General features: G+C 71.3%; 49 protein-coding genes, 1 tRNA gene and 1 pseudogene (1 of these 51 running past the window's edge). 19 read left to right on the top strand and 32 right to left on the bottom strand.

What is annotated here, in order from left to right; all coding sequences use genetic code 11:
* Positions 1-807: the end of a transglycosylase domain-containing protein gene (locus BGM09_RS26080; protein WP_188284142.1), read on the top strand. The gene continues 1,569 nt to the left of window position 1, outside the view; the window shows 807 of its 2,376 coding nt (coding positions 1,570-2,376); its start codon lies beyond the left edge, outside the window; it ends in the stop codon at positions 805-807.
* Positions 808-975: 168 nt separating this feature from the next.
* On the opposite strand, the gene BGM09_RS26075 is transcribed toward BGM09_RS26080, so the two are convergent.
* Positions 976-1,434, bottom strand: a complete 459-nt coding sequence (locus BGM09_RS26075) for a GatB/YqeY domain-containing protein (protein ID WP_188284141.1) — start codon at positions 1,432-1,434, stop codon at positions 976-978.
* Between the two features lie 154 nt (positions 1,435-1,588).
* Here BGM09_RS26075 and BGM09_RS26070 point away from each other — a divergent pair, with 154 nt between their 5' ends.
* Both BGM09_RS26070 and BGM09_RS26065 read left to right on the top strand, forming a co-directional pair.
* Entirely contained in the window at positions 1,589-2,518 is a 930-nt protein-coding gene (locus BGM09_RS26070; RefSeq protein ID WP_188284140.1) for a metallophosphoesterase, read from the top strand.
* Positions 2,519-2,717: 199 nt separating this feature from the next.
* Positions 2,718-2,791 (top strand) — tRNA-Pro (locus BGM09_RS26065).
* Between the two features lie 268 nt (positions 2,792-3,059).
* Here BGM09_RS26065 and BGM09_RS26060 read toward each other — a convergent pair.
* Entirely contained in the window at positions 3,060-3,545 is a 486-nt protein-coding gene (locus BGM09_RS26060) for a hypothetical protein (RefSeq protein WP_188284195.1), read from the bottom strand.
* Between the two features lie 235 nt (positions 3,546-3,780).
* On the opposite strand from BGM09_RS26060, the gene BGM09_RS38020 reads away from it, so the two are divergent.
* Positions 3,781-3,996: a hypothetical protein gene (locus tag BGM09_RS38020; RefSeq protein WP_223187607.1), complete on the top strand. Its 216-nt coding sequence runs from the start codon at positions 3,781-3,783 to the stop codon at positions 3,994-3,996.
* A 134-nt stretch (positions 3,997-4,130) separates the two neighbouring features.
* Here BGM09_RS38020 and BGM09_RS38015 read toward each other — a convergent pair.
* Positions 4,131-4,536, bottom strand: a pseudogene (locus tag BGM09_RS38015) (LacI family DNA-binding transcriptional regulator); the annotation flags it as partial.
* A 440-nt stretch (positions 4,537-4,976) separates the two neighbouring features.
* Between BGM09_RS38015 and BGM09_RS26050 the strand changes: the two are divergent.
* A complete protein-coding gene (locus BGM09_RS26050; RefSeq protein ID WP_188284139.1) occupies positions 4,977-5,351 on the top strand; it encodes a hypothetical protein in 375 nt (124 codons plus the stop codon).
* A gap of 54 nt (positions 5,352-5,405) precedes the next feature.
* Here the strand turns inward: BGM09_RS26050 and BGM09_RS26045 are convergent, their stop codons facing one another.
* On the bottom strand, positions 5,406-5,645 hold the full coding sequence (locus tag BGM09_RS26045) for a hypothetical protein (RefSeq protein ID WP_223187606.1): 240 nt from the start codon (positions 5,643-5,645) through the stop codon (positions 5,406-5,408).
* Positions 5,646-5,786: 141 nt separating this feature from the next.
* On the opposite strand from BGM09_RS26045, the gene BGM09_RS26040 reads away from it, so the two are divergent.
* Positions 5,787-6,362: a S1 RNA-binding domain-containing protein gene (locus BGM09_RS26040; RefSeq protein WP_188284138.1), complete on the top strand. Its 576-nt coding sequence runs from the start codon at positions 5,787-5,789 to the stop codon at positions 6,360-6,362.
* A gap of 30 nt (positions 6,363-6,392) precedes the next feature.
* Here BGM09_RS26040 and BGM09_RS26035 read toward each other — a convergent pair whose 3' ends face one another.
* On the bottom strand, positions 6,393-6,707 hold the full coding sequence (locus tag BGM09_RS26035) for a hypothetical protein (protein WP_188284137.1): 315 nt from the start codon (positions 6,705-6,707) through the stop codon (positions 6,393-6,395).
* 256 nt (positions 6,708-6,963) lie between these two features.
* Between BGM09_RS26035 and BGM09_RS26030 the strand changes: the two genes are divergently transcribed.
* The 3 genes from BGM09_RS26030 to BGM09_RS26020 all read left to right on the top strand — a co-directional run bounded on the left by BGM09_RS26030 (position 6,964) and on the right by BGM09_RS26020 (position 10,815).
* Positions 6,964-7,875, top strand: coding sequence for a hypothetical protein (locus BGM09_RS26030; protein WP_188284136.1), 912 nt, complete (start codon positions 6,964-6,966; stop codon positions 7,873-7,875).
* A gap of 414 nt (positions 7,876-8,289) precedes the next feature.
* Entirely contained in the window at positions 8,290-8,823 is a 534-nt protein-coding gene (locus tag BGM09_RS26025; RefSeq protein ID WP_188284135.1) for a hypothetical protein, read from the top strand.
* 105 nt (positions 8,824-8,928) lie between these two features.
* Positions 8,929-10,815 carry a DUF2075 domain-containing protein gene (locus tag BGM09_RS26020; RefSeq protein WP_188284134.1) on the top strand — a complete coding sequence of 629 codons (1,887 nt, stop codon included), beginning with the start codon at positions 8,929-8,931 and terminating at the stop codon, positions 10,813-10,815.
* A 294-nt stretch (positions 10,816-11,109) separates the two neighbouring features.
* Here the strand turns inward: BGM09_RS26020 and BGM09_RS38975 are convergent, their stop codons facing one another.
* The 3 genes from BGM09_RS38975 to BGM09_RS26005 form a co-directional block, all read right to left on the bottom strand.
* On the bottom strand, positions 11,110-13,341 hold the full coding sequence (locus tag BGM09_RS38975; RefSeq protein WP_188284133.1) for an FG-GAP-like repeat-containing protein: 2,232 nt from the start codon (positions 13,339-13,341) through the stop codon (positions 11,110-11,112).
* 269 nt (positions 13,342-13,610) lie between these two features.
* Positions 13,611-14,075: a phage tail protein gene (locus BGM09_RS26010; protein WP_188284132.1), complete on the bottom strand. Its 465-nt coding sequence runs from the start codon at positions 14,073-14,075 to the stop codon at positions 13,611-13,613.
* Positions 14,076-14,135: 60 nt separating this feature from the next.
* Entirely contained in the window at positions 14,136-14,585 is a 450-nt protein-coding gene (locus tag BGM09_RS26005; protein WP_262928414.1) for a DUF2199 domain-containing protein, read from the bottom strand.
* Between the two features lie 202 nt (positions 14,586-14,787).
* On the opposite strand from BGM09_RS26005, the gene BGM09_RS26000 reads away from it, so the two are divergent.
* Positions 14,788-15,297 carry a hypothetical protein gene (locus BGM09_RS26000; RefSeq protein ID WP_188284130.1) on the top strand — a complete coding sequence of 170 codons (510 nt, stop codon included), beginning with the start codon at positions 14,788-14,790 and terminating at the stop codon, positions 15,295-15,297.
* A 60-nt stretch (positions 15,298-15,357) separates the two neighbouring features.
* Here the strand turns inward: BGM09_RS26000 and BGM09_RS25995 are convergent, their stop codons facing one another.
* The 7 genes from BGM09_RS25995 to BGM09_RS25965 all read right to left on the bottom strand — a co-directional run bounded on the left by BGM09_RS25995 (position 15,358) and on the right by BGM09_RS25965 (position 23,650).
* Positions 15,358-16,029 carry a response regulator gene (locus BGM09_RS25995; RefSeq protein ID WP_188284129.1) on the bottom strand — a complete coding sequence of 224 codons (672 nt, stop codon included), beginning with the start codon at positions 16,027-16,029 and terminating at the stop codon, positions 15,358-15,360.
* Positions 16,026-17,483 carry a sensor histidine kinase gene (locus tag BGM09_RS25990; protein ID WP_188284128.1) on the bottom strand — a complete coding sequence of 486 codons (1,458 nt, stop codon included), beginning with the start codon at positions 17,481-17,483 and terminating at the stop codon, positions 16,026-16,028. The genes BGM09_RS25995 and BGM09_RS25990 overlap by 4 nt, the downstream gene beginning before the upstream one ends.
* 56 nt (positions 17,484-17,539) lie before the next feature.
* Positions 17,540-18,358, bottom strand: coding sequence for an ABC transporter permease (locus tag BGM09_RS25985; RefSeq protein WP_188284127.1), 819 nt, complete (start codon positions 18,356-18,358; stop codon positions 17,540-17,542).
* Positions 18,358-19,287, bottom strand: a complete 930-nt coding sequence (locus BGM09_RS25980; protein ID WP_188284126.1) for an ABC transporter ATP-binding protein — start codon at positions 19,285-19,287, stop codon at positions 18,358-18,360. Before BGM09_RS25980 ends, BGM09_RS25985 begins: the two co-directional genes overlap by 1 nt.
* Positions 19,288-19,496: 209 nt before the next feature.
* A complete protein-coding gene (locus tag BGM09_RS25975; RefSeq protein ID WP_188284125.1) occupies positions 19,497-21,320 on the bottom strand; it encodes an alkyl/aryl-sulfatase in 1,824 nt (607 codons plus the stop codon).
* A 137-nt stretch (positions 21,321-21,457) separates the two neighbouring features.
* Complete coding sequence (locus tag BGM09_RS25970; protein ID WP_188284124.1) at positions 21,458-22,864, bottom strand: ricin-type beta-trefoil lectin domain protein; 1,407 nt, start codon at positions 22,862-22,864, stop codon at positions 21,458-21,460.
* 237 nt (positions 22,865-23,101) lie between these two features.
* Entirely contained in the window at positions 23,102-23,650 is a 549-nt protein-coding gene (locus BGM09_RS25965) for an EF-hand domain-containing protein (protein WP_188284123.1), read from the bottom strand.
* Between the two features lie 426 nt (positions 23,651-24,076).
* On the opposite strand from BGM09_RS25965, the gene BGM09_RS25960 reads away from it, so the two are divergent.
* Positions 24,077-27,022, top strand: coding sequence for an alpha-glucuronidase family glycosyl hydrolase (locus tag BGM09_RS25960; protein ID WP_188284122.1), 2,946 nt, complete (start codon positions 24,077-24,079; stop codon positions 27,020-27,022).
* A 22-nt stretch (positions 27,023-27,044) separates the two neighbouring features.
* Here BGM09_RS25960 and BGM09_RS25955 read toward each other — a convergent pair whose 3' ends face one another.
* Positions 27,045-27,662, bottom strand: coding sequence for a DUF6879 family protein (locus tag BGM09_RS25955; protein ID WP_188284121.1), 618 nt, complete (start codon positions 27,660-27,662; stop codon positions 27,045-27,047).
* Positions 27,655-27,924, bottom strand: a complete 270-nt coding sequence (locus BGM09_RS25950; RefSeq protein ID WP_188284120.1) for a hypothetical protein — start codon at positions 27,922-27,924, stop codon at positions 27,655-27,657. The genes BGM09_RS25955 and BGM09_RS25950 overlap by 8 nt, the downstream gene beginning before the upstream one ends.
* Before the next feature lie 385 nt (positions 27,925-28,309).
* Here BGM09_RS25950 and BGM09_RS25945 point away from each other — a divergent pair, with 385 nt between their 5' ends.
* Complete coding sequence (locus BGM09_RS25945; RefSeq protein WP_188284193.1) at positions 28,310-30,442, top strand: tetratricopeptide repeat protein; 2,133 nt, start codon at positions 28,310-28,312, stop codon at positions 30,440-30,442.
* A 5-nt stretch (positions 30,443-30,447) separates the two neighbouring features.
* On the opposite strand, the gene BGM09_RS25940 is transcribed toward BGM09_RS25945, so the two are convergent.
* Positions 30,448-32,601 carry a nuclease-related domain-containing DEAD/DEAH box helicase gene (locus BGM09_RS25940; RefSeq protein ID WP_188284119.1) on the bottom strand — a complete coding sequence of 718 codons (2,154 nt, stop codon included), beginning with the start codon at positions 32,599-32,601 and terminating at the stop codon, positions 30,448-30,450.
* A 137-nt stretch (positions 32,602-32,738) separates the two neighbouring features.
* Positions 32,739-34,760, bottom strand: a complete 2,022-nt coding sequence (locus tag BGM09_RS25935; protein WP_188284118.1) for an ABC transporter ATP-binding protein — start codon at positions 34,758-34,760, stop codon at positions 32,739-32,741.
* 295 nt (positions 34,761-35,055) lie between these two features.
* On the opposite strand from BGM09_RS25935, the gene BGM09_RS25930 reads away from it, so the two are divergent.
* From BGM09_RS25930 to BGM09_RS25920, 3 genes are all read left to right on the top strand, one after another.
* Positions 35,056-36,450, top strand: a complete 1,395-nt coding sequence (locus BGM09_RS25930; protein ID WP_188284117.1) for an SMI1/KNR4 family protein — start codon at positions 35,056-35,058, stop codon at positions 36,448-36,450.
* 95 nt (positions 36,451-36,545) lie between these two features.
* Positions 36,546-37,472 (top strand): patatin-like phospholipase family protein, encoded by a 927-nt coding sequence (locus tag BGM09_RS25925; RefSeq protein ID WP_188284116.1) that lies wholly within the window; start codon positions 36,546-36,548, stop codon positions 37,470-37,472.
* Positions 37,469-38,629, top strand: a complete 1,161-nt coding sequence (locus BGM09_RS25920; RefSeq protein WP_317452898.1) for a hypothetical protein — start codon at positions 37,469-37,471, stop codon at positions 38,627-38,629. Before BGM09_RS25925 ends, BGM09_RS25920 begins: the two co-directional genes overlap by 4 nt.
* An 86-nt stretch (positions 38,630-38,715) precedes the next feature.
* Here the strand turns inward: BGM09_RS25920 and htpG are convergent, their stop codons facing one another.
* From htpG to BGM09_RS25900, 4 genes are all read right to left on the bottom strand, one after another.
* Positions 38,716-40,683 carry a molecular chaperone HtpG gene (gene htpG / locus BGM09_RS25915; protein ID WP_188284115.1) on the bottom strand — a complete coding sequence of 656 codons (1,968 nt, stop codon included), beginning with the start codon at positions 40,681-40,683 and terminating at the stop codon, positions 38,716-38,718.
* A gap of 435 nt (positions 40,684-41,118) precedes the next feature.
* On the bottom strand, positions 41,119-41,685 hold the full coding sequence (locus tag BGM09_RS25910; RefSeq protein ID WP_188284114.1) for a hypothetical protein: 567 nt from the start codon (positions 41,683-41,685) through the stop codon (positions 41,119-41,121).
* A gap of 141 nt (positions 41,686-41,826) precedes the next feature.
* A complete protein-coding gene (locus BGM09_RS25905) occupies positions 41,827-42,447 on the bottom strand; it encodes a GNAT family N-acetyltransferase (RefSeq protein ID WP_188284113.1) in 621 nt (206 codons plus the stop codon).
* 189 nt (positions 42,448-42,636) lie between these two features.
* Complete coding sequence (locus BGM09_RS25900; RefSeq protein ID WP_188284191.1) at positions 42,637-43,953, bottom strand: damage-control phosphatase ARMT1 family protein; 1,317 nt, start codon at positions 43,951-43,953, stop codon at positions 42,637-42,639.
* Positions 43,954-44,216: 263 nt separating this feature from the next.
* On the opposite strand from BGM09_RS25900, the gene BGM09_RS25895 reads away from it, so the two are divergent.
* From BGM09_RS25895 to BGM09_RS25880, 4 genes are all read left to right on the top strand, one after another.
* The gene (locus tag BGM09_RS25895; RefSeq protein WP_188284112.1) at positions 44,217-45,068 is read left to right on the top strand and encodes a sensor domain-containing protein; all 852 of its coding nucleotides are present in this window, start codon (positions 44,217-44,219) and stop codon (positions 45,066-45,068) included.
* A 55-nt stretch (positions 45,069-45,123) separates the two neighbouring features.
* Positions 45,124-45,636, top strand: a complete 513-nt coding sequence (locus BGM09_RS25890) for a hypothetical protein (protein WP_188284111.1) — start codon at positions 45,124-45,126, stop codon at positions 45,634-45,636.
* A 131-nt stretch (positions 45,637-45,767) separates the two neighbouring features.
* On the top strand, positions 45,768-46,289 hold the full coding sequence (locus BGM09_RS25885) for a universal stress protein (RefSeq protein ID WP_188284110.1): 522 nt from the start codon (positions 45,768-45,770) through the stop codon (positions 46,287-46,289).
* Between the two features lie 98 nt (positions 46,290-46,387).
* On the top strand, positions 46,388-48,190 hold the full coding sequence (locus BGM09_RS25880) for a prolyl oligopeptidase family serine peptidase (protein ID WP_188284109.1): 1,803 nt from the start codon (positions 46,388-46,390) through the stop codon (positions 48,188-48,190).
* A gap of 243 nt (positions 48,191-48,433) precedes the next feature.
* Here BGM09_RS25880 and BGM09_RS25875 read toward each other — a convergent pair whose 3' ends face one another.
* From BGM09_RS25875 to BGM09_RS38585, 9 genes are all read right to left on the bottom strand, one after another.
* Complete coding sequence (locus BGM09_RS25875; protein WP_188284108.1) at positions 48,434-49,333, bottom strand: SURF1 family protein; 900 nt, start codon at positions 49,331-49,333, stop codon at positions 48,434-48,436.
* 79 nt (positions 49,334-49,412) lie between these two features.
* Positions 49,413-50,732 (bottom strand): hypothetical protein, encoded by a 1,320-nt coding sequence (locus BGM09_RS25870; protein ID WP_188284107.1) that lies wholly within the window; start codon positions 50,730-50,732, stop codon positions 49,413-49,415.
* Complete coding sequence (locus tag BGM09_RS25865) at positions 50,729-51,406, bottom strand: SigE family RNA polymerase sigma factor (protein WP_411158369.1); 678 nt, start codon at positions 51,404-51,406, stop codon at positions 50,729-50,731. Before BGM09_RS25865 ends, BGM09_RS25870 begins: the two co-directional genes overlap by 4 nt.
* 315 nt (positions 51,407-51,721) lie before the next feature.
* On the bottom strand, positions 51,722-52,783 hold the full coding sequence (locus tag BGM09_RS25860) for an aspartate-semialdehyde dehydrogenase (protein WP_188284106.1): 1,062 nt from the start codon (positions 52,781-52,783) through the stop codon (positions 51,722-51,724).
* On the bottom strand, positions 52,780-54,111 hold the full coding sequence (locus BGM09_RS25855) for an aspartate kinase (protein WP_188284105.1): 1,332 nt from the start codon (positions 54,109-54,111) through the stop codon (positions 52,780-52,782). The genes BGM09_RS25860 and BGM09_RS25855 overlap by 4 nt, the downstream gene beginning before the upstream one ends.
* A 213-nt stretch (positions 54,112-54,324) precedes the next feature.
* On the bottom strand, positions 54,325-54,990 hold the full coding sequence (locus BGM09_RS25850) for a DUF5063 domain-containing protein (protein WP_188284189.1): 666 nt from the start codon (positions 54,988-54,990) through the stop codon (positions 54,325-54,327).
* A 103-nt stretch (positions 54,991-55,093) separates the two neighbouring features.
* Positions 55,094-55,693: a recombination mediator RecR gene (recR, locus tag BGM09_RS25845; RefSeq protein WP_188284104.1), complete on the bottom strand. Its 600-nt coding sequence runs from the start codon at positions 55,691-55,693 to the stop codon at positions 55,094-55,096.
* 67 nt (positions 55,694-55,760) lie between these two features.
* Positions 55,761-56,093 (bottom strand): YbaB/EbfC family nucleoid-associated protein, encoded by a 333-nt coding sequence (locus BGM09_RS25840; RefSeq protein ID WP_188284103.1) that lies wholly within the window; start codon positions 56,091-56,093, stop codon positions 55,761-55,763.
* A 214-nt stretch (positions 56,094-56,307) separates the two neighbouring features.
* On the bottom strand, positions 56,308-56,439 hold the full coding sequence (locus BGM09_RS38585; protein WP_262928413.1) for a hypothetical protein: 132 nt from the start codon (positions 56,437-56,439) through the stop codon (positions 56,308-56,310).
* Positions 56,440-56,681 lie beyond the last annotated feature (242 nt).

Below are 56,681 nucleotides of genomic sequence, written 5' to 3'. Positions count from 1 at the left end.
CTCAACGTGGCCGCCGCGTACGCCGCCTTCGCCAACCGCGGCGTCTACTGCACGCCGATCGCCATCGCGTCCGTGACGGCGGCGGGCGGCAAGAAGCTGACGGTGCCCAAGTCGCTCTGCTCGCAGGCCATGTCGCAGAACACCGCCGACACCATCAACACGATGCTCAAGGGCGTCGTCGACGACGGTACGGGCGAGGCGGCCAACCTGGACGACGGCCGGGACACCGCCGGTAAGACCGGTACGACCGACGACCGGTGGGCGGCCTGGTTCGCCGGCTACACGCCGAACATGGCGGCGGCCGTGTGGATGGGTGACCCCAAGCACTCCCAGAAGATGAAGCGGGTCACGATCGGCGGCAAGTACTACCCGCTGGTGTACGGCGCCGACGGCCCCGCCCCCATCTGGAAGGACGCCGTCACCGCGTCCCTGGACGGCAAGCCGGTGCTCACCTTCGTGACCGTGCCGCTCAACATCCCGGACAAGGGCAAGAACCCTCCGGCGTCGCCCGATCCGAACAACCCCGGCAACGCCAACAACACCGACAACAAGCACAAGGGACCGGGCGGCGGCCACGGCCCCGGCGGCGTCACCACCATGGGCACGACCACCGGCGCCATCACGGCGGGCGCCACCGGCGGCACCACCGGCGGCGGCACCACCGGCGGTACGACGACGGGTACGACCGTGGGCGCGACCGGCGCCAACGGCGCCACCAACGGCAGCCCCAACCCCTTCCCGACCTTCCCCGGCCTGACCACCGGCGGCGGGAACGGCCGGGCGGGGGGTACGACGGGGGCGACGTAGGGACGGCGTAGGGACGGCGTAGGGACGGCGCAGGTGTGACGTAGCCGTGACGTAGCCGTGAGGCGTTGGCCGGCGCACGAGTCTGGCCCGCGCATATGTGACGTCGTAAGGGGCGCCCTCCTAAGAGGGCGCCCCTTACGCGTGAGGTCTGCTGATGAGTGCGGCGGATCAGCCCGCGAGCTGGCGCTTCACCTCGGCGGCCACCCGGCCGCCCTCCGCGAGCCCGGCCACCTTCGGGTTGACGATCTTCATGACGGCGCCCATGGCGCGCGGCCCCTCCGCCCCCGACTCGGCGATGGCGTCCCGCACGATCACGGTCAGCTCGTCGTCCCCGAGCTGCTTGGGCAGGTACTCCGCCAGCACCTCGCGCTCCGCCCGTTCCCGCTCCGCCGACTCCGCCCGGCCGCCCTGCGCGAATGCCTCGGCCGCCTCCCGGCGCTTCTTCGCCTCGCTCGCGATCACCTTCAGCACCTCGTCGTCGGAGAGGGTGCGCGCGGTGGTGCCCGCGACCTCCTCCTTCGTGATGGCCGTGAGGGTGAGCCGGAGCGTGGCGGAGCGCAGTTCGTCGCGTCCCTTGATCGCCTTGGTGAGGTCGTCGTGCAGTCGCTGCTTGAGCGTGGTGGTCATACGCCGAGTTTCGCATCCCTGCGCGGCGGTCGCGCCGCATATACGAGGGAGGTGGGTGCGGCTGCCCGTCGGTGGTGCGTACGGCAGGCTGCGCCCGGCACCGGTCGAGGGGGCCTTGGCGCGCGTACGGCCCGGACTCTGACACGATGGACGTATGCGCGCGCGATACGGAATTCCCCTCGGTGTGACGGCGGCCGGCGCGGCCGGCCTGGCGTACGCGGCCGGTTTCGAGGCGCGGTCCTTCCGCCTGCGCCGCGTCGACATCCCGGTGCTGCCCGAGGGCATGCGCCCGATCCGTATCCTCCAGGTCTCCGACATCCACATGGTGTCGGGCCAGAACAAGAAGCGCCGCTGGCTCCAGTCGCTGGCGGGCCTGCGCCCCGACCTGGTCGTCAACACCGGTGACAATCTGTCGGACCCCACCGCCGTACCCGAAGTCCTGGACGCGCTGGGCCCGTTGATGCGGTTCCCCGGCACGTACGTCTTCGGGTCGAACGACTACTACGGTCCCAAGTTCCGCAATCCCGCCCGGTACTTGGTGGAGAAGGCGCGCGGCCAGCACGGTCTGAACGGCAAGGACCGCGCCGCGCACGGCGTCCTGCGCAACCCCTGGGGCGAGCTGCGCGACGCGTTCGACGCGGCGGGCTGGGTCGGCCTCAGCAACTCCCGCGGGCAGCTCAAGCTCGACCACGGCCCCGTGCTCGGCCTCACCGGCCTGGACGACCCGCACATCAAGCGCGACCGCTACGCCGCGGTCGCGGGCGGCCCCGACCCGGACACCGACTTCAACCTGGCGGTCGTCCACGCGCCCTACCTGCGCGTCCTGGACGCCTTCACGTCCGACCGCTACCCGCTGATCCTCGCCGGGCACACCCACGGCGGCCAGATCTGCGTCCCCTTCTACGGCGCGCTGGTCACCAACTGCGACCTCGACACCGACCGCGTCAAGGGCCTGTCCACCCATACGGCCACCGGCTCCACGTCCTACCTGCACGTCTCCGCGGGCTGCGGCGCCAACCGCTTCACCCCGGTCCGTATCGCCTGCCCGCCCGAGGCCACACTCCTGACGCTCACCAGCCGCTGACCCGCCCCGCCGCCTCATCGCGGCAGCGTCGGTGACGGGAATCACCACCGAGCGCGCCTTCACGTACGTCACGGTCCTCACCAACCCGGCGCCCCCGTTCCCCCCGCCGATCCACCCTCCTCGACCACCACCGCCCCTCCCCCGAAGAAACCGGATTTCGCCCTCGGCCCCCCGTCCGCTAAAGTAAACCCCGTTGCACCGGGGTGTGGCGCAGCTTGGTAGCGCGCTTCGTTCGGGACGAAGAGGCCGTGGGTTCAAATCCCGCCACCCCGACTGGTGAACACGCAGGTGAGGGGCGGTCTTCCGATCAGGAAGACCGCCCCTCACGGCGTTCCGAGGGGGTTTTGGGAGAAGATCTTGGTCCTTCTCTCCCGGGAACGTCGTCCGCAGCAGCGCAGGGCTGCGTACCGCTGGTCGCAGGGTACGGGCTGACCACGGTGCCGACGTAGGCGTCGGGGCTTCTTCGAGTAGGCCCGGCTGGTCGTCGGGTTCGCCATGTGCCGCGACGGAACGCTCTACGAGTCCCCGCCAGCCGAAGCGGTCAGCTGAGCTGCGGGTCCGCCATCAGCACCACGCGGTCAGCCGCCGGATCGAACCCGATCACCGGGTGCCCGTAGTCGCCCTCGGCCGTCATGACCACCTGCTTGCCGAGCCGACGACCGACCGCGGCCAGAAACCGGCACAGGACGTCCACCCCCTCTTGGCCCTGCAGCTCACGGAGGTCGACGTCGAAGTCAATCTCGCCGGCAGACCACGGACGGAAGATCGCCAGCACGTCCGGGGCCGGCCAGACCCGCAGTTCGACCGTCGCCGCATCAGCGGGCCGCGCCAGCACCTGCGCCGCGGCAGACAGCGGACCTGCGACGCCGCCCTCCAGGTACTCCCACGTCCATCCGCTCGACCGGACCAGGTCGAACACCGCCTGCCAGTCCTCGGCCGAGGTGCCCTCCACACACACGTCTGGCAGAGCACCCATCAGGTCAGGGTCGAAGAAGTTCCTGACGTTGTCCCACAGCAGATCCCGCATGTCGCCATGCTGCCCGGACAGCGCGCCCGGACGCAGCCCGGTTTCCTTGACGAACGCCGTAGAGGCCCCGGCCGCAGCCACCCGCGTCCCACCTGTTTGGGGCCTCCCGTCGGGGAAGACGACGGGAGGGCAACGACGAACAGGACAACACAAAGCGCGGCGCTCGGGCGCCTCACGCCAACCCCGCCCGCACCGGTTCGGCACAAAGGGCGGACATCACCACGGAGGCAGAGACATGAACGGTGGCATCCCGCCGCTACAAGACCGCCGCCTTGCCGCGGGCTTCGTCGTCTTCATGTACGCATCCGTCGCCGCCCTGGTGACCATTCTGCTCACGGCGGCACTCACGCGTAGCGACATCCTGCTGGGCATTGCCCTGGGCGCCGGTGCGATCCTCGGAGCGGCCTTCGGCGCCTGGCGCATCCACAGCACGCCGGAAGACGAGCGCTGAGAACGAGGCCCGGACCAGGTCTTGGGAAAGGCCACGGCTCGGCGCCGGTACCGGGGGGCTAACTCCCGCCGGATCTCCCCCTGCACCTGGCGCCCGCCCGCGTTCCGACTCCTCCGACTCCTCCGAGGAGGCTTCAGGAGCGCGTCGAGTGCCTCCACCCACTGCTCGGTGAGCGCGTCCATGAGTCGGGCGCGCATGCGCGGGGTGACGTGGGAGTTGCGCGCCTGGACGGAGCCGTCCTCGTGTCCGAGCCGTCCCCGGGCGGGGATGCCAGGCCAGGGATTGGCGAGGAGCGGTACGGGGTGGGCGTCGTAGGGGGGCTCGGGTCGGGTAGGAGCCGGTGGTGGCCGGATCGAAGAGCCACGAGGCGAAGCCGCTACGTCGCAGTGGGGCGCGAGTTCCCCTGAGGTGGAGTTGCGTACGTACCCGAGCTCGGTGACGGCGGCCTCCGCCCCGCGCCCGCCTGTTCTCCGAAACGGCGTCGGGCCAGTTGAGCACGTTGGAGACAGTCCCGGCGGAGACTCCGGCCTTGCGAGCGACTCAACGACCTTCGCTTCGCGCCCGGCCGCCGAGCGCTGACGGGATCGGGAGGAGGCAGGGCAGGGTCCTCGTGAGGGCGTGCGGATGGGGCCGTTGGCCCCGGCGACTGGACGCGTCGGCGCGGCGCGGTCGGACCGGGTGATTACTCAGACTGACGAAGCGTCAGTACATCGCTCTACGAGACCGGTTGAGGGCCCGGCGGCGCGCGACGACTGGCGAACGCATGGGCCCTCCTCTCTCGTCTGTTCGGTCGCGGCGGTCAGTTGGCGGAGGTGCTGTTGTACCTCATCGTCGCGGCCCTCCGGAAGCGTATTCGCGTACGACTTTTCCCTGGTCGGGCGACTGCGCCGGGACGTTAGCACGGAATCACGGACGCATCCTGGCGGACCGTGACGAGAAGTCGGTTGAGCGCCAGGATCCCGGCTCGGCATACTCGCGCGATGACCGACGATGCGCCTTCCGAGACAGCCGAGTGCTGGTGGGACGAGCCCTGGTACCGGGTCCGTACCGATCGTTTCGCGGCGTCCTTCCTGCCGAGTGCGGGCGAGGATCTGGACGCGGTGTGCAACGTCGACGCCGAGGTCCGCCTGACGGACGGGTCACGCTGGAGCGCGACCGTTTTCACCGTCGCCAAGGTGCAGCGCCTCATGGAGAGGTGGGCTCAGACCGGCGAGGAGACGGGCGGTCGCTACTTCTGGTGCCCGGACGGCCTGATCGTCCGCGAGGCTGGCATCGCCAACATGACCGAGGCGATCAGCGGCGTACTCGACGAGGGCGACTTCGAGCAGATCCTCCAGCGAGTGGAGGACGAGTAATCGCCTTGTGACTGCAGCGTGGTGGCCTGGGTCTTCCGGCGCACCGACGCCGAGCTACGAGCCCTCCGCTCCTGGCCGGTAGTTCGGATTCAGCTGAAAGTCGCCGTAGATCTTCCCGAGTGCATTGACCTGCCACGCTCCGATGATGGCCTCGGGGGGCACTTCCCCGTTCGGGTCGTCGACCATCTCCCCGTCGATCTCGTATACCCAGCCTCCAGGATTGGCACTGGCCTCGTCGACCAGCTCCGGCGGAAATGCCCGCTGGCCGGCCCGTTTTCTGCTGAACATTCCCATGCCCCACCCCACCTGGCGCCAGTGGCTATGCACACCCGATCGCCCGCCCGAACCGCCTGGACCTGCAGCCCCCGTAAGCTGCGGGCCAGGACAGCAGCCTTCCGTACGGGGCGGTCGGTGTGAAGCTGAAAGGTGGACCGCATGAGCGGCATACCTGAGCACCCGGAGTTGTGGGCCTTCCTCGAATCGCTGACCCCCGGCCAGGCGTTGTCCGGCACCGTCACGGCGATCGAGCCGTTCGGGGTTTTCGTCGCCCTTGACAACGGCCCCACCCACCCGCTCTTCCCCGGCGTCGGGTTCATCACCTACCCCGAACTTGCCTGGCAGTCCTTCGACGAGGCAACCGACGTCGTCCAGGTCGGGCAGCGGGTGACGTGCGAATTCCTCCAGTTCGACACGTGGAACCTGGAGGCCAGGCTGTCACTGCGTGCGATGCAGCCGGACCTCTTCCAGGGGTTCGCCGACCGCGTCGCGGTGGGGCAGGAACTGCGCGGCGAGGTGACCAAGGTGGTGCCGTTCGGCACCTTCGTCCGAGTCGACGGGATCGAGGGAATCGAAGGGTTCGTCCACCGGGAACACCTCATTGCAGGGCCCGAGGAGCCAATGTCGGACGTCGTCCGCGTCGGCGAGGAGATGACGGTCGTCGTCACCGAGGTCGACAGGACCCGGCGCCGACTCTCGCTCGCCCGGCAACCTCCCCCGGACGACTCGCGCTGAGACATCACCCCTACGCGGTCAGCGTTCCATCTATCGCCGGACCAGCGGTGGCCGATCGATGATTTCGACGTACATGATCCGCCCGTGCACGACGTCCAGGTTCACCATGCCGCTGGACGGCAGAAGCGGCACGCAGCGGTGGCCCTCACCGTACGGCTGCCCCTCCGGATGATCGGATGTGCGGAGGCTCTGGCAGAAGTCGTCCCGGCAGCCGCACTCACCGAAGAGCCGCAGATCCCAGGCGCAGAGGGCGAGTTCGCGCTCCCCCTCGGCTTCGAGCAGGGCGACCAGCTCGACGACGAGGTCAGGGAAGACGAGGCGGAGGAGCGGTCTGTCGTGGTCCACACCCGGAGGGTAGCCGCGACCATCGTCCGCCGAGCGCAGCTCGGACCGCTCACAGAGGGAGGACGCCGTGCACACGCTTCGCGCCGGTGTCGGCTTCTTCCCGCCCGGGAGGAACGTTCCGCCCGGTCTCAAGTCGCCCAAGAGCAGTCGATCTTGGGCGAACCGCGTGGTACGTTCTGTCACCGACCAACTCAATAGGGTGACCCCGGCAGCGCGCCAACGCTCCGGGGTCCGGCACAAGGAGCGATACCTCCTCATGCAGATTCATCGTAGCCGCCATACGCGCGGTTTCACGGTCCTGCCCAACGCGTTGCTACAGGACCGGCGGCTGTCCTACACCGCCCGCGGCCTGCTGGCCGACCTCCTTTCGCGCCCCGACGGCTGGCGCGAGGACGGCCGCCACATGGCCGACACCAGCCCCCAGGGCCGCCTCGCTGTGGCGAAGGCCCTGCGCGAGCTGACGGCGGCCGGGTACTACCGCGTCGAGCGGGTACGACAACTGGACGGCACCTTCGTCAGCCGGGCCCACGTGTACGACACCCCGCACACCGTGTACGCAACTGCCCAGGTGGCGCCGGGTGCCGTACTCCCGGGCTCCGGTCGATCGGCCACCGATGGCCGTGGCGCCCACCCCGTAAAGGACCGTAGGAAAGAACCCACCCTCCCCGCCCAGAGGGTGGCCCTGGGCGGGCGGCAGGAGACGCCGCCCGCACCCCCGAGTCCGGCACTCGCCGAGGCGGCAGCAGTGCTCCACACGGTGACCTCGGCGGAGCCCCGCCTACGCCTCGGCGCGGCAGAGGCGATGACGCTCGCACCCCTCGCGGCACCCTGGCTGGAACGCGGCCTCGGCCCACGTGATCTCAGCTTCGCCCTGCTGGGCGGCCTGCCCGAACGGGTCCACAGCGCGTCGGCGCTCCTACGCGACCGCCTGACCCGCAAGCTGCCCCCGGCCGTCGAACCGGCCGCCGTATCGTCGCGGCCTCGCCGATACGAGTGCTCGGCATGTGCGCGCCCGACGCCGTACGAGGGCACCTGCCGTACCTGCGCGTGCCTGGACGCCATCCCGCCTGAGGCTGTAGACGAGCGTGCCCGTACCGCCGTACGCGGCCGGGCTCTGGTCCGCGCTGCCCTCAACGACTCGGGCCCACTGGCCAGCGCGAGAGCCTGACCTCCTCTTTCGCGGCTGCCGCCGCTCCGCGCCCGTCCCTGCCCTGACCCGCGCCTCTTCCCCGACCCACCGGGTGATGCCGCCTGCCCGCACTGACGCGCGCGCCGCGCCGCCCACCGCCACGCCTGGAGCTCCACATGCCCACGTCCACCCCGCCCCCGGTCACTCCCTTTCGACCGCGAGACGGACATCTGGGACAACCGAGTCTTGGGCACCGCGCTCCGGCAGCTCTCCCGCTGGTATCGGACTCGGCCCTCGCGCGCGGGCTCCGTTCCACGACCGACGCGTTCCCACGTGCACGGACGCCTGGTGCCGCCCTCCGCGCACTGGATCACGCCCTGTACACGCGGCTCAACAACCGCTAACCGCCCGCGCACACCTGGGCTCGACTCGGCAGAGGGCCTAATGCTGCGAATGGCCGCCCTCTGGGAGGCCGTCGTCCGGCGTCTGACCGCTGACGTCCCATCGCGACTCGGAGGCCGCTCCGTTCCCGTTGGCGGAAGCAGCGGCATCACCATCCGCGGAGATCTCGGCAACCCATGGCACTTCCGACCCGACGTTCTGCTAGGTCTTCCGGGCCGCGAACTGGCGAAACAGCACCTTCTACCGGCGGACGCCAAGTACAAGCGCTACGACCGCCACGGCGTCAGCGCGAGTGACGGCCATCAACTTCTCACCTACAGCGCCGGCTACACCTCGGCCGACAGCCCTCACACCATGATCATTCACCCTCAATCTGGCGACCACGTCCATCGCACCCTCCAGGCCCGCGGCCCGCACGGCCTGCTCGGCACTGTCCAGATCCTCGGCATCGACACGAACGCACCGCCTGAACAGGCAACGCAATGGGTTACCTCCGCTCTGACGCTGGATACGGTGACAGCCACTGGACGATCACGTGACAAGCGGCATATTCCCCTGCATCACACGACGGCTGGGTATTCTTGATCCCATCGTCATCGCGGCCCGACGGGCTTCCGCTCCACCCCGGTGGAGTTTCGAAGGACATGCCCCCACCCGCACGAGTCATTTCGTGCTGCCTGGGGGAAATCCTTGCTGCTCCGCGCGTCGGCCAGGACGGTTGCCGTCATGTCCATGGACGGTTCGCTCTTCCTTCATCTCACCGAGCAGTTTGCACACATGCACGGTCATCGTCCCGGGGCTTCCGAGGTCCGCTCGTGGGAGCGCAGCATTCCGGTACTGGCCGCGGCGCTGAACGACGCCGGGCTCGGCGATGTGGAGGTCATGCTCGAATACGCGCTGCCTCTGAACAGCAAGCGGGCAGACGCCGTACTCGCGGGGGTACATCCGGTCAGCGGGGAGCCGTCCTACGTCGTTGTCGAGCTGAAGCAGTGGAGCGGGGCAAGCCCGCACGACGACGATCCCGAGCTGTGCATCGTGGACGCCTACGTACGGCCGGTGCTGAATCCGATCGAGCAGGTACGGCGGTACTGCGAGTACCTCCTCAACTTCAATGGGGCCCTCGCGGAACACTCGGAGCGTGTCAGCGGGGTCGCGTACCTCCACAACGCCACCGAGTTCGGCGTGAGTGGTCTCCGCGAGATCGAAGTCGATGAACGAGGACAGATGTTCACCGCTGAGGGCCGGGGAGCGTTCCTCGAATACCTCCGTGCCAAGCTGAGCGACAAGCAACCGGGGGCCTGGGCAGCCGACGAGCTCATGGCAGGTAAGACCGCGCCGTCGAAGCAGCTCATGGCACTGGCTGCGCAGGAGGTCCGCCAGCGCGAGCAGTTCGTTCTGCTGGACGAACAGCAGGTCGCCTACCGCCTGGTGCTCAATGCCGTCCGAAAGGCCAAGCAGTCGGATCACAAGGAAATCGTGATCGTCACGGGTGGCCCTGGGACCGGCAAGAGCGTCATCGCGCTGTCGCTGCTCGGAGAGTTGTACCGCCAAGGGGTCTCGGCCCTGCACGCCACCGGTTCCAAGGCGTTCACCAAGACCATGCGTAAGGTGGCCGGGGCACGCAAGCGTGAGGTGCAGGAGCTCTTCAAGTACTTCAACGGCTTCATGACAGCCGAAAAGAACTCTCTCGACGTGGTGATCTGCGACGAGGCTCACCGTATCCGGGAGACCTCCGCCAACCGCTACACGTCGGCGATCCACCGCACGGGCAAGCCGCAGATCGACGAACTCATCGACGTCGCGCGTGTTCCTGTCTTCCTCCTCGACGAGCACCAAGTGGTGCGACCCGGCGAGATGGGCACCGTCGAGGAGATCCGGGCTGCGGCGACCAGGAAGGGCATCGACTGCACCGTCGTGCCCCTGGAGAGCCAGTTCCGCTGCGGCGGCAGCGACGCCTACCTGAAGTGGGTGGTGCGGCTCCTTGGCCTAGAGCCGGGCGGTCCGTTCGTCTGGGAGCCGGATGGCCGCATGCAGCTTCGTGTCGCGGAAAGTCCGGAGGAGATGGAGGCTTTCCTCCAAGAGCGGCGGACGCGTGACGACTACAGCGCCCGTATGTCCGCGGGCTACTGCTGGCCCTGGTCCCCGGAGCCGAACCCGGGCGACCCGCTCCCCCTTGATGTCGTGATCGGCGACTGGGCACGACCGTGGAACCTACGGGGCGATCGCGCCATCTCCGGCGCCCCACCGTCCGCGCTGTGGGCAACCGACCCGGCCGGTTTCGGTCAAGTCGGCTGCGTCTACACCGCGCAGGGATTCGAGTACGACTGGTCCGGTGTCATCATCGGCCCCGACTTGGTCTGGCGTCGCGATCAGTGGGTCACCGATCGTACGAAGTCAAAAGACACGATCTTCACCAAGGCCACGAGCGATGCCGACGTGGCCCGTCTGATCCGCAACACCTACAAGGTTCTGCTGACGCGCGGCATGGTCGGCACCGTGGTGTACTCGACGGATTCGGAGACCCGAGAGAAGCTGCGCGAGCTTGTAGGGGCGCAGGAGGTCACTGTCCCGGCCTGACCTCGACGTGAACCTCCACTTCGTGGAGACCGCAGTCCAGCAGCATCCTGACCGCTAAAGGGATGCTGTTGTTCCTGGACGCAATGTCGCCCGGTCCGGCTTGCTGGCCACCCCCCCTGACCTGCGGCTTCCCGAATCTCGCAGGTCAGCGGGTGGGCAGGGCCGCCTTCGGGGCCAAGAGGCCGTGGGTTCAATTCCCGCCGCTCGGGCGGTATGGCGGGGGGCAGGGGCTCTGGCTCGGTGGGGCTGGGGGGCTGGGGGGCTGGGGGGCTGGGGGGCTGGGGGGGCTGGTGGTCAGAGGGCGGTGTTGTACTGGCGGGCGAAGAGGACCCCGGTGAGCTCTCGTTTGGCGAAGGGGGCGGCGGCGTTTCCGGTGCCGAGGTAGCGCCAGGTCGTGCCGGTGCTGTCCCGGGCGATGAGGTCGGGCTTGCCGTCGACGTTGCTGTCGCCGATGCCGAACATCTGCGTGTAGACGTTCCAGCCGGGACCGATCTTCGTGCGCGGGGCGAAGGTGCCGTCGCCCCTGCCCGTGTACAGCCACAGCATGCCGGCGCTGTCGCGGGCGATCAGGTCGCCGGCCGAGGAGCCGGCGATGTTGCCGACCGCGACGATCTCCTTGTAGATGTTCCAGCCGGGACCGATCTTCGTGCGGGTGGCGTACGGCGCTTTGGCGTTCCCGGTGCCCCGGTAGAGCCACAGCGCACCGGAGCCGTCGCGGGCCACGAGGTCGGCCCGGCCGTCGCCGGTGAAGTCTCCGGTTCCGGTGATCTGCGTGTAGACGTTCCAGCCAGGACCGATCTTCGTCCGCGGGGCGAAGGTGCCCTTGCCCGTACCGGTGTAGAGCCACAGGACGCCCGCGCTGTCCCGGGCGATCAGGTCACCGGCCGAGGAGCCGGCGATGTTGCCGACCGCGACGATCCGGTTGTAGATGTTCCAGCCAGGACCGACCTTGACCCGGTCGGAGCCGGTCAGTTGGTGGGTCCCGGGGTAGTACGAGGTGTCCTCGCGCCACAGGACGCCGGCGCTGTCGCGGGCCAGGATGTCCGGGGAACCGTTGTCGGTGTAGTCGTGCGGAGCGGGCGGGCGCGCGACGGTGAAGCCGCCGCCCACGTTCAGCGTCGGCCCGAGGTTGTCGTACGGCTTCGCCGTGATCTGCCAGGTGTAGGCGCCGTTGGGGGCGGAGCCGCTGTCGACCCATCCCGTCCAGTCCATGAAGATCCGCCCCGTCCAGTCCATCCGCACCGGATCGGTGGTGTTGTCGGTCCGGTCCAGATGCGACCGGTCTACGGCGCCCGTCGCGGTGTGGCGCAGGGTGAGGGTCACTTCGGCGTTGCTGCGGGACAGTTGCCACCGCGCCTTCCACGGCGTCGGGTCGAGGGTCGCCACCGCGGGGACGCTGGAGCTGAGGAGAGTGAGCTTGGTCGGAACTCCCGTGCCGGCGACCATATCCGCGACCGGCGCGCCGTCGGGGCCGACGGAAACCCGGTACACGCCCTCGCCCTTGGCGACGGTGCCGCCCGTCACGAGCGCCGTGCCGTCCGGCGCGGGGACGACGGTGGTGGCGTGGTCCAGGACCTTGCGCACGGCGCCGCCGCCCACCGGGACGGCCCGCAAGGAGAAGTCCCGGTCGGCGGAGCCCGCGCCGAGCCGTGTGTTCGAACCGAACACCGCCCAGTTCCCGACCAGGCCGGTCAGGGAGTAGCCGGGGTCCAGCGCGGACAGCCGCGTCACCGTGCCCGTGGCCCGGTTCTCCACGCTCAGCACCGGAGCGTCCCCGGTGCTCACGCTGGAGACGTACGCCGGGGACATGGCGGTGACGAATCCGGCCGAGCCGAGGTGCGAGGTGGTCGCGGTACCGGACGCGAGGTCGACCACCGCGAGGCCGTCGGCCGTGGTCCCGCCCGCCGCGGAGGTCTTGTAGGACAGCGCGAACACGCCGGTCGTGGCGGCCGCCGCCCGCAGTCCGAAGGCGCCTGTGGGCAGGCCCGTGACGACCCGGTCGGTCGTGACTCCGTCAGCGACGCTCATCAAGTGCGCCTCGGTGCACGTGGCGTCCGTGGGATACGGCACCCGGCACGCCACGACCGTCGATCCGACGACCCCGTTCAGGGAGCGGTTCCTCCCCAACGGAACGACCGAGACGTCACCGGTCCCCATGTCGTGCAGTTCCACCCGGTGGTCCGTGTCGTACTCGGTGCCGCGCTCCAGGGCCACGACGTCGGACACCGACCCGTGCATCAAGGTCACGGTGAACCGGCCGATGTCCCTGCCGAGCGGCGTGGTGGCGCCGTCCGCGTACCGGGTCCACAGCAGGTCCGAGTCCGGGCCGATCGAGAGGAAGCCGGTCGTACCGGCGCTGATGGCATCCGACAGCGCCGGCAGCGCGGGCAGCGCCGAAGGCGCGCCGTCAGCGCCGTCCACTCCGGACTCCGCCGCCGACGGCACCGTCAGCGGGCCCGCGACGACCGCGAGCGCGAGTGCCGCCGTCACGGCCAGCAGCCTTCGAGAAGCGCCCTCTTGCGTCACATTTCCTCCTGCGGGAGCCGTCGCGCGGAACGCATCGGCGTGGCGCAGGGCGCATGGAGGACCGAGAACGGAGGACGGTTCGAACCGTACCGATCCGCCGGGAACGTGAATCCTCCGGCGGCCCCCCACGTTCGAATTCGTCAGGATCGTAGCAGTCCACGGTCCCGGTCGCCGAGGTCCGCGCGACGGCGAAGTCCCGCCTCGGCGGAATGAGTTGCAGCGCTCCGTGCAAGCTGCGGGGGCGGTGGCCGGCGCGGGGCGCGTCAGCGTCAGTATTCGCCCTTGATGACGAAGTAGGAGCCGCGGATGACGCCGGCCAGTTTGGACTTCTGGCGGGCGAATTTGAAGTGGGGGGCCAGTTCTTCGGGGACTTCCATGCCCTCGGAGAGTTTGAAGCCGACCGCGCGCTTGGCGCCTTCGTCGATGCCGTACATGACGTTGACGGACAGGCCGGACTCGTAGAAGACATAGGCCATCCGTAGGCCGTCCACCTCGAAGGACGTGACTTCGAGGGGGCGGGCGGAGAAGGCGATATCGCGCTCGGTGGAGAGAATGCGGTGCACCCAGTCGAGGATTTCGGGCGCTTCGTCCGCCGGGCTGACGGTGAAGACGTGGTCGTACTTGTTCTTGTAATAGCGCGCTTCGTTGGCGCGCAGTCCGGCGAGGGCCTCGGCGACCGGGGAGGATTCCAGGCCGACGGTGGACACGTTCACGAAATCGACGGCGTACGGCACGGGACCTCCTGATGACGACCGGTGAGGGCGACTGTAATGCCACGTTCCCCGGGATCGCGGTCAGGCCGGGTGGAGCACCGCCGTGGCGATCTCGCGGACGCGGGCGGGCGTGATTCCGGTGCGCTGTTCTACGGCGAGGGGGTGGTCGGTCGGTTCGAGCATGATGAAGGGGCGGGTGCCCAGTGGCCGGGTGTGGGCGTTGGTCTTGAGGTCGGTGGTGCTCTCGGGATAGAGGGACAGCTCGGTGCTGAGCCAGCCGAAGTACGGCTTCTCGGCCTCGCGGCCCTCGGTGTCCCACAGGTCGAGGGCGCGGGCGAAGCTGTCCTTGCTCAGGGAGACCCAGACGCCCCACGAGAAGACGTCCTCGCCGCCGATCACGGGTATCTCGATCAGGCCCTTGACGAAGAAGTGCTGGCCCCTGATGACGCACTGGTCCGACGACAGCATGCTGTTCGTATCGGCCTCGAAGACGGGGTCCCAGACGTCGGGAGCGAGGGTCGAGTAGCTCATGGGGAGCTCCGCGTGGTGGTTTCCGCAGCACGAACACGTGAAGCCGAGATCGTCAGACATGGCGGGATCCTAGTGGTCACGAAGCGCGAGGCCGCACCCCAGGGTTTCGGGCCCGCACCCCGGGGTTTCGGGCCTGGGCCCGCACCCCGGGGTTTCCCGTTGCCCGTACGGATCGCCGGGCGGGTGCGGGAGGATCGGTTCCATGCCGGACCCGGTCGACTCCCCCCAGCGGATCTGGGACGCCTGCGCCGCGTACGGCGACGCGGTGTTCGACGTCCACGACGAGGTGCCCTGGCAGCGCGAGCGCCGCCTGGAGAGCTACGCGACGTGGCGGATGACCGCTCCCGCGGCGGACGGCCTGAGCAGGACGCTGCTCGCGGTGAGACTGTTCGCGCTGTCCAACGACGCCGCCGTCGCCACCGGACGTCCCCTGGACCGCGACGAGTTGGCCGCCGTTCCGCTCGCGCGCGTCGTCTCCGCGTCCCGGTGGCACTACGAACTCTTCGCCGGGCTCGACGCGGTGACACCGGACCCGGCCCGGTCCCACTTCCTGAACATCCTCAAGCTGCTCACTTACGAACAGCCAGGCGGTGCAGTGACGTTGGCCCGGCTTGAGGGGGCGCTGCACACCGTCGTCGACCGGCTCACGGAGCGGTACCGGAATCCCGGTCTCAGCGCCGGCGACCTCGGGTCCCGGCACGGGCCGGGCTGAACGTCGGCCGGAGCGGAAGAGCGCCGGAAGAGCGGCGGCGGAATCCGTACGTTCCGGCGGTCAGCGTTTGGAGCGGACCAGTCCCGCGTCGTAGGCGAGGATGACGGCTTGGATGCGGTCGCGGGCGCCGATTTTGGCGAGGACGCGGCCGACGTGTTTCTTGACGGTGGACTCGGAGAGGACGAGGTGGCGGGCGATCTCGGAGTTGGTCCAGCCGTTGCCGATGGCGACGAGGACTTCCCTTTCGCGGGCGCTGAGTTCGCGCAGGCGGGGGTCCTGGGCGGTCGGGGAGCCGGTCGGGGTGAGGACGTCGTGGGCGTGGGCGTCGAGCAGGCGGCGGGTGAGGCTGGGGGCGACGACGGCGTCACCGGTGGCCACGGCCTGGATGCCCGAGACGAGTTCCTCGGGGCCCGCGTCCTTGAGGAGGAAGCCGCTGGCCCCGGCGCGCAGGCCCTCGTACGCGTACTCGTCGAGGTCGAAGGTGGTCACGATGAGGACGCGGGTACGGCCGCCCGCCGCGACGATCCGGCGGGTGGCCTCCAGCCCGTCCATGCCGGGCATGCGGATGTCCATGAGGACGACGTCGGGGCGCAGTTCGGCGGCCATGCGGACGGCCTCGGCGCCGTGGGTGGCCTCGCCGACGGGGGTCACGCCGGGGCTGCCCTCAAGGAGCATGCGCAGGCCGAAGCGCTGCATGGGCTGGTCGTCGACGATCAGCACGGAGGTGGTCATGGCAGGTGGCTTTCCGCCTTCTGGTCGGTGGGGTCGACGGTCGCGTCGAGTTGGACGTCGACGGTCCATCCGGGCTGGTCGGCGCCCGGACCGATGGTGACCGTACCGCCGTAGAGGGCGACGCGCTGACGGATGCCGACGAGGCCGTGGCCGTGCTCGTCGTCCCCGGTGGGGGGCGCCGGGGGGCCGGCGGCGTTCGGCGGGGGGCCGGTGTCGGTGACGCGGATCCGTACCGTCCCCGCGTCCGCGGTGACGGTGACCTGCGAGGCGGTGGCCGTACCGGCGTGCTTGAGGGTGTTGGTCAGGGCTTCCTGGACGATGCGGTAGACGGTGAGTTGCAGGCCCTCGCCCAGCGTGGCGAGTTCGCCCGTGGTGCGGTACGTCACCGCGAGGCCCGCCGCGCGGACCCGTGCGAGGAGCATGTCGAGGTCGCCGATGCCCGGTTGCGGTCTGAGCCGCCGGTCCGCGGCGTCGTCGTCCCCGCGCAGGACGCCCAGCACGCGGCGCAGTTCGCCCAGAGCCTGCCGCCCGGTGTCGCCGACCATGCGCAGGACCGGGGTCGAACTCTCGTTGTTGCGGGCGGCGAGCGTCGAGGCGCCGTCGGCGAGGGTGACCATGACGGAGAGGTTGTGGCCGACGATGTCGTGCATCTCGCGGGCGATACGGGTGCGTTCGGCGGCGGCGGTGAGCCTGGCGCGCTGGTCCCGTTCAACCTCCAGGCGCCGGGCGCGGTCCTCCAGCGCGGTCAGGTACATCCTGCGGGTCCGCAGGGTCAGACCGGTGGCGGCGGCGGCCGTCACCAGCCCGAGGAGGAAGAAGAGGACGAGGAACTGATTGCCCGTGGTCTCCAGGGCGAAGACGTCGACCACGTTCGCGGCGGCGGCCACGGCGGTGGCCCAGGCCAGCACGCGCGGGGAGCTGTGCCGGGCGACATTGTGCAGGGCGATGAGCGGGCTGAACGAGGCGACGAGCCCCGCGTCCGTCGCCGACTGAACGAGGAAGGCGGCGATCGTCACCAACAGCACGGTGGCCGGGGCGCGGCGGCGCCACCACAGCGGCAGGACGAGCGCGGCGAACAGTACGTAGAGGGTGGCGGTCGACGGCGCCCCGTCCGCGTCGGCCGCCGCGACGGCCGCGGACGTGCCGCCGGAGAGCAGGTTGGGCAGGCAGACGCCCGCGAAGAGCAGGACGACCGTGGTGTCCAGCAGCCAGGGGTGCCGCCGGTCGTACTCCCGCAGGAGGCTGCTGCCCTGGAGCATGAGGTTCAGGACCGGGTGCCCCAAGGCGGCCTCGGGCCCGAGGGCCGGCAGCGGCGTCCCCCGGTCCCGGGCGGCGGCCTCGACCCGGGGGTCCCGCCTCCTGGCCGGAAACCCGGCCCTGAGATCCCGGCCGCGCGCTCTGACGTCCCGGCCCCGGGCCGCGATGGTGGCCCTGAGGTTGCGGTCCCGGTGCATAAGCCTCATTGTCACCGCTGGTGACCCTTCCGACGAACGGTCGGCCGCTCCGACGATCAGACGTCGGACCGCTTCAGCCGGATGGCCGCGGCGGCCAGGGCCACGGCCACCCAGGCGGCGAAGACGGCGAGTCCCGCGCCGGGCGACAGGGAGTCCGACGCCTTGTGCAGGGCGTAGATCGCCGAGCCCGCGTTGCCGGGGGTGTACCGCTCGACCGCGTCCTGGATCGAGTCGGGCAGCAGGGAGGTCAGGCCGGGCAGCAGCATCAGCAGGCCGACCAGGGCGGCGATGCTCCCGGAGGCGGACCGGATCAGCGTCCCCAGGGCCACGCCGAACACGGCGAACAGGGCGAGGTAGACACCGGCGCCGACCAGGCCGCGCAGCACGCCCTCGTCGCCCAGGGACAGCGCGATGTCGTCGCCGCGCAGGCTCCCCGCGCCCAGGCCGAAGGTCGCCAGGGCGGCGACCGCGGTGAGGACCAGGACCAGCGAGCCGATCACGGCGCTCTTCGACGCCAGGACCAGCCACCGGCGCGGCACCGCCGCGTAGGTCGAGCGGACCATGCCGGTGCTGTACTCGCCCGCGGACATCATCACCCCGAGCACGCCGACGATCAGACCGGTGACGCTCGCGCCCGTCAGCGCGAGGCCCACCGGGTCGTCGGGCGTCCCGGTCGCGTCGGCCCCGGGGGGACGGTAGACGGCGGCGGCGATCACGCCGAAGGCGACGAGTACGGCGACCGAGGCCCCCAGGGTGATCCAACTGGAGCGCAGCGAAAGGAACTTGCTCAGCTCCGAGCGCAGGACGCGGCGGCCGGTCACCCCCTGCCCGTCCCGATCGGCGCGTACGGCGACGGCAATCGTGTCGGTGGTCATCAGGCGGCCTTCCGCTCGGTGCCCGCGGGGTCGCTGTGGTACTCCACGGAGTCATGGGTGAGGCGCATGAAGGCCGTCTCCAACGAGACGGACTGCGGGGCGAGTTCGTACAGCGCGATCCCGCGGTGCGCGGCGACCGTGCCGATGTCGCGGGCCGCCCGGCCGTGGACGAGCAACTCCTCGTCGGAGGAGGACGTGATGGTGACGCCCGGCGCGGCCAGCGCCTCCCGCAGCCGTGCGGCCTCGCCGCTGACGACCCGCACCCCGCCGCCGCCGGCCTGGTGCGTGAAGTCCTTGAGCGAGGTGTCGGCGAGGAGCCGGCCGCGCCCGATGACCACCAGGTGATCGGCGATCAGCTCCATCTCGCTCATCAGGTGCGAGGAGAGCATCACGGCCCGGCCCTCGGCGGCCAGCCCGGTCAGCAGATTGCGCACCCACAGCACGCCCTCGGGGTCGAGGCCGTTGACCGGCTCGTCCAGCATGACGGCCTCGGGGTCGCCGAGCAGGGCGGCGGCGATGCCGAGCCGCTGGCCCATGCCGAGCGAGAACGCGCCGACCCGCTTGCCTGCCACGCTGCCGAGACCCGCCAGTTCGATGACCTCGTCCACCCGGCCGCGCGGAATGCCGTGCGTGAGCGCGAGCGCCTTGAGGTGCCCGAACGCGCTCCGCCCCGGGTGGACCCCCTTGGCGTCGAGCAGGACACCGATCTGGCGCAACGGCGCACGGTGCCGGGCGTACGGGCGGCCCCCGACGGTCACCGAGCCCCGGGTCGGGGCGTCCAGGCCGACGATCATGCGCATCGTCGTCGACTTCCCCGCCCCGTTCGGCCCGAGGAAACCCGTCACCTCACCGGGCCTCACGGAGAACGACAGCCGGTCGACCACCGTCTTGTCCCCGTACCGCTTCGTCAGTTCACGCACTTCGATCATCGGCCTCTGGTCCCCTGGTCCTCTCACGTCCCGCGCACGCGCGCCACCCGCGCCTTCGACGTTACGAGGGCGGGCGGGCCGATCGCTGGAACCGTGGGAGACCCTTCGGCGCGGCACTGGTACCGCGGTACCAGTGCGCTCTCATCCCTGCGGACTCACGGCGTGACACGGACTCACGGCGGGACACGGGCTCACGGTGTGACACGGACTCACGGTGTGACGAGGGGGAAGTCCGGGTCCGGGGCGGCGAGCACGGAGAGGAGGCGGGAGAGGGTGTCGGGGGCGCCCTCGGTGGTGACGTTGTCGAGGTTCCGGGTGGCGAGGGCGGTGAGGAGCTGGGCCTTGGTCAGGGTGAGGGTGAGGTCCGCGGTGGTGGCGGTGGGGGCGCCGGGAGCGGACCGGTAGGTGAGGGCGCCGTTGGAGAGGGTCAGGCGCCAGGTGCGGCGGTGGTCGGTGACGTGCCAGTCCATCGTCAGCCGGATGTCCCAGGCGCGGGGGCCGTCGACGCGGACGGCGAGGGAGTCGATGAGCTGGTCGACGGTGAGGGCCATGGCCATCTCGGGGTTGGCGGTGTCGAGGCGGACCGTGGCGAGGCGGCCGCGCAGTTCCATGGCGCCGGTGAGGTAGAAATTGCGCCAGGTGGCGTTCTCGGCGCCCTGGCCGAGGCGGTCGTAGACGGCGGCCAGCGCCTCGCGCGCGCCCCGGTGTCCGGGCTCGGCGAACACGGCGTGGTTGAGGAGCGTGGCGGCGAACCGCGGGTCGTCGGCGTCGGCGTACTCCCGGCCCTTGGCCACGAGGGCGTCGGTGCCGCCGTAGTCGGCGGCGAAGCGGCGGGCCTGCTCGACCGGCGGGTGCTCCCACAGGTGGGCCGGGTTGCCGTCGAACCAGCCCATGTAGCGCTGGTAGACCGCCTTGACGTTGTGCGAGACCGAGCCGTAGTAGCCGCGGGCCGCCCACGTACGTTCCAGAGCGGGCGGAAGGGTGAGCTGCTCGGCGATCTCGGGGCCGGTCAGGCCCTGGTTGAGCAGGCGCAGGGTCTGGTCGTGGAGGTAGGAGTACAGGTCGCGCTGCCCGGTGAGGAACGCGGTGATCTCCTCCTGGCCCCAGGTGGGCCAGTGGTGCGAGGCGAAGACGACGTCCGCCTTGCCCTCGAACATCGCCAGGGCCTCGGAGAGGTAGTGCGCCCAGATCCGGGGGTCGCGGACGACCGCGCCGCGCAGGGTCAGCACATTGTGCTGCGTGTGCGTGGCGTTCTCTGCCATGCACAGGGCCCGGTGGTCGGGGAAGAGGAAGTTCATCTCCGAGGGGGCCTCGGTGCCGGGGGTGAGCTGGAAGGCGATACGTACGCCGTCGAGCGTCTCCTCCTGCCCGGTGCTGGTGATGTGCACGGTGGGCGGCACCAGGCTGATCGTGCCGGTCGAGGTCGTCGCGCCGAGACCGGCGCTGATCTGGCCCGCCGGTCCCTTGGGCAGTTCCGACCCGTACATGTAGACCGCGCGGCGGGTCATCGCGGTGCCCGCGTACACGTTCTCCGCGACCGCGTGCTCCAGGAATCCGGCCGGGGCCAGGACCGGGATGTCCTGCTCGGCGCCGTGCGGGACGATGGCGCGCGAGCCGCCGAAGTGGTCGCCGTGCGAGTGGGTGTAGACCATTGCGGTGACCGGGCGGTCGCCGCGGTGCTCGCGGTACAGCGCCAGGGCCGCCGCCGCGGTCTCCGTCGAGATCAGCGGGTCGATGACGATGACTCCGCGCTCCCCCTCGACCAGGGTCATGTTCGACAGGTCGAACCCCCTGACCTGGTAGATCCCCCGCGTGACCTCGTACAGGCCGTACCGGGCGCAGAGCTGCCCCTGCCGCCACAGCGACGGATTCGCGGTCGGCGGACACTCCGCCGCCGTCATGAACGCGTACGCCCCGCAGTCCCACACCACCGACCCGTCCTCGGCCGTCACCACGGTGGACGCGGGCGCGGCGACGAAGCCGCGGTCGGCGTTCGCGAAGTCCCGGACGTCGTCGAAAGGGAGGTCGGTCATGAGATGAGGCTAGGGCGATATAAGCCTTTTGTCCTCATGGCGTCGAGGCACCGCCGGTCATCCGCCCGAGGCGGGCTCGGGCTCGGGCTTGGGGCTTGGGCTCGGACTCGGACTCGGGCTCCGGCTCGGGCTCGGGCTCAGCCCGGAAGCGCCCACGCCTGGTTCGCGCCCCCGTTGCAGTCCCAGATCTGCAACCGCGTCCAGTCGGCCGTCGAGAAGCCCGGATCGTCGAGGCAGCGGCCCGACTGCGGATTGAGCAGCGACCCGTCGGGCCGCGCGACCCAGCGCTGATTCGCGCCGCCGTTGCAGGACCAGAGCTCGACGAGGGCGCCGTTGGCGGTGGCGGCGCCGGCGACGTCGAGGCAGCCGCCCAGCGCGCGGATCGCGCCGCCCGCGCCGGGAGCGACCGTCCACTTCTGCGCGGCCGTGCCGTTGCATGTGTAGAGCTGGACGACCGTGCCGTTCGCCGTGCCGCTGTTCGCGATGTCGACGCACTTGCCGGGGATGCCGGAGGTGATCGCGCCCGACGTCGTGACGCCGGTCGACGCGAGGGCCGACTCGACCAGCGACGCCGCCGCCCGCATGCCCGCCTCGTTCGGGTGGTACGAGGTCCGCCCGGCCGCGACGGTGTACTTCTCCACCCACGGCGTGGCCGCGCAGGCGTCGTGCCCGTGGCTCGCGCCCGCGAGGTCGACCAGCGTGGCGCCGGTCGCGTTCGCCGCGGTGACGGTGACGGCCGCCAGCCGCGAGGCGATGCCGCGTTCGTACGACGCCTGGTCGTCGGTGAGCGGCACGCCGGAGCAGACGCCCGAGTCGGGCAGGATCGTGAAGTAGTCGACCAGATAGACGCGGGCCTGCGGGGCCGCGCCGTGGACGGCGTTCACCACGTTCTCGATACGGCCCGCGAGTTCGCCGAAGGTCTGGTCGATCGCGTTGCGGTCGACGCTGCCGCAGTTCGAACCGCCGCTGGTCTGGCAGGAGTAAGTGCCGATGCTGCCCAGGTAGTTGACGTCATTGCCGCCGATCGTGACCGTGACGATCCGGGTGTCGGCGGTGACCGCGCTGATCTGCGGCGGCTGGCCGTTCTGACTGGTCGTCAGCACATTCGCCGTGGTGGCCCCGCCGCAGGTGGCGTCGGAGAGATTCGCCCCCAGGTCGCGGGAGACGAGGCTCGCGTAGTTGTTCGCCGAACGTCCGCACGCCGACGCTCCCGGGCTCGTCTGGAGCGGCGGAATGCCGGGCCCGGAGGCGAACGAGCTTCCCATGGCGACGTAGTCGAGGCCGGAGGCGGAGGCGGTGACGCCGGCGCCGGCGGGGCGGGCGATGACGGTCGTACGCGCGGCCGTGGTCGTAAGGGCGGCCTGGTCCGTCACGACCTGGTCCGTCGCGACCTGGTCCGTCGCGGCCGTTCCCCGCGCACGCGTGTCCGCCGAAACCGTCGGTGCGAGCAGGGCGGTCGCCGCCGCGGTGCCGAGGCCCGCGGTCACCACCCGGAGTATCAGGCGCCTGCGCGACGCCCGTGCGCTGTCGTGCGGACTTCTCATCGCGAGACCTCCACCGGACGGGAACCGTAGCGGGCAGTGTCGCTGGGGCGGCTACGACTCTGGCAACGTTGTCAGCAGCGGACAGTAGCACCGGGTGCGCGCCGCGCCAACAGGTTCGACGGACGCAAGTGACTGGAGTGGCTGGGGAGTTGACCGGAGAGAGGCTTCCGCTCCCGAGGGGGACCGGCCACGGGCCCGCGCTTCCCGCGCGGGCCCGCGGCGGCGACCTCGGCGACCTCAGTGCCGCTGCGTGGGGAACCGTCCGCACAGCCAGTTGCCCGGCTCCGCCGGGTCGTCGCTGATCCAGAACTGGCGCCACAGCAGGGTGAATTCCGCCCGGCTAAGGTGGCCGTCCCCGTTGAGGTCGAGGAGTTCGAAGACGCCGGTCATGTCGACGGGCCGACCGTTCCACGTCTCGACGAGCGTGCGGTGCTCCTCCGGGGAGATGACGCCGTCGCCGTTGGCGTCCACGGCCTCGAACACGATGTCGGCGGTGGCGACGACGTCCGCGGTCATCGTGGGCAACCGGTCGACGAGCGCGAGCAGTTCACCCCAGTCGACCGCACCGTCCCCGTTGGTGTCGCCGGTCTCCAGCAGCGCCGCCCACCAGCCCATCAGCAGCGTCTCGACCCGTGCGCGCAACTCCGTGCCCGGAGCCACCGCGGGCAGCCGGTTCCAGCGGGCGACGAGCGCCCTGAAGTCCTCCTCGCGCAGGTAACCGTCGCCGTCGGCGTCGAACGCGCCGAACATCCCCCTGAGCTTCTGCTCCTGAAACGCGCTGGCCATGAGCGGTCCCCCTCGACCTCGACCCGAACCACGAAGCGTCCGTGCCCGCCACCGCGCGGCGACAGCTGGCGAGAGCGGGCGACAAACAACGGTAGACCGGGGCGCGCTCGCGCCACCACAAGCACATACGTATGGACATTCACCCTTTGGGTCGCCTGACACCGTCTCAGATCTGTTGGATTCTGATCGTTTCATACACGACTGTCGTTCATGTACGTAGACCTGACTCCCGCAAATCCGCGCACACCTGGCGCGTACTGGCTACCGTCCCCACTCCCTTGTGAACCAGACCTCATGCACACCACCGAGCGCCATGTTCTTTTCTGGCTGGTTGTGTTGACACGTGTCATAGCGCATGTGACGGTTGCGCCAGTTGATCCTCACCCCTGAACGTGCACTGTTCGTCCATCGGCGGAAGTGAGAAACATGAGCTCAGGAATACGGCGGCGCAGCGTCCTCACGGCAGCCGCTCTGGGAAGCGCGGCCGGTCCACTCGCCCTCTCCGCTCCGGCGTCGGCACAGGCGGCAGAGGTGGCGCGGGCGACGGAACCGGCCGCCTCCGGTGGGTTGTCGGGGGGTGGCGGGCTGCCCGGCGAGGACGGGTACGAGCTGTGGCTGCGCTACCGGAAGGTGGACGACGCCGGGCGGCTCAAGCGGTACCGGAACGGCTTGAGTTCACTGGTGTGGGAGGGCGGCGGACCCGTACAGCGGTCGGCCGTCGACGAGTTGGCGCGCGGGCTGAGCGGGCTGCTCGGCAGACGCGTGACGCCGCGCGGCAGGGCGACCGGGGCCGCGGCCCTCGTGGTGGGCACCCCGCACAGCTCCCCGCTGGTCCGCGCGCTCGTACCGGCGAAGGCGCTGGCCGGGCTCGGCGACGAGGGCTACGTGATCCGGCGGGTCACCGACCGCGGCAGGACCCGTACCGTCATCGCGGCCAACGCCGACCGGGGGGTGCTCTACGGGGCGTTCCACCTGCTGCGGCTCGTGCAGACCGCGCGCCCGTTGGAGCGGATCGACGTCACCGAGCGGCCGGCGGCGCCCCTGCGCGTCGCGGACCACTGGGACAACGACGACGGCTCGATCGAACGCGGTTACGCGGGCCTGTCGTTCTTCGACTGGGACAGGCTGCCCCGGCTCGACGAGCGGTACACGGACTACGCGCGCGCCCTCGCCTCGATCGGCGTCAACGGCGCCGTGATCAACAACGTCAACACCACGGCGGCCTATCTCGCCGAGCCGTTCCTCACCAAACTCGCCGCGCTGGCAGGGGTGTTGAGGCGGTACGGCGTGGCGCTGTACGTGACGGCGAACTTCGCCGCGCCCATCGACATAGGCGGCCTCACGACCGCCGACCCGCTCGACCCCGGTGTGCGGGAGTGGTGGAAGAAGAAGGCCGCGGAGATCTACGGCAGGATCGAGGGCTTCGGCGGCTTCCTGGTCAAGGCCAACTCCGAAGGCCGCCCTGGTCCGTTGGACTACGGGCGTACGCACGCGGACGGCGCGAATCTGCTGGCCGGGGCGGTGAAGCCGTACGGCGGCATCGTGATGTGGCGGTCGTTCGTGCACGACACGGACGCGAACTGGGACCGGCAGGCGTACGTCGACTTCACCCCGCTGGACGGGAAGTTCGCGGACAACGCCGTCGTGCAGATCAAGAACGGGCCGATCGACTTCCAGGTGCGCGAGCCCGCGCACCCGCTGTTCGGCTCGCTGCCGCGTACCAACTCGATGATCGAACTCCAGGTGACGCAGGAGTACACCGGCCACTCCACGCACCTGTGCTACCTGGTGCCGCAGTGGAAGGAAGTCCTGGACTTCGACACGCTCAAGCCGGGCGCGGGCAGCACCGTGGCCCAGGTGGTGACCGGCCAGACGTACCCGTACACGCACTGCGGATTCGCCGGCGTGATGAACTTCGGCGACTCCAGGAACTGGACCGGCTCCCACCTCGCCGCCGCCAACACCCATGGCTACGGGCGCCTTTCGTGGAATCCGCAGCTCTCCGCCGACGAACTCGCGGACGAGTGGACCCGGATGACGTTCGGCAACGACGCACAGGTCGTGACGACCGTGTCCGCGCTGCTCCTCGGCTCCTGGCGCACCTACGAGGACTACACCTCGCCGCTGGGCACGGGCTACCTGACCCATCCGCCGGACGGCTCGGTCACCGGGCACTTCGAGCCGAGTCCGACCACGACCACCCAGTTCCACAAGTCCGACCGCAACGGCGTCGGTTACGACCGCACGCTCGCCACCGGCGACGGCTACACCGGCGTGTACGCGCCCGCGATCCGCGACACGTACGAGTCACTGGCCGACTGCCCGGAAGAGCTGCTCCTCTTCCTCCACCACGTGCCGTACACCCACCAACTGGCCGGCGGCGCCACGGTGATCCAGCACATCTACGACACCCACTTCTCCGGCGCGGCGCGCGTGGCGGACATGCGCGACGACTGGGACGCCCTGCGCCGCCGCGTCGACAACCGCCGACTCGCCGACGTACACGCGCAGTTGGAGCGGCAGGCGGCCGAGGCGGCCAAGTGGCGCGACACCCTGGTCGCGTACTGGTTCGAGCTGAGCCGGATACGCGACGAGCGGCGCGGCTGGCTCCAGGCCGTCGTCGCCCCGGCCGACACGGTCCTGCTGGGCGGTGAGCTCAACGAACTGCCCGTCCAGGTCGTCAACGCCACCGGCTCCGGGCTCCGTACGGACATCTCCCTCGACGTGCCCGCGGGCTGGCGGTCGCAGCCCGCGACCGCCTATGTGGACCCGGCGGGCGACACGACCGTGAAGCTGACCGTCGTCCCGCCGCGGGCCCCCGCGCTCACCACGATTCACGCCCTCCCCCGGTCCGGCTCCGTCCAGGCCCTCGACGCCTCGCTGCGCAGCTTCGCCAAGACCGTCGTCGTCCCGCCCGCCGCGCAGTGCCTGTACGCCCTCGACGCCGGGACCTCCTCGTCCCCCGTCCTCAGCGGCTACACCCGCCTCTCCCCCGGCTCCGTCTGGACCGAGGGCGCGGGCTTCGGCTGGGTCGGCGGCACACCCGAGGCCACCGACACGGGCCTGTTCGACGTCGTCCGCCGCGACTACGTCCGCTCCGCCGCCCCCACCGTCCTGCGCCTCACCCTCCCCGCGGGCCCCGCGACCGCCCATTTCCTCACCGGCGACCCCAACACCTTCAACCGCCCCCTGATCGTCCGCGCCGACGGCAAGGAACTCGCCCGCACCCCCCAGCTCGACGGCCGCGAATTCGCCTGGCTCCCCGTCCCCCTCGACGGCGGCCCCTCCGGCCGCACCGTCGACCTCGAACTCTCCACCCTCCCCACCAAGACCTGGCACCTCACCGCCTGCGTGGTCCTCGCGAACGGCTAGGGCGTGATCCGCCGGACGGGCCCTAGCCGACGCCGTCGATGACCGGCGGTGAGAGCGTGGCGATCTCGCGCTCGAAGAAGTCGGCGAAGGGCTCGCCCCGCGCGTAGAGCGATGCGAATCCCGCCCTGGTCTCCGCGATCAGGGCGGGATCCGCGTACCGTCTGGCCCCGTCCGCGTTTCCCTCGTCGTCGTACTGCACCTCGTAGATCACCACGTCGCCGAGGATCACGACCTCCGGCACCGTGCGCTCGCGCTCGATGTCCGCGATCGTCCGCGCGTCCAGGACCTTGATCCGGTCGCCCACGGCCGCGCGCAGGCGCAGCACGTGCAATTCCCACTGCACGTACGGCGTCACGGGGAATTCGACGACTCGGAGCCGCCGCTGCGCGACGCCCAGATCCTCCGCCTCGGCGAACTGCCGGGCATAGACCGGACGTCTTTCCTCGATGAGCGCGAGTGCTTCTTCCCAGCGCCCGGCGGCGAATGCTTCCCAGCTCGCGAAACCGCGCTCCTGGAAATGCTGCCCGCGTTCCAGCTTGTCCTGGCTCCTGACGCCGCTTTTGAGGACCCGGAAGAATTCCTCGTGGTAGGCGGGCCGGGCGAGGCGTTCGAAGGTGCCGTGGGGAAAGGAGTCAAACACTGGGAATGTCCGGTTTCGCCGCGATCAGCATGTTCCTTGGGATGACGACGAGTCGCTCATCGGAGCCGACCGAGACCCCGGCGGGCAGATTTCGCCCGAGGGAGGCCGTCAGATCCCGGCCGATGACGGCGATGTCGCCGTTCTCCAGCTCCCAGATGTCAGGGCAGTCGGGGGTGTCGGTCGTATTCCCCAGCTCCTGAGGTGATTTACCGAGGCGCTTTAAGAATGTGGTGTCAGGATCTGCTTCCCATGGTCTGGTCATGGTTGCCCCCAGGATCGGCTACGCACTGTCGTACCGCGTGCGGATCGTACCCGCACCGGCGTCACTACAGCCGGAGAGTACCCGAAAACCAGCCGCCTGGCATATGCCACCACAAGGCATGCGACCGCCTTCGCATGCCTATCGCAATTCGACTCCCGATGCAATAATGATCCGCGCCGGACACGGCCGGTCGTCGTTTTGACTCAAAGACAATACGATCACATTATTGAATGGTAAGGGGAGCTGTGGATCCGGAACTCGCGGTTCCCACGCGGACCACGCGTGACCGCGTCCTGGCGCGGTGGCACCACGTCCAGACCGGCCGCGTCCAGCCCCGCCGCCACCAGCGCGTCACCGAGCGGTGAGCGGTACGACCGGCGGGTCCATGGACGGCCGCGCCCAGGACGACGGCCGGGTCTACCAGGCATCGGGAGATCAGCACATCAGCGAGCACCACCACTACGACGGCGGGCCGCAGGCGCCGGCCGGCCCCGACTCGGTGCGCCGGCCCGCCGTCGGCCGTCCGCCCCTGGTCCTGCGGGACCGCACCGAAGTCCTCGACCGGTTGAGGAGCGCCCTCACCGCGGAGAGCGGCGACGAGATCTTCGTGCTGTACGGCATGGGTGGCTGCGGCAAGACCGCGGTCGCCCACGCCTTCTTCCAGACGGCCACCGCCGAGTACGGACGGGTGGGACTCTGGGTGAACGCCACGGACCGGGCGAGCCTGCGCTCCGGGATGCTCGCGGTCGCCGCGGACCGGGGCGCGGCCGACGGCGAACTGCTGGCCGCCCGCAACGGCTACCGGCCCGCGGCCGACCTCGTCTGGCGGTACCTCGCCCGCTCCCCCGATCCCTGGCTGCTGGTGCTCGACAACGCGGACGACCCCGCGATCCTCAGCGACGGCAGCTGGCTGCGCACCAGCCCGCGGGGCACGGTGCTGGTGACCACGCGCCGTGCCGCACCGCGCTGGTGGCCCGGCGCGGAACTCCAGCACATCGGCGTCCTGCCGCGCGAGGACGCGGCGCGCGTCCTGCGTGACCTCGCCCCGCACACCGGCACGCTCGCCCAGGCCGCCGAGATCGCCGACCGCCTGGGGCGCCTCCCGCTCGCGCTCACCCTCGCGGGCGGCTTCCTCTCCCACCAGGTCATAGAGCCCTGGACGATGGATGTGTACGGACGCCATCTGGAGGAAGAACTCCCCGTCCAGCTGCTCGACCGAGGGGCCGATGCCTTGAGTGATGCGGACCCCCGCCATCTGGTGGGACAGACCTGGCAGTTGACACTCGACGCCTTCGCGGCGCGCGGACTGCCCGAAGCGGTCGACCTGTTGCGTCTGATCGCCCGGCTGGCGCCCGAGCCGCTGCCGCTGCCGGTCCTGAACGACGACGGCATCAGCGCCGTATTACCCCGCGGTCGCGCCGAGTCGGCGCTGCGCGCCCTGCTCGACCACTCGCTCGTCGAGCGGGTCGACGTCGGCGACGACGCCGGGCTGCGCTGCGTTCTCGGGCACGGTGTGCTGCTCGACAGCGTCGTGGCGGCCACCCCGGCGGCGCAGGCACCTCTGCTCGACGCGACGGCCGGCCGGCTGCTCGGCGCCGCACTGCCGGACGTGCCCGACGCGGGGCCGTACGATCCGCGGCTGCGGCTCCTCGCGCCCCACGTACGCGCACTGCTCCGGCGGACGGGCGAACCCGCCGCCGTCGCGCAGGTGTTGGAGGTGGCCACCCGGCTGGCCACCGCGATGCACCGCACCGGCGACTACCCGTCGGCGTGGGAGACCGTCGGCTCAGCGGCGGACATCGCCGCGCGGACGCTCGGCGACGGACACCGGGCCGTACTCGCGGCGCGCTCACGCGCCGGACGGGCCTTGTTCCGGCTGGGCCGCTACGCCGAGGCCGAGGAGTCGCTGCGGCGCACGCTCGCGGCCCAGCGGCAGCAGTTCGGAGCCGACGACCCGGACAGCCTCGACAGCGCGCACGGGCTCCAACTCGTCCTGCGCAATCTCGGCCGCGCCGAGGAGTCGCTGACGCTCCTGTACGCCACGGCCGCCGGCCGCCAGGCCGCGCTGGGGCCGTGGCATCCGCTGACGCTGCGCTCCCGGTCGAGCATTCTGGCCGCGCTCGGCGCCGCGGAACTGACCGCGGAGGACGGACGCACGGGCCTGCTGTCGCTGCCGGGGCAATGCGCGGAACACCTCGGCGTCCACCACACCGTCTCCGTGGGCGCCCGCCACAACCACGCCTGGGCGCTCTTCCAGTTGGGCCGTCTCGAAGAAGCCGACAGCGAGATCGGCGAGGTGACCGAGACCTATCTGCACCGCTTCGGACCCGACTACCCCATCGCCCTCGCCGCCCGCCAACTCCAGGCCCGTACCCGCACCGCGCTCGGGCACGCGGACGAAGGCATCGGGCTCATGGACGACGTCGTCGCGCGACGCGCCCAGGGACTCGGCCGGGATCACCCCTTCACCGTGGCGAGCCGTGACCTTCTGCGGACGCTGCGCGCGGAGCGTCAGTAGGCGGGTCATGCTCGGGCAGTGGGCGACACGCTGCCCAGCCAGAGGGTGTCGCGGGCGCGGGTCATGGCGACGAAGAGCTGGCTGCGGCCGAGTTCCCGGCGCTCCCGCTCGGTCTCGGACAGCCCTTCGCCGCCGGTCAGCAGGGAGGTTTCGTAGCGCGGAAGGTAGACGCGCTTGAACTCAAGTCCCTTGGCGCGCCGGTAGCTTCCGAGTTTGACGCCCTCGACTGCGTGACCGGCGTACCGCTCCAGCAGGCAGACCGGGACGCCGGAAGCCGTGAGGAGATCGCGGTAGCGGCCGATGGCCCGTACGGACGGGCAGAGCACGGCGGAGTCGGCGCGCTCGGCGGGGGTCAGTGCCAACAGCGCCTCCAGCAGGGCCCGGTCGTGGTCCTCGACGGTCGGCCGGTCCACGCGCCGCACCTGGCCGTCGTGATAGGTCAGGTCGACTTCCCTCGCGCCGGAGCTGCGTACGCCGTCGATGTCCTCGAAGGCGTCGTCGGCGACCACCGCGAGGGCCGCGTCGAGGATGTTCTTGCTGTTGCGGTAGTTGGTGCTGAGCACCTGCCCGCGCTCGCCGCGGATGTCGATCCCCGCGTCCGAGAGCCGGAATCCCCCGGGGTAGACGGCCTGTTGCCCGTCCCCTACGAGCAGGAGGCCGTTGGGAGCGTCGCCGATCAGGGCGTGCAGCAACTTGACCCCGACGAGGGTCAGATCCTGCACCTCGTCGACGATGACGGCCGCGTACGGCGCGGCGTCGGTGGAGCTGCTCGCTTCGGCGAGCGCGAGGGTCAGCACATCGTTGAAGTCGTGCACGCCGCGTTCGACGCGCAGCGACTCGTACGCCTCGTAGAGTCCCCAGACCGCCTGCCGGTGGGGCCTTCGCAGGCCCACCCGACGGCGGCGGCGCGGCAGGACGGCGTACTCCTCGAAGGAGGTGATCCCGCGGCCCTTGATGACGTAGTCGATCTCGTCCTTCCAGTAGCGCGGCAACGGGTCGAGTTCGGTCAGCGGGCTGTCGCGCCCCGCGTGCGTCCAGGCGAGGCTGAAGGCCGTCTCGGCCTTGTCCCCGTTCAGATTCACCGGCACACCGCGGTCCTGCGTGTACTGCTGCGCCCACGAGTGCAGGCTGCGGAACTCCACCCGGTCGGCGACCGCCGGGGACATGGCGTGCAGGAACGTCTCCTGCACGCGAGGGAGGTTGCTGGCGAAGGTCACGTACAGGACGCGTCCTGTGGTGCGTTGGGCGAGGTAGGACGCGCGGTGCAGACCGACGACGGTCTTGCCCGTACCGGCGGGTCCGCTGATACGGGCGGGGCCCGACCAGTTGCGGCGTACGAGGGACACCTGGTCCTGGGCGAGGAAGGTCATCCACTGCTCGATCGGTGCCCGCATGGCGGCGTCCAGTGCGGCCTCGCGCATGCCGTCGAGGTCGAACAGCCCTGCGGGGGACGGTTCTTGGCGTCCGGGGCGCGGCACGGTGGCCGGTGCGGCGGATGCGCCGGGGGCCGGTGCGGCGGATGCGCCGGAGGCCGGTGCTGTGGCCGGCTCTGTGGCCGGCTCTGTGACGGACGATCCCTCGTACTCGGGGAACACCCGCTCCAGATGGTCGGCTATGACGCGCACCGAGGCGGCGTTGAGCCGGTGGCGCTCCGCCAGCAGAAAGGGGCCGACCTCGCGCTCGCCCAGGAGCCGCATCCTCCCCAGCGCGGTGTCAACGCGCTTGTCGGCGAAGACCATCAGCGGCCGGACCGCCACCGGGGACATCCCCAACGAGGCGACCGCCGTCTCGGCGGTCCTGGTCACGGCCGACAGCTTGCGCGCGTGCTCGTCCCTCACCTCACCGCCCGCGAGGAGCCGCCCGTCCTCCACCTCCGGGTCGGCGCGCCAGTTCTTGACGTCCACGACGAAGACACCGGCGGGTCCGACCAGCAGCATGTCCACGTTCGCGGACCGCGTACCCGGCCACCGCCGGTCCACCAGAAGCCGCCAGCCGCGCTCGGTCAGCATCAACAACTGCGCGCTGACCCGCTGTTCGCCCTCGCTCGCGCTCTCCCACTGCCGCGCCTGCCGCCGCGCCGCGTGCCACTGCTCCCGCAGCAACCGCTCCTGCCGACGCGCCTCCTGAGCCCGCCGCGAAGCCGATCCCCCCGCCGCCATGACCCACCCCCTCCCACGTAGCGCGACGATCATAGGACGCTCCGCTACGGAGCGGCAGGGGGCGTCGGACGGGGCGAAGTACGGCCGGACCCGCACCGTAGCGGCGCTGCGAGCGTCTCCGGAGACGTCACCCGGCTTCAGAGGCTGGCCGTCTGCTGCTGCTCCACGGGGCCGGTGGGCTGAGCGGGGATGCCGGGTTCGCGGTCGTTCTGGAGGAGCCAGAGGTCGTGGAAGAGGCCCGGGGTGTCCCGGAGTTGGGCGAAGGTGCCGTACTGGACGAGGCGGCCCTGGTCGAGGACGGCGATCTTGTCGGCGACGGTGACGTTGGTCAGGCGGTGGGTGACCAGGACGACGGCGCGGTCGGCTGCGAGTTCGCGCAGGCCGGTGAAGATGCGGTGTTCGGCGCGCGGGTCCAGAGCGGCGGTGGGTTCGTCGAGGACGAGGAGTCCGGCGTCGCGGTGGAAGGCGCGGGCCAGCGCGACGCGCTGCCACTGGCCGCCGGAGAGTTCCTGGCCGCCCCACCATTCGCGGGCCAGGAGGGTGTCGAGCCCGGAGCGCAGGGACGTGACGACCTCGTCGGCCCCCGACGCGTGGGCCGCCGTGTCAACTGCCCTGTCGGGGGCTTCGGTTCGGGGCTGGCCGAGGGTGATGTTGTCGCGGGCCGTCAGCGGCCACTTCGCGTACTCCTGGGGTACGACGGCCACGCGTGACCAGGCGGCGTGCGCGTCAAGGGTGCGGGTGTCGGCGCCGTCCCAGATGACGGCACCGCTGTCGGGGAGGTAGAGGGCGGACAGGAGTTTGCTGAGGGTGGTCTTGCCCGAGCCGTTCTCCCCGACCAGGGCGAGGACTTCGCCGCGCCGCACGTCGAGGCTGACGTCCCGGAGCGCGGGCCGGTCGGCGTGCGGATAGGTGTACGTGAGACGGTCGGCGCGTACGACGGCCGGGCCGGTCGGGACGGCGTCGCCCCGGGCGATGCGATGGCCGCCGGCCTCGTCCAAAAAATCTGACCAATCGTCAAGGTACATCCCGGTACGGAAGATGATGGCGCCGTAGCCGATGATGCCGTGCAGCCCCATGGCGACCGAACGCAGCGCGAACGTCGCCGTGCCCGCCGACGCGACCGACACACGGCCGGTGCTGATCAGGAACAGCAGCGCCGCCCAGACCGCTCCGGCCGCGACTCCCCCGGCCAGGCTCCCGACCAGCGACATCTTCGCCGCCCGCCAGGCGGCGCGGTCGGTCGCGGTGTCCACCCTGGCCCCGGCCGCCCGGTATTTGCCGAGCAGGAAGTCGGCCATCGTGCCCGAACGGATCTGGTCGGCGTGCTGCTTGTCGACCAGATTCCACCGCAGGGCGCCCAGCAGGCGGCGGTCCTTCATCGTCTCCAGCGACGCGAGGTAGTTCAGCCGCGCTCCCCGTACGCCCGCGATCGCCTGCGGCAGCGCCGCCAGGACCAGGAGCGGCAGCAACACCGGGTGGACGCTGGTCAGTACGGCCGCCGCCGCGATCAGGGAGGCGGCCGCGGCAAGGATGTTCTGCGACTGGTTGAGCATGTCCTGCGAGACCTCGACGCCCCGGTCGGCCGCGTCCCAGCGGTCGTTGTAGCCGGGGTGGTCGTACGCCGTCAGCTCCGCGTGCGTCGCCGCGTCCAGCAGCCGCAGCTCCGCCTCCCGCGAGATCCGCGGGGCCAGGCGCGTCGACAGACCCGTGACCGCGATGCCCAGCACCGCCCGTACGCCCGCCGCCGACGCCAACAGGGCCAAGGAGGGCGCGGCTTGGCGGAGCCGTTCGTCGATGTGGCCCGACGCGATGACCGCCGTGACCGTACCGGTCACCGCCAGCAGGCCGAGCGCTTCCAGCACGCCGGACAGGACTTGGCAGGCGAGCAGCGCGGTGACCGCTCTGCGGTCCACGTGCCAGGCCATGCCCAGGGCGCGGCGCACCAGTTGGGGCAGACGGCGGGCCATCGCACGCAGCGTGATCGCGTAACCGGCCTCCTCACTGCGGTCGCCCGGAAACGCCAGGCGCAACTCCTCGCCGGGCACGGTTTTCCCGTCGTCGTCGGCAGTCGCGGTGCCCGCCGGAGTCGTCGGGGGCAGGCCGGCCATCGGAGGCTGGTCCGTCGTCGGGGGCTCTTCGGTCGTCGGGGGTTCGGTCATCGGTGTACGCCCTTCGCCGTGACGTGGCGGTCGTCACCGGACCGGCTCGGCGGAAGGAGGACGAAAGCACCCGGCTCGGTCCGCCGGCTCGCCCCGACGCGACGCGGCCCACCAGTCTGCTCCAACCGCCCCGCCGCCACCGCCCGCTCGCCAAGCCCCGGTCGGCGCAAGGACGCAGCCGCACCCCGACGGCGTACGCCGGTCCGCTGCGGAGGCGGCGGACCTCCGCGACAGCGCCGTTGTCGTACCCCTGTGGTGAAGTGGGGGAAGGTGACGGACAGTGAGGGGCGGGGCCATGGGTGGACGTGCGGACTGGCGGGGATTTCTGGAGCGGTGGAGCGAGGAGTGGATCGCGGGACACGATCCTGAGCGGCGGGGGCCGCTCGCGGAGGAGGTCTTACGGGACAGGTGGCTGGGGTTCGCGCCCGCGAGCGAGGACGCGGTCGCGGCGGCCGAGGCACGGCTCGGGCGTCGGCTGCCGCCGTCGCTGCGGGAATTCCTGCTCGTCACCGACGGCTGGCGGGACGCGGGGGTCTTCATCTACCGGATGGCGGGATGCGCGGAGCTGGAGTGGCTGCGGGACACCGACGACCGCACCTGGATCGAGGTCTACGACTACCTGGCGGAGGAGAACGCCGAGGACGAGACCGGTGAGCAGGACGACGAGGATGTCCAGGACGACGAGGACAACGAGGACGACGAGGAGCCGTACGGCGTCCGCGAGGCGAAGATGCTCCGGCGCTCCCTGCGCCTGTCCCTCGAAGGCGACGCCGCGGTCATGCTGCTCGACCCGGACGACGTGGACGAGAACGGCGAGTGGGCGGCGTACTGGCTCGCGTCGTGGTCGGGCGAGGGACCGGAGCCGTGCGGATCGTTCCACGACCTCATGCACGAGCAGTGGGTGTCCTTCCACGCCCTGTGCAATCCGCCCGGCGCCACGCGGGACCACTGGGACGCGGAGGTCGAGCGGGCTCGGCGCGAGGCGCTGGCCGGGGCGGTGGACGGACCGCTCGCGGTGTTCGCCCAGGCCCATGAGTACGGACGCGCGCGTGCCGACGCGCTGAGCGCCCAGATGACGATGCTGCTCGGCGACTGGCGCCACCACCTCGCGGGTCTGACCTGGTACAACCCGCACAAGGACGAGATCTTCCTCGGCCCGCTGTTCGCCGCGGAACTCCTGCCGCTGCTGGTCCGGCAGGACCGGCTCGCCGTGCTCGACCGCCGTCACGAGCTACGGCCGCTACCCCGGCTCAAGGAGTACGCGCCCGAGCCGGTACGGGCACTCGTCGCCGACTACGAGGCCAGAGCCTCCGGTCCGGACTTCCGGCTCACCTTCGGCGGCGGCCCGGAATTCGACGCGGCCGTGCACGCCGTCGTCGACCCGCTCGCCGCGCACCCGGCCTTCCAGGCGCCCGGCCCGCGCCCGGCTCCGAGGCCGGAACCACTGCGCGACCCGCTGACCGACCCGCTGACCGACCACGCGAAGGTACGGGCGGTCCGGGCGGCCCTGTGCGACGAGGCATGGACCGGCGTTCGGGCGGCTCTGCGGCTGTGGCGGCCGGTCAGCGAGGACCACATCGCGCCGATATCGCTGCTCGCGCACCCCGTTCTGGCGGAGATGATCACGCGCGAGCGCGGTCAGGAGGTCCTGATGACGCGGCGCGGCCCGGCACACGAGGGCACGTCCTGACCGGGCGTCCGCGGGTGGGACCGGGACCTGAAACGCCGCCGATCCGGCGTTCGGGCGGCTGATTGGGGGGAAGGAGCGGGGGCACGCGTTCTGGCATGGACCACAGTGCGGGTGAAGCGGGGGGACCGGCGTTCGTGCTGGGGGGCGGCGGGGCCCTGGGCGCGTACGAAGTGGGCATGCTCAAGGCCCTGTTCGCGCAGGGGGTGAAGCCGGGGATGGTGCTCGGGACCTCCGTCGGCGCGATCAACGGGGCCGCCGTCGCCGCCGAGCCCTCGCAGACCGCGGTCGGCCGGCTGATCGAGCTGTGGACGGGACTGGGCAAGGCGGGGGTGTTCGCCGGTTCGCTGATGGGCCGCGTGGGCACCGCCGTGCGGAGCCGTACGCACCTCTACACCCCGGCACCGCTGGTCGACCTCCTGCGTGAGCACGTACAGGCCGCGCTCATCGAGGAGTTGGAGGTGCCCTTCCAGTGCGTGGCGGCGAGCATCGAGAACGCCGCCGAGCACTGGTTCGACCGCGGTCCGCTGATCGAGGCGGTGCTCGCCTCGTCCGCCGTGCCCGGACTGCTGCCGCCGGTCGACGTCGACGGCGAACACTTCGTGGACGGCGGCCTCGTCAACAGCATCCCGGTGGGCAGGGCCGTCGCCCTGGGCGCGCGCGAGATCTACGTCCTCCAGGTCGGCCGCATCGAACGGCCGCTGACCCCGCCGAAGTTGCCGTGGGACGTCGCCATGGTCGCCTTCGAGATCGCGCGCAGGCACCGGTTCGCCCGCGACATGGCCGACCTGCCGTCGGACGTGACCGTGCACGTACTGCCCAGCGGGGCGGCGTCCGGTGAAGCGGCCGGGGCGCTGGGCCAGTTGCGGCACCGGGCCTTCGGGCAGACGGCGGACCGTATCGAGCGGGCCTACGCCGCCTCGTCGCGGTATCTGGAGACCGCGCTCGACGGGACCGGTCCCAAGTCCTTTGTTCCGGAGGGCTCCGACTCCGAGGACCCGCACCCCGCTGAAGGTCCGGCGTGACGGGCCTCGACCCGGGCCTGGGCGCGGGTACGGGTTCAGGTACGGGTCCAGGTCCAGGTTCAGGTACGGACGCCCTCCCGAGCGCCGACTCGACCGCGCGGGAACGGCCGCAGACCCGTACCCGTACCGGCATCGCCGCCGCCGCGAGTGCCGCGCTGGTGACGGCCGCCCGGCGTACGGTCACCATCGCGCTCGTGGCCGCGCTGATACCGGTGGCCGCGGCCCTCCTCATCGCCGTGACCGTACTCAGCGCGCCGGTGTCGATACCGTCGCGCGGCGCGTGGCGGCCGACGCGTATGGCCGGTTTCCTGCTCGTCTACCTCGTCGTGGACCTCGCGGGAGTGCTGGCGGCTTCCGCGCTCTTCCTGCACCATCCCAGGGCGGACCGGGACCGGCGGGCGGCCGAGGCGTTCGCGCTCCTCGCGCGGCTGCTGGCCGTACTGCGCAAGGTGGCGGACCGGCTGTTCCACCTGGAGGTGGAGATGACGCCCGCGCTGCCCGTGGGTGACCGGCCGCCGGACGTACCGCTGGTGGTGTTCGTACGGCACGCGGGTGTCGGCGATTCGTTCCTGCTCCTCCAGACGCTGCTCACCGACGTACGCCTGCTGCCGCACACCGTGCTGAAGGGCGTCCTGCGCGCCGATCCGTGCCTCGACGTCCTGCTCGGCCGGGTCCCGCACTGCTTCCTGCCCCCCGCGCACGGCACCGCCGAGGACGCGATCACCGAACTGGCGGCGGGCCTGCGGTCGCGCGACGCGCTCGTGATCTTCCCCGAGGGCGGCAACTTCACCCCGCGCCGCCACCGCCGCGCCATCGCCAGTCTGCGCCGCCTCGGCCAGTACCGGCGCGCGGCCCGCGCGGCCCGGCTGCGGTACGTGCTGCCGCCGCGGGACGCCGGAAGCCTCGCCGTACTGGCCGCCGCGCCCACCGCGGAGGTGGTCTTCGTCGTCCACTCCGGCCTCGACGTCATCGCGTCCGCGCGCGCCGCCTGGGACTTCCTCCCGTTCCGCCGCCCGGTGCGGGTCCACTGGTGGCGGATACCGGCGGCCGAGGTCCCGGTCGGGGACGCGGCGCGCAGCGAGTGGCTGCTCGGGCAGTGGGAGCGGATGGACCGGTGGACGGCGGAGCAGGCGGTGGCGGCGACGCCGCACGTATAGCCGCACGTATAGCCGCACGTATAGGGGTCGCGCGCGGAGCCGGGGGTCGTACGGCCCCCGGCTCCAGCGCCCTCAGCAACCCTGCCTCACAAGGTGCGTTCGAGGCGGTCCGCGACCAGCTTCACGAAGCGGGAGGGGTCGGGGAGTTCCGCGCCCTCGGCCAACAGGGCGAGCTGGTGGACGAGTTCGGTGGTCTCTTCGAGGGCGGGGTCGTCGGGGCGTTCTGCGTGGGTGCGGTTGAGCCCGACGACCAGCGGGTGCTTGGGGTTGAGTTCGAGGATCCGCTTGGCGTGCGGGATCTCCTGGCCCATGGCGCGGTAGATGTTCTCCAGCGCCGGCGACACGTCGTTGGCGTCCGAGACGACGCAGGCGGGCGAGACGGTGAGCCGCGAGGACAGGCGTACGTCCTTGACCTGCTCGCTCAGCAGTTCCGTCATACGGGCGAGCAGGCCCGCGAACTCCTCCCGCTGCTTCTCCCGTTCGGTCCCCGCCTCCTGCTTCTCCTCCTCCGTACCGAGGTCGACCTCGCCCTTGGCGACGGAGCGGAACTGCTTGCCGCCGAACTCCGGCGCCGTGTCGACCCAGACCTCGTCCACCGGGTCGGTCAGCAGCAGCACCTCGATGCCGCGGGCCTGGAACGCCTCCATGTGCGGGGAGTTCTCGACGGCCTGCCGCGATTCGCCGGTGACGTAGAAGATGTGCTCCTGACCGTCCTTCATCCGCTCCACGTACTGCGCGAGCGTCGTCGGCGCGTCCTTGTCGTGCGTGCTGGCGAAGGAGCTGACGCCGAGGATCGCGTCGCGGTTCTCGAAGTCGCCGAGCAGCCCCTCCTTCAGGACGCGGCCGAACTCCCGCCAGAACGTGGCGTATTGCTCGGGCCGCGCGACCATCATGTTCTTGACCGTCGACAGCACCTTCTTCGCCAGCCGACGGTGCATCAGCTCGATCTGGCGGTCCTGCTGAAGGATCTCGCGCGACACGTTCAGCGACAGGTCCTGCGCGTCGACGACTCCCTTGACGAAGCGGAGGTACGGCGGCATCAGCGCTTCGCAGTCGTCCATGATGAAGACGCGCTTCACGTAGAGCTGGACACCGCGCTTGTAGTCGCGCATGAACAGGTCCTGCGGCGCGTGCGCCGGGATGAACAGCAGCGCCTGGTACTCGAAGGTGCCTTCCGCGTGGAGGCGGATGATCTCCAGCGGGTCGTTCCAGTCGTGGCTGATGTGCTTGTACAGCTCGTGGTAGTCGGCGTCGCTGACCTCGTCGCGGGAGCGGGCCCACAGGGCCTTCATGGAGTTCAGCGTTTCGAGCCGGGGCTCGGGCTCGGACTCGGGCTCGGACTCGGACTCGGCGTCGGACTCGGACTCGGGCTCGGCGTCGGGCACTTCGGCCCGGGGCTCGGGCTCCGCGGCCATCTTGATCGGCCAGGTGATGAAGTCCGAGTACCGCTTGACGATTTCCTTGATCTTCCACGGCGAGGTGTAGTCGTACAGCCGGTCCTCGGCGTCCTCCGGCTTCAGCCGCAGCACGATCGCCGTCCCCTGCGGGGCGTCCGCGACGGTCTCCACCGTGTACGTCCCCTCACCGCTGGACGTCCACCGCGTGCCCTCGGTCTCCCCCGCGCGCCGCGTCAGCAGCGTGACCTCGTCCGCCACCATGAAGCTCGCGTAGAACCCGACCCCGAACTGCCCGATCAGGCCCTCGGCCGCTCCCGCGCCCTCGGCATCCTTCAGTTCCCGCAGGAACTTCGCCGTCCCCGAGTTGGCGATCGTCCCGATGAGCTGGACGACTTCCTCCCGGGACATCCCGATCCCGTTGTCCCGCACGGTGAGCGTACGGGCCTCCCGGTCCACCTCCAGCCCGATGTGCAGGTCCGACACATCCACGTCCAACTCGCCGTCCCGCAGCGCTTCGAGCCGCAGCTTGTCCAACGCGTCCGAGGCGTTGGACACCAACTCGCGCAGGAACACGTCCTTGTTGGAGTAGATCGAGTGGATCATCATCTGCAGAAGCTGACGCGCTTCCACCTGGAACTCGAACGTCTCGGTCGGCATGGTCCGCTGTTCCTTCTCACATCACCGGCTGACAGGCACTGACCGCAGCACTGTAGATGAGCCCCCGCCGCCCGCACGTCAGCCTTCGCGGCCCGCGATGAGTTTCCGCCCCGTCCATCCGCCAGGATGACCCCCCATGCCCTCACCCCTGCCCCGCCCGCCGACGACGGTTGGCGAGCCGACCACGTAGGGACGCACCACCACCGGCTCGGGCCGTCCGCGGCCGAGGGCGGGATCACGTATGCCGCCGCGGACTTCCGCAACTGGTACCTGGAGTGGCTGAGCGGGCGGGAGACCGCCGACGGCGGCCGGCCGTGCCGAAGGCGGGCGGGTCGGTGGTAATGCCGCTACGGGGTACGGAGTTGGCGGCCCTGTAGCACGGTCCCCGCTCGTGGCACGGCCCCCGCTCGTACGCGCCCTCGGTCCCGCGCGCCACTACGACGTACGCGCGCCGCCCGCGATCGCGACTCTGACGACGGTGACGGTGTCGAAGGCGTCGCCCAGCGAACACAGCACGTCGCCGCCTGCCGCGTGCAGTTCGAGGCGGTGGACCTGCCGCGTCGAGCCGCCCTGGCCGATGGCGACGGAGTCCTCGCGCTCGACGACGCGGATGTCCGGCCAGGGATGCGCGTCGATCCGGGCCGGGCGGGTGATGACGATGCCGCCGTCGAAGACGTGCAGCCGCGGGATGCGGTTGTCGCGGCGCTTCTCGTAACGGAACGCGGTGACCGGCAGCGCGACGGCGAGGACGAGCAAGGTGACGCCGATCGAGGTGACCACCGGGCCGTACGGGTGGAGGACCAGACCGATACCGGGCGCGAGCAGGACGACCCCGAGGCCGAAGGCGACGCAGCCGACGTCACCGCCGCCGAGCGCGTGGACGGCGCGGGACTCACCGAAGCCGTGCCGCTGGGCGAGCCGGGCGACTTCGCGCAGGGTGGCCGGGCCGTTCGTCCCCGCCGCGTCCCGCGAACCGCCGCCCGCGGCAACCGTATCCGTCATCGCCCCGCCGCCTCTCCCCCGCGCGCCCGGCCGCGTGCCAACGACCGTGCCTCTCCTGCCCCTTACCCGCGGACGGGGGTGCCGTACCTCCGACGAGGAGGTACGGGTACGGGTACGGCTACGGCACGGCTACCGCTACGCCTATACGGTCGCGGCTCGCGGCTCGCGCCACATCGGCCACATGTGAGGCCCGTCAGGCAGGTCGATCGTGCGGCCGGTGAAGACGAAGCCGAGCCGCTCGTACAGGCCGCGGCTGCGCTCGCTGCTCGCCTCCAGATACGCGGCCAGGCCGTCGCGGTCGCAGCGTTCGAGGACGGCGGAGATCAGTTCGGTGCCGCGGCTCTGGCCCTGCAACTGCGCGTCCACGGCGATGAGCAGCAGGTATTCGTGGGCGGGGCCCGTGGGGTGGCCCTCGCCGAGGATGCGGGCGATCTGCTCGACGCGCTCGTTGGCCGGGTCGACCGCCTCGCGGAAGGCGGCGGGGTCGTCGTCCGCGTGCGCCTGGGTGTCCTCGGGCGCGTCGGTGGTCGCGGGTATCGACATCCACAGGGCGACCGCCTTGCCGTCCTCCGTCATGTCGACGTAGCCGTCGGCGAGTACCTGGTCGGCGAAGGCGCCCATCAACGACGCGTGCTTGCGCAGCCGGTGCTCCGGGTCGGGAAAGACCCAGCTACTCACGGGGTCGTTCCTGAACACCTTGTCCAGCACCCCGACCACGACCTCCCGGTCGCCCGCCCCGGCCCTCCGGATCGCCACACCCATCGCCCTGTCCGCCCTTCACGTCGTCGTCCTGCGTCGTCTCACGTTGTCGGTGCGCACCGCACATCGCACGCACGCGTCGTATCAACTGATCACGCGCGTGCGGCGGTTGCAGCCTAGAGGGTGCGGCCCCGTGTGTCCGGGCGCGGCGGGGAAGAGACGGAGGCGGTCGTTCTCCGCGGGTCCTGAGGTTCAGGCCGTACGTACCTGGACGACCGCGTACGTCCCGCTCGTACGCCAAGCCCCGTCGCCTGCCGAGCTGTTGGCGTCGAGCGCGGCGACCGTACCGGCTTCGAGGCCGACGATCACATCGGACTTGAGGGTGCGCAGGGCCGCGAGCGGGCCGGGGAAGTAGCCGGTGGGCAGGGAGAATTCGGTCGTCGGGGACCACAGGCGGTCGCCGACCAGGCGGCGGTAGTTGAGGTCGCCCTTGAGCACCGTCACTGTGGCGCGGCCCAGTTCGGCCCGAAGATCGGCGGGCATGTCGGCGTACGGCAGCGGCGCGCAGGCGAACGGGTGCGCGCGGACGGCGAGTCGGCCGGTGCCCAGCGCCGACCACAGCCGCGCGCCGGTCTCCCGCGCCCTGCGGCCCGGCGCCTGCCTGATCCGGCGCAGGCAGTCGACGACGTCCGAGGTCGTCGCGTCCGAGACGAAGTACGGGTACGGCTTCACGTGCAGGACCGCGGTGGCGGCGCGGCCGGTGTGCAGGAGATGGTCGATCAGGATCAGGTCGGGGATCAACTCGCGGCCCGCGTTGTCGGCGATCACGGTCACCGCCGCGGTGCCGGGCGGGGCGGCGGCGAGGTGGCGCCAGAGGGCGGCGCTGTCGTCGGCGAGGAGGTCGTCGGAGGGGAGGTCGTCGGAGGGGGCGGCGGCGGTGTCCGTGGGGGCGTTCGCCGTGGACCTGTTCGCCTTAGACGCGTTCGCGGAGATGCGGAAGCCGAGGTCCGCGCGGTTGCCCCACAGCGCGCCTTGCAGGACGGCACGGTCCCGGTCGTCCGGGGCGAGGTCGTCGAGCGCGTCGAGGGCGGCCAGTTCGTCGGCGACCTCGGGCCCGGTCAACTCGGCGCGCTTGAACGGCGCGAAGGGGTCGACGCCCTGCCACGGCCCCGGTCCGAAGTACCCGACCGCGTCCAGCAGCCTGCGGTAGAAGTAGCTCTCCGCCCACAGAAAGGGCACCTCGTACCACGACGTACGGCCGACGTACGCCTCCGCGCCCCATTCGGCCCACCGTCGGACGTCGTCGGCGGCGCGGGTGCGGGCGTCGGTGTGGGTGCCGGTGTGGGCGTGGGTGCCGCCGGTGCCGGTGCCGGTGCCGGTCGAGAGCGGGCCGATCGGCGGGCCCGAGGTCGCGTCGGCCGAGGCGGGCGCGGCCGTCTCCTCCGCGAGCGCGTCGAGTGCGCGGCGCTGTTCGGGCGGGTACGGGAAGGCGTCCGCGACCTGCCTGATCAGCGCCGGGTGGCGGTCGGCCAGCACGCTCCTGGCGAAGGAGCCGGGCGTACCGCTCATGACGACGGGGGCCGCGGGGCCGGCGGGGCCGGCGGGGGCGGCGGGGGCGGCGGCGGTGTCTGACGGGCCGGACGGGCCGGATTCGGGCGGGACGTCTCCTGTTTCGCGCACCGCTCAAGAATGACAGGGGTGGGGCTGGCCCCACCCCCGACCGGCCGGGCTGCCGGATGCCGCGAGAGGGGTGCGGAGCGGGATCGTCTAGGCATCAGCACATCAGCACATCAGGACGGAACGGTCCCCACCGCGATGATTCGAGGCCAGCGATGACCGCCAGCACATTCCCCCACGCCGCTCAGGCCCCCGCCGCTCAGGCCGCCGCCACGCAGGTGTCCGCCACGCAGGTGTCCGCCGCGCAGCCGCGCTCTTCTCATCCCGCCGCCGCGTCGCAGGCCCGGCCCGGTCTGCTGTCGGCTCCGGACGCCGAGCGTCCCGCGTACGGTTCGGCCGCGAAGGGTCCCGGCCCCGGCCGTGTCCCGCCCGGCTTCTGGCGCGCGCCCTTCGCCGCCGTCACCTTCCGCGAGGTCGGTTACGCGCTCACGTCGCTGCCGATCGCCATCGCCGGATTCGTCTTCGCCGTCACGATGTTCGCCGTCGGCACCAGCCTCGCCCTCACCGCCATCGGGGTGCCCGTCCTGGCCGCGATGCTGACCGGGGCCCGCGCGCTCGGCGGCGCCGAACGCGCCCGCGCCGGGAGCCTGCTCTCCCTCCGCGTCGGCGAGCCCGCCCCCGTGCCCGCGCCCCGTACCCCCGGCCGCTGGGCCGCCATGACCGCCCGGCTCCGCGACCCCTCGGCCTGGAAGGCCCTCCTCTTCCAGGTCCTCATGTTCCCCTGGCGCATCGCGAGCTTCGTCCTCACCCTGACTTTCCTCCTCACCGGCTGGACCGTCGCCCTCTACCCCGCCTACGCCTGGGTCTTCCCCCGTTACGTCGACTGGCCCGGCTACCGCCTCTTCGAGTACACCTCCGGCGGCGTCCACCACGCCTACTACCTCTCCTCCCCCCTCCAGATCGCCGGCGCCTCCCTCCTCGGCCTCCTCCTCGTCTTCCTCACCCCGCCCCTCGTCCGCGCCCTCACCACCGTCGACCGCACGGCGATCCGCTCCCTGCTGTCCTAGGACGTGTCCGCGATGTCCCGTCTGGCTGGCGGCGCCTGGCCCGCACCCCTGCGAGATGGGGGACCGCGCCCCGGTCGCCCTGATGTACCGCTCCGTGCACCACGAGGCCGACGTCTCCGCGGTCCCGGAGGCGATCCGCCCGATGGTCGCGGCCCGCCGCGCGAAGGAACCGTCCCACCGCCCGAGCACGGACCAACTCCTCGACCGGTTCGGCGATTCGGCTACGGCCGAGGCGGGTATGGGCGACGCCCCGCACCGCACCGGGTACGCGGCCCCCCGCACCCCGGACCCGCGGACTCCCGTACCCGCACCTACCCGGTCCGCCGCCAACTCGTACGCGCCCAGGGCCGTACCGCCGCCTCCCTCATACGCGCCCGGCGTTCCCTGGCCGATGATCCGTTTCGCCGAATGCGTCATGGAGGACCACGAATCCGCCTTCCGGATGGCCGTCGTCCTGACGGACGGCACCACCATCCGCACCGGCCGGGCGTCCAGCCGCAGCCTGGCCGAACTGACCGAGTGGGCCATGCGGTTCACCCTGGTGCGCGACCGCCGCCTCCGCCAGTAGCCGCCGCCAGCGCCCGACGCGGACCGGCGACCGCCCGAAATAACCCGCCGTGCACCGCTTGTCGCGCACCCTTGGTGTGCGGGCCGACCGCATCCGGGGTCGGACGGGCAAGCGAGGCGAGGGAGACGGCCATGAGCGAGGCGGCACGGGACACGGGGACGGGTGCGGCGGCGGGGTCGGGCACGGCCGCAGGCCGGCTCGTCGTCGGGGTCGACGGTTCGGAACCGTCGCTCAAGGCGCTGCGCTGGGCCGCGCGGCAGGCGGCCCTGACCGGCGACGCGCTGGAAGCGGTCATCGCGTGGGAGATGCCGTCGGCGTACGGCTGGGCCGGGCTGCCAGGGCTGCCCGACGACGTCGACCTGGAGGCCAACGCGGACCAGGTCCTGGCGAGGGCCGTCGAGACGGCCCTCACGCCGGAACAGGCCCGGACCGTCACCCGCCGTACCGTGCTCGGGAACCCGGCCCAGGCCATCCTCGACACCGGCGAGGGCGCCGACCTGATCGTGGTGGGCGTGCGCGGCCACGGCACCTTCCGCTCCACCCTCCTCGGCTCGGTCAGCCACACGGTCACCGTGCACGCCTCATGCCCTGTCGTGGTCGTACGCGGCACGGCGGGCACGGCGGTCACGGCCCCCGCGGGCGGCGGGTCGTAACGGCGGGGCGATGGTCCGCGGCGGCCGGGGCACGGAGTTATCCACAGGCTGTGAAGAGTGGGTGCCCGAATGTGGTCGGGGCGGAGCATCATGGGGGCATGAACGAGATCACCGGATCCCCGGCGGGGTCCATGCCGGAGTGGGAGAAGCGCTTTCGGGCGCCGCGGGTGGGGCTGCCCGAGTGGGCCGAGGACGCCCCGGACCGCAGCCTGTTCGTGTCGAACGTGACGGGGACGTACGAGCTGTACGCCTGGGACCGGACGACAGGCGGGCGACGGCAGGTCACCGACCGGCCGAACGGGACGACGGACGGCACGCTGAGCCGGGACGGCGCGTGGGTGTGGTGGTTCTCGGACACGGACGGGGACGAGTTCGGGATATGGATGCGGCAGCCCTTCGCGGGCGGTGAGGACGTACCGGCGGCGCCCGGCCTGGAGGCGTCGTACCCGGCCGGTCTCGCGCTGGGCCCCGGCGGCCTGGCCGTGGTCGGACGGTCCACCGACGACGAGGGCACGTCGGTGTACGTGGTGCGGCCGGACAGCCAGCCGGCCGAGGTCTACCGGCACGCGGAGTCGGCGAGCGTCGGCGACCTCTCGGAGGACGGCACGCTGGTCGTGATCGAGCACACCGAGCACGGCGACGCGATGCACAGCGCGCTGCGGGTGCTGTCGGTGGCGGACGGCTCGACGGCCGCGGAGCTGGACGACACCGACGGCGGCCGGGCCGAGCTGGGCCTGGACTGCCTGGGATTCGCCCCCGTCGTCGGCGACACCCGCCTGCTGGTCGGACACCAGCGGTCCGGCCGCTGGCTGCCGATGATCTGGGACACCGCGACCGGCGTGGAGACGCGGCTGGCCATAGACCTGCCCGGTGACGTGCACGCCGAGTGGTATCCGGACGGCACGGCGCTGCTCGTCGTCCACGACTACCAGGCGCGCGGCGAGATGTTCCGGTACGACCTGGCGGCCGGCACCCTGGCGCGGCTCGACACCCCGCCGGGTTCGGTCAGCGGCGCCACCGCGCGGCCCGACGGGACGGTCGAATATCTGTGGTCGTCGGCGCAGCGCCCGCCCGCGGTGCGGTCCACGACCGGTGCCGTCGTACTGGAGGCGCCGGGGCTGCGGGCGCCGGAGTCGGTGCCGGTGGAGGACGCGTGGGTGGAGGGTCCCGGCGGCCTCATCCACGCGCTGGTCCAGAAGCCGGACGGCGAGGGGCCGTTCCCGACCGTGTTCGAGATCCACGGCGGTCCCACCTGGCACGACTCGGACTCCTTCGCGGCGGGCCCGGCGGCCTGGGTCGACCACGGTTTCGCGGTGGTCCGGGTCAACTACCGCGGTTCGACCGGCTACGGCCGGGAGTGGACGGACGCGCTCAAGCACCGCGTCGGCCTGATCGAGCTGGAGGACATCGCGGCGGTCCGCGCGTGGGCCGTCTCCTCGGGCCTCGCCGACCCGCGGCGGCTCGTCCTGTCCGGCGGCTCCTGGGGCGGCTATCTGACCCTGCTGGGCCTCGGCACCCAGCCGGAGGCGTGGACGGTGGGCATAGCGGCGGTCCCCGTCGCCGACTACGTGGCCGCGTACGCCGACGAGATGGAGGCCCTCAAGTCGCTGGACCGCACCTTCTTCGGCGGCTCCCCCGAGGAGGTCCCCGACCGCTTCGAGGCGTCCTCCCCGCTCACCTACGTCGAGCGGGTCGCCGCCCCCGTCTACATCAGCGCGGGCATGAACGACCCGCGCTGCCCGATACGCCAGATCGACAACTACGTCGAGCGGCTGCGGGAGCTGGACAAGTCGCACGAGGTGTACCGGTACGACGCGGGGCACGGTTCGCTGGTCGTGGAGGAGCGGATCAAGCAGGTCCGTCTGGAACTGGCCTTCGCGCTGAAGCACGCGGGCGAGTAGGGCGCAGGGCGGCAGGCCCGTTGGCCGCCCCGGGATTGGACCTAGCCGGGTCCGACCCCGGAGCGGCCACGAGCCTCCGGCCGGGCGGGCGGGCGTGGGCGTACGACTGGACGGGCGTACGACGGGACGGGCGGCTCGGCGTCCGGAAGAGGCGTGCGGACAGTCGTCCGGGCCGGCATACGGCCAGGCGTGCGGCCAGGCGTGCGGCCAGGCGTGCGGCCAGATTGCGCCCGGCGTACGGCTCTAGGCGTCGGCGGACGCGGTGACGACCGTGTCCGACCGGTCCGCGCCGGAGGCGTCCGGCCCCGATTCCGCCTTCGTCCCCGGCCCCGGCTCGTCGTCACCGTCGTCGGGGACGAGACCCAGCTCGGCGTCGGCGCGCGTCTCGGCCTCGCGGCGGGCCAGGCGGAACCACATGAAGACGACGAAGCCGGCGAAGACGAACCACTGACCGGTGTAGCCGAGATTCTGGAACGCCTTGATGTCCAGACCGCTGTTGGGGGCCGCCGCCGGGGGCACCGCCTTCAGCGGCGCGGCGGGGTCGCTCGCGGTGATCCAGCCGCTGTAGACCGGGTAGGGCAGCACATTGACCAGCGAGGCGGCGCTGATCATGCCGAGTTGTCCTGAGGGCAGCGCGCCGTTGGACTGCACGCCGTCGGTGCCGGTGCTCTCCGGGTACTGGAGGGCGCCGGTCACGGTGACCTCGCCGGTCGGCGCGGCCGGTACGGCACTGGTGCGCGAGGCCGCCGAGGCGTCGCCCGGCAGCCAGCCGCGGACGACGGGCAGGGCGGCGCCGTCCGCGCCGACCCGCAGGGGGGTCAGTACGTAGTAGCCGTCATGGCCGTCGAGGGTGCGGCCGGGGACCAGGAGCTGATGGGAGGAGTCGTAACGGCCGGTCGCGCTGACCGAGCGGCCCGAGGCGCCGTCGGGCACCTGGGTGCGCGGCTGCGGCAGCAGTGTCGCCAACGGCACCGCCGCCTCGGCGACGGCCTTGCCCTGGGCCTGCTCGGCGCTCTTGTGGGAGTCGACCCGCAGCTCGAACCGGCTCAACTGCCAACTGCCCATGAAGACGCAGAACGGCACGGCGAGCAGCGACAGCACGCTGACCGCGAGCCAGCGCGGGGTGAGCAGGAACCGGTACACACCACAACGGTACGGGGGGCCTTTCGCGGCCCCGCAACCGGGGACCCGCACACCGGCCCGGAGCCGAGCCCGCGCGCACCTAAGGGCTGGTCGCTCCCGAGTCGGTTCCGGTGCCGCCGCTCGTCTCCGTACCGGGGGTGGAGTTGCCGCTGGTGGTGCCGGGGAGTGCGGCCGTCGTGTAGAGGGTGCCCGCGCAGGCGTTCTGGATGACGGGGCCGTCGACGACGGGAGCGCCCGCGGCCGGGGTGTGGTTGAGGGCGACGCTGCCGGGAGGCGGACTGGTCGGCGGGTCACCGCTGCCCAACTGGGTGGAGGTGCCGTTGCTGCCGCTGCCGCTGCCACTGCCGCTGCCCGGGTCGGAGCCGGTGGGGCCGCCGGTGCTCGCGGGGTCGCTCGACGTCGGCGTGGGCGTCGGGGTGGTCGGCGGAGTGGTGGGCGTCGTGGGGCAACCGCCGGTGCCGTTGCCCGCGGGGACCCACGCGAACTGCACCTCGTAGGTGTCACCCGGCGCGAGCACCACGGGTCCGTCGACGCCGGAGGGCAGCCTGCTCGCCGGGTCGCCCGGGGTGTGGCCGACGACCTGGATACGGGACGGGTCGGCCGAGCCCTCGGCGAGCACCTGCACCTGCCCGCTGCCGGGGACCGTACAGGGGACGCCGGAGACGTTGGCGACGCGGAACCAGCCGTAGACGCGGCCGGAGGAGTCCGGGGAGTCGGCGGAGCTGGCACCCTGGCCGAGCTGGACGCTGGAGCAGTCGGGCGCGGAGACCGCCGCCGAGTCCGAGGGGCTGCTGGTCGCGGGCGGCGGATCGTCGGTGGGGCTCTTCGACGAGGTGCCCGCGCCGCCGGTGCCGGTGGCCGCCTGGCCCGAGGAGGGGCCGCCCGCCCAGTAGTTGGTGTGGCCGTCCTGGCCGGGGGCGGAGGCGTGGGTGCTGGAGACGTTCGCCGGGAGGGCGTTCGTGCTGCTGGAGGTGTCGGCGGCGTGGATCAGGGCGGGCACCGCCATGCCGGCCAGCACCACGGCCGCCGCGGCACCGGCCAGCGCCTGCCGACGGTGCTGCCTGCGGGCCGGGACCGCGCGCCGCAGGTGGTCGAGCGCCTCGGGGGATGCCTCTATGCCCTGGACCGCGTTGTGCAGCAGCGCGCGCAGCGCCGCCTCTTCCGCGGTGTGCTCGGCACCGTCGGCGCTGTCGAGGTCGAGTTCGAGACTGGCGAAGTCGAAGCCGCCGTCGAGGCCGAAGCCGCCGTCGGAGCCCGAGCCCGGGGCGGAAGCGGCGTCGGCGGAGCCGGAACCCAGGTCGCGGCCCCGGTCCTCGCCGTGGTCCGCGCCCTTGCCCTTGCCCTGATCCTGGTTCTTGTTCTGGTCTTCCATACCGTGCGCGTCGTCGGGGGTGGTCATGCCGTCGCCTCCATCGCGACGCGCAGCGCCGCAATGCCTCGCGAACCGTACGCCTTCACCGAGCCCAGGGAGATACCCAGGGTCTCGGCGACCTGCGCCTCGGTCATGTCGGCGAAGTATCGCAGCACCAGCACCTCGCGCTGCCTGCGCTGAAGCGAACGCATCGCGGCCTTGAGCTGGTCGCGCTCCAGGATCTCGTACGCGCCCTCCTCCGCGCTCGCCATGTCGGGCATCGGCTTGGAGAGCAGCTTCAGGCCGAGAATGCGGCGGCGCAGGGCGGAGCGGGAGAGGTTGACGACCGTCTGGCGCAGATAGGCCAGGGTCTTCTCCGGGTCGCGGACCCGGCTGCGGGCCGAGTGCACCCGGATGAACGCCTCCTGGACCACGTCCTCGCAGGAGGCCGTGTCGTCCAGCAGCAGCGCGGCGAGGCCGAGCAGTGAACGGTAGTGCGCACGGTAGGTCTCGGTGAGGTGGTCGACCGTGGTGCCTACTGCCATCGCCGAGTCAGAGTCCTCGCCTTCCGCGGCCGTGACCCGCACGACCGGCCAGGGTGCGATCACCGGGATGCCGCCGGAGAGCGCACCGGATGCCGCCGTACGTGGACGCGGCAGCCGGGGCGGCACGATCGTCCCGTGCCGTCCGAATGCCGCCTCGATACCCAGTGCCTCCGCCACAACTGTTGGACACGCATCCCCCCCTCAGGGTTGTACGCGCAAGACACGCCGCTCGACGGAGCGTCAAATATCCCCATGCGTACCAGCTCTTCCTCAACGCCCTGTTTGCACCGACGCTTCCCCCCGGACCACGCTCGGTGTACAGCACCTTAGGGACCAGACCATAGGGCAGTGCGCTGACACAAAGACGCTCCCCCGAGCGAGTCGGTTCCCGCGGGGGAATGCAAAGTCTCCAACGTTCGGGTGCGTGAGTTCAAGTGGTCCAGACCAGCAACTTTGTCCCGGACACATTGCCGAGTACGAGCCCCAGCGGCCTCAGGCGGCGATGTCCGCCGCCACCACCTCGGCGATCTGGACGGCGTTCAGCGCCGCGCCCTTGCGCAGATTGTCGCCGCAGACGAACAGTTCGAGAGCGCACGGGTCGTCGAGCGAGCGCCGCACGCGCCCCACCCACGTGGGATCCGTACCGACCGCGTCCGCGGGCGTCGGGAACTCACCGTGCCGCGGGTCGTCGCAGACCACGACACCCGGCGCGTTCCGCAGGATCTCGTGCGCCCGCGCGACCGTCACCTCGTTCTCGAACCGCGCGTGCACCGACAGCGAGTGCGTCGTGATCACCGGCACCCGTACGCAGGTCGCCGTGGCCCGCAGGCCGGGCAGCCCGAGGATCTTGCGCGACTCGTCGCGTACCTTCATCTCCTCCGACGACCAGCCGTCGTCGCCCACGAGCGAGCCCGCCCACGGCACCACGTTGAGCGCCAGCGGCGCCGCGAACGGCCCGAAGTCGCCCACCGTGCGGCGCAGATCGCCCGCATGCGTGCCCGCGTCGGTCCCCGCGACCTTCGTCATCTGGTCGCGCAGCGCCGCGATCCCGGCCTGTCCCGCACCCGAGGCCGCCTGGTAGGACGAGACGATCAACTCGGTCAGCCCGAACTCGGCGTGCAGCGCGCCGACCGCCACGATCATCGACAGCGTCGTGCAGTGGGGATTGGCGACGATGCCGCGCGGGCGCATCCGCACCGCGTGCGCGTTGACCTCGGGCACCACGAGCGGCACCTCGTCGTCCATCCGGAAGGCGCCCGAATTGTCCACCACGACCACGCCCTTGGCCGCCGCGATCGGCGCCCACCGCGCGGCCACCTCGTCGGGCACGTCGAAGAGCGCGACGTCGATCCCGTCGAAGGCCGCCTCGTCGAGCGCGACGACCTCCGCCTCGGCGCCGCGCACCGGCAGCAGCCGCCCGGCCGAGCGCGCGGACGCGACCAGCCGGATCTCCCCCCACACGTCCTGGCGCGTGCTGAGGAGTTCGCGCACCACCGTGCCGACCGCCCCCGTCGCCCCCACCACGGCGAGCGACGGTCGCGGCCCGCCGCTCATCGCCCGGTCCCCCCGTAGACGACCGCTTCGTCGCTGTCGCTGTCCAGGCCGAACGCCGAGTGCACGGCCTGCACGGCGGGCTTCACGTCGTCGACCCGGGTGACCACCGAGATGCGGATCTCGGATGTCGAGATCAGCTCGATGTTGACGCCCGCGTTGGACAGCGCCTCGAAGAAGGTCGCCGTGACACCGGGGTTGGTCTTCATACCCGCGCCGACCAGCGAGATCTTGCCGATCTGGTCGTCGTAGCGCAGCGAGTCGAAGGCGATGACCGTCTGCGCCTTGGTCAGCGCCGCCATCGCCTTCTGGCCCTCGGCCTTGGGGAGCGTGAAGGAGATGTCGGTGAGCGCGGTGGCCGCGGCCGACACGTTCTGGACGATCATGTCGATGTTGATCTCGGCGTCCGCGATGGCCCGGAAGATCGTCGCCGCCTCGCCCGGCTTGTCGGGCACCCCGACCACCGTGATCTTGGCCTCGGACGTGTCGTGCGAGACGCCGGAGATGATCGCCTGCTCCATCGGACTGTCTCCCTGTGCTGACTGGGCTGACTCGTACGCGGCACGCGCCTGCGGCGGTCGCGGAAGATTCGCGGGCCGTTCGCTGCTCACCCAGGTGCCGGGGAGCCCGGAGAACGACGACCGTACGTGGATCGGGATGTTGTAGCGGCGCGCGTACTCCACACACCGGTGCAGCAGCACCTTGGAGCCGGAACTGGCCAGCTCCAGCATGTCCTCGAAGGCGATCCAGTCCATCTTGCGGGCCTTCTTGACCACCCGCGGGTCGGCCGTGAAGACGCCGTCCACGTCCGTGTAGATCTCGCACACCTCGGCGTCCAGGGCCGCCGCCAGCGCCACCGCGGTGGTGTCGGAGCCGCCGCGCCCGAGCGTGGTGATGTCCTTCTTGTCCTGCGAGACGCCCTGGAATCCGGCGACGATCGCGATGTTGCCCTCGTCCAGCGCCGTACGGATACGGCCGGGCGTGACGTCGATGATCCGCGCCTTGTTGTGCACCGAGTCGGTGATCACTCCGGCCTGGCTGCCGGTGAACGACTGCGCCTCGTGCCCGAGGTTCTTGATCGCCATCGCCAGCAGCGCCATCGAGATGCGCTCACCGGCGGTCAGCAGCATGTCGAACTCGCGCCCCGCGGGAATCGGTGACACCTGCTCCGCGAGATCGATCAGCTCGTCCGTCGTGTCGCCCATCGCGGACACCACGACGACCACTTGGTGGCCCGCCTTCTTGGTGTCGACGATCCGTCGGGCGACGCGCTTGATGCCTTCGGCATCGGCGACGGAGGAGCCGCCGTACTTCTGCACGACAAGGCCCACGTGCGCTCCTCGCTCAGGGATTCCCAGGGGGTGCCGGGGGATTTCCAGGGGTTGTTGCGGTCGGCCCAGTTTAACGAGCAGGCACGATCCGCCCCGCACGTATCGCATGGTGAGATACGTCGCCCGAGGCGTGATCAGCCGCAAGTTTTACGGCCGAAGGCGCGGGGGGTGGGTCCGGTGAGTGCTGTAGGGGCGGTGGGCCCGGGGGCGGTCCTACGTCGCCGGACGCAGCCCCAGCGTCCCCAGCTCGGCCTCCATGACCTTGCCCGCCTCCTCGGCCAGCTCCTCCTCGTCGTCCCCGTCGCCGCCGGTGTCCAGACCGTCCAGCTCGTCCAGCGGGCTGTCCAGCCGTACGTGGGCCACGAGCGACTGGAGCGCGCGCAGGCTGGCACTGGCCGTGGAGCCCCAGTTGGACAGGTACGAGAACTGCCACCACCACAGCGCCTCGGAGATCCTCCCGGCCCTGAAGTGCGCGAGGCCGTGTGTGAGGTCGGCCACGACATCGGCCATGTCGTCGGAGATACGGCAGGCCACCGGCGTCGACCGCGGCACGTACGGGTCGAAGACTTCGGAGTAGACGTCGATCGGTTCGAGGAGCGCCGCGAGCCGCTGCCGCAGGTCGTCCTCGTCCGGCTCGGGACCGACGTCCGGCTCGTACCGCTCGTCCGGGACGATGTCCTCGTGCGCGCCGAGCCGGCCGCCGGCCAGCAGGAGCTGCGAGACCTCCAGCAGCAGGTACGGGACCGCGCTGTCCGGGTCGTCGCCCTTGGCGACCTCGCGGACCGAGAGGATGAAGCTCTCGATCTGGTCCGCGATCTGTACGGCGAACTCGTCCGGTTCCTGCTCCTTGCCCGCCACGTCCCGCGCCCGACCCCGCATCTGGTCCTGCTTCTGCTTCCGGTCCTGCGCCTGAGCCTGCTTCTGGCCCTGGTCCCGCTTCTGGTCCTGAGCCTGCTTCTGGCCCTGCTTCTTCGTCACGGTCTCAGACATCCAGCAACCGCCTCCCTTCGAAGGCCCGCCCCAGCGTGACCTCGTCCGCGTACTCCAAGTCACCGCCCACAGGGAGACCGCTGGCCAGTCGCGTGACCCGCAGTCCCATGGGCTTCACCATCCGGGCCAGGTACGTCGCTGTCGCCTCGCCCTCCAGATTCGGGTCCGTCGCGAGGATCAGCTCGGTGACGGTGCCGTCCGCGAGACGGCTCAGCAGCTCCCTTATCCGCAGGTCGTCGGGGCCGACGCCCTCGATCGGGCTGATCGCGCCGCCGAGCACGTGGTACTTCCCGCGGAACTCGCGGGTCCGCTCGACCGCCACCACGTCCTTCGGCTCCTCGACCACACAGATCACCGAGGGGTCGCGGCGCGGGTCACGGCAGACCCGGCACTGCTCGTCCTGCGCGACATTGCCGCACACCGCGCAGAACCGCACCTTCGCCTTCACCTCGGACAGCACGTGCGCGAGGCGCCGTACGTCCGCCGGATCGGCCTGAAGGATATGGAAGGCGATCCGCTGGGCGCTCTTGGGACCCACGCCGGGCAGCCTGCCCAGTTCGTCGATCAGGTCCTGGACCACGCCTTCGTACACGCCGACGAGCCTTCCTCACGGTTCCTGCGGTTCTCCGGTGGGGTTTCCGGAGGGGTTTCCGGAGAGATCAGAACGGGAGGCCGGGCATGCCGCCCAGCCCCTGGGCGAGCGGGCCGAGCTTGGCCTGCTGGACCGCCTGCGCCGCCTCGTTCGCGTTGTGCACCGCGGCGACCACCAGATCGGCGAGCGTCTCGGTGTCGTCGGGGTCGACCGCCTTGGGGTCGATGACCAGGCCGCGCAGCTCACCGGCGCCGGTCACCTTCGCGGTGACCAGGCCGCCGCCCGCGGAGCCCTCGACCTCGGTCTCGGCCAGCTCCTGCTGGGCCGTGGCGAGGTCCTGCTGCATCTTCTGGGCCTGCTGGAGCAGCTCCTGCATGTTCGGCTGACCACCGGGAATCACGGTTTTACTCCTGACTGGCGTCTGCGGTGCGGTGCCACCTTTTTCGTGACAGGGCGAGCCTACGTGTTCGTACGGCCCAGCGCCCTACGCCGTACGGAGGATCGGAACCGGGCCGGGACCACCCGACGGGAGTACAACGCGTCCACCAGGGGTGGGGTGCCCAAATGCGGTGGTGAACTCGGCCGGGACCGGGTCCGGGTCCTGGGCCGTGCCCTCAGTCGTGCGCGATCTCCTCTATGACCGTGGCGCCCAGCTCCCGTACGAAGAGGTCGTGGCCGCTGAGCGCGGAGTCGACGAGATCCGGGTCGTCGTCCTCGGGGACGTCGTCCTCCAGCGGCGGCGGCATGTCGTCCACGGGGGGCGGCCCGGACTGGTACGACGCGGACGGCGATGGTGACTGTGACGAGGAACGGGACTGGTACTGACCTTGGCCCTGTCCTTGGCCCAGTCCTTGGTCTTGTCCGTATCCCTGCCCCTGGCCCGGGGACGAGGGGGGTCCGGCCTGGAAGTCCGGTCTCGGGGCGCCCTGGGGCCGGTCCTGCCCGGGGCGGCCGGCCGGCGGCTGCGGCGGGCCCGAGGGGCGGGGGG

The sequence above is a fragment of the Streptomyces sp. CBMA29 genome (assembly GCF_014596445.1).
In the GTDB taxonomy this organism is placed as follows: Bacteria; Actinomycetota; Actinomycetes; order Streptomycetales; family Streptomycetaceae; genus Actinacidiphila.
The sequence above is the reverse complement of the archived record's forward strand: the minus strand, read 5'-3'. Positions and strand labels throughout refer to the sequence as shown.

Bases quoted from the DNA above. Each gene is read 5' to 3' on its own strand.
- BGM09_RS25970 (WP_188284124.1), bottom strand. From the start codon at position 22,864: ATGAGAAGTCCGCACGACAGCGCACGGGCGTCGCGCAGGCGCCTGATA.
- BGM09_RS25910 (WP_188284114.1), bottom strand. From the start codon at position 41,685: ATGACGGATACGGTTGCCGCGGGCGGCGGTTCGCGGGACGCGGCGGGG.
- htpG (WP_188284115.1), bottom strand. From the start codon at position 40,683: ATGCCGACCGAGACGTTCGAGTTCCAGGTGGAAGCGCGTCAGCTTCTG.
- BGM09_RS26030 (WP_188284136.1), top strand. From the start codon at position 6,964: ATGCAGATTCATCGTAGCCGCCATACGCGCGGTTTCACGGTCCTGCCC.
- BGM09_RS25905 (WP_188284113.1), bottom strand. From the start codon at position 42,447: ATGGGTGTGGCGATCCGGAGGGCCGGGGCGGGCGACCGGGAGGTCGTG.
- BGM09_RS26075 (WP_188284141.1), bottom strand. From the start codon at position 1,434: ATGACCACCACGCTCAAGCAGCGACTGCACGACGACCTCACCAAGGCG.
- BGM09_RS25885 (WP_188284110.1), top strand. From the start codon at position 45,768: ATGAGCGAGGCGGCACGGGACACGGGGACGGGTGCGGCGGCGGGGTCG.
- BGM09_RS26005 (WP_262928414.1), bottom strand. From the start codon at position 14,585: ATGAGCTACTCGACCCTCGCTCCCGACGTCTGGGACCCCGTCTTCGAG.
- BGM09_RS25930 (WP_188284117.1), top strand. From the start codon at position 35,056: ATGGGTGGACGTGCGGACTGGCGGGGATTTCTGGAGCGGTGGAGCGAG.
- BGM09_RS38585 (WP_262928413.1), bottom strand. From the start codon at position 56,439: ATGCCGCCGCCGCTGGAGGACGACGTCCCCGAGGACGACGACCCGGAT.
- BGM09_RS25940 (WP_188284119.1), bottom strand. From the start codon at position 32,601: ATGGCGGCGGGGGGATCGGCTTCGCGGCGGGCTCAGGAGGCGCGTCGG.
- BGM09_RS25900 (WP_188284191.1), bottom strand. From the start codon at position 43,953: ATGAGCGGTACGCCCGGCTCCTTCGCCAGGAGCGTGCTGGCCGACCGC.
- BGM09_RS25945 (WP_188284193.1), top strand. From the start codon at position 28,310: ATGGACGGCCGCGCCCAGGACGACGGCCGGGTCTACCAGGCATCGGGA.
- BGM09_RS25950 (WP_188284120.1), bottom strand. From the start codon at position 27,924: ATGACCAGACCATGGGAAGCAGATCCTGACACCACATTCTTAAAGCGC.
- BGM09_RS25870 (WP_188284107.1), bottom strand. From the start codon at position 50,732: ATGACCACCCCCGACGACGCGCACGGTATGGAAGACCAGAACAAGAAC.
- BGM09_RS26060 (WP_188284195.1), bottom strand. From the start codon at position 3,545: ATGCGGGATCTGCTGTGGGACAACGTCAGGAACTTCTTCGACCCTGAC.
- BGM09_RS25860 (WP_188284106.1), bottom strand. From the start codon at position 52,783: ATGAGCGGCGGGCCGCGACCGTCGCTCGCCGTGGTGGGGGCGACGGGG.
- BGM09_RS25960 (WP_188284122.1), top strand. From the start codon at position 24,077: ATGAGCTCAGGAATACGGCGGCGCAGCGTCCTCACGGCAGCCGCTCTG.
- BGM09_RS25895 (WP_188284112.1), top strand. From the start codon at position 44,217: ATGACCGCCAGCACATTCCCCCACGCCGCTCAGGCCCCCGCCGCTCAG.
- BGM09_RS25880 (WP_188284109.1), top strand. From the start codon at position 46,388: ATGAACGAGATCACCGGATCCCCGGCGGGGTCCATGCCGGAGTGGGAG.
- BGM09_RS26025 (WP_188284135.1), top strand. From the start codon at position 8,290: ATGGCCGCCCTCTGGGAGGCCGTCGTCCGGCGTCTGACCGCTGACGTC.
- BGM09_RS26045 (WP_223187606.1), bottom strand. From the start codon at position 5,645: ATGGGAATGTTCAGCAGAAAACGGGCCGGCCAGCGGGCATTTCCGCCG.
- BGM09_RS25935 (WP_188284118.1), bottom strand. From the start codon at position 34,760: ATGACCGAACCCCCGACGACCGAAGAGCCCCCGACGACGGACCAGCCT.
- BGM09_RS25965 (WP_188284123.1), bottom strand. From the start codon at position 23,650: ATGGCCAGCGCGTTTCAGGAGCAGAAGCTCAGGGGGATGTTCGGCGCG.
- BGM09_RS38020 (WP_223187607.1), top strand. From the start codon at position 3,781: ATGAACGGTGGCATCCCGCCGCTACAAGACCGCCGCCTTGCCGCGGGC.
- BGM09_RS25975 (WP_188284125.1), bottom strand. From the start codon at position 21,320: ATGACCGACCTCCCTTTCGACGACGTCCGGGACTTCGCGAACGCCGAC.
- BGM09_RS25980 (WP_188284126.1), bottom strand. From the start codon at position 19,287: ATGATCGAAGTGCGTGAACTGACGAAGCGGTACGGGGACAAGACGGTG.
- BGM09_RS25850 (WP_188284189.1), bottom strand. From the start codon at position 54,990: ATGCGGGGTCGGGCGCGGGACGTGGCGGGCAAGGAGCAGGAACCGGAC.
- BGM09_RS25985 (WP_188284127.1), bottom strand. From the start codon at position 18,358: ATGACCACCGACACGATTGCCGTCGCCGTACGCGCCGATCGGGACGGG.
- BGM09_RS25995 (WP_188284129.1), bottom strand. From the start codon at position 16,029: ATGACCACCTCCGTGCTGATCGTCGACGACCAGCCCATGCAGCGCTTC.
- BGM09_RS26000 (WP_188284130.1), top strand. From the start codon at position 14,788: ATGCCGGACCCGGTCGACTCCCCCCAGCGGATCTGGGACGCCTGCGCC.
- BGM09_RS25890 (WP_188284111.1), top strand. From the start codon at position 45,124: ATGGGGGACCGCGCCCCGGTCGCCCTGATGTACCGCTCCGTGCACCAC.
- BGM09_RS26050 (WP_188284139.1), top strand. From the start codon at position 4,977: ATGACCGACGATGCGCCTTCCGAGACAGCCGAGTGCTGGTGGGACGAG.
- BGM09_RS26070 (WP_188284140.1), top strand. From the start codon at position 1,589: ATGCGCGCGCGATACGGAATTCCCCTCGGTGTGACGGCGGCCGGCGCG.
- BGM09_RS25925 (WP_188284116.1), top strand. From the start codon at position 36,546: ATGGACCACAGTGCGGGTGAAGCGGGGGGACCGGCGTTCGTGCTGGGG.
- BGM09_RS26040 (WP_188284138.1), top strand. From the start codon at position 5,787: ATGAGCGGCATACCTGAGCACCCGGAGTTGTGGGCCTTCCTCGAATCG.
- BGM09_RS25990 (WP_188284128.1), bottom strand. From the start codon at position 17,483: ATGCACCGGGACCGCAACCTCAGGGCCACCATCGCGGCCCGGGGCCGG.